Origin of the sequence: Streptomyces sp. NPDC005408, from assembly GCF_040606445.1 — a bacterium.
Lineage (GTDB): Bacteria > Actinomycetota > Actinomycetes > Streptomycetales > Streptomycetaceae > Streptomyces.
The window spans coordinates 1-57671 of record NZ_JBEXEX010000025.1 but is presented as its reverse complement, the minus strand read 5'-3'; the positions used below and the strand labels follow the sequence as shown (position 1 = coordinate 57671).

Sequence of the window (57671 nt, the reverse complement as noted above, 5' to 3'; positions counted from 1 at the left end):
GGAATACGAAAGCCAGCGCACAGCGCCGGCAGATGGTGTTGATACCCCTCGGGGCCTCGGTGTGTACGCACCGGGGCCCCTCGACGCGTTCCAAGAAGAGGTGCGAATGACCCAAGAAACGCCATCGCCCGCGGCCGACCGATTCGACGATGACGACTACCCCGCCTACACCATGGGGCGCGCCGCCGAGATGATCGGCGCCACGCCCGGCTTCCTCCGGGCCGTGGGCGATGCCCGGCTGATCACGCCACTGCGGTCCGAGGGTGGCCATCGCCGCTACTCCCGCTACCAACTGCGCATCGCGGCCCGCGCACGCGAACTCGTCGACGGCGGCACGCCGATCGAGGCGGCCTGCCGCATCGTCATTCTGGAAGACCAGCTCGAGGAAGCCCTGCGGCTCAACGAGGAACTGCGCCGGTCCACCGCAGAGTCGGGCGGCGCAGCAGGCTCCTGACCGCGCCCTGAGCCCCGCGCACTCGAATATCTGTCGCCGCAGGCACAGATATTCAGGTACTGTGCAATGAGGGTTTATGATGCGGCGGGCGGAGTCAAATAACTCGCCGCGCCCGGCCGCTTGCGCCGTGCTACCGTTGTTCTCAGTTGCAGTTGTGGTTCCCAAAAACTTACGAAGGTTCGTACCGGCGTCAATGCCGGAGCGTGCGCTTGAGTACTTCCGGATTTCTTTCCGGACGGGGCAATCATCATGGCGACGCGGAGCTCGCACAGTGCGGGCACCGGTGCACTGCCCCGAAGGAGATATGACATGGCTACTGGCACCGTCAAGTGGTTCAACGCTGAAAAGGGCTTCGGCTTCATCGAGCAGGACGGCGGCGGCCCCGACGTCTTCGCCCACTACTCGAACATCGCCGCCCAGGGCTTCCGTGAGCTTCAGGAAGGCCAGAAGGTGAACTTCGACGTCACGCAGGGCCAGAAGGGCCCGCAGGCGGAGAACATCACTCCCGCCTGACGCTGACAAGCACGACGCAGCTGGGGCCCGCACCTTGGGGTGCGGGCCCCAGCTCGTTGCTTTTTCCGGGATTCCGGCCAGGGCCGCAGGTGCCTCACATGCGGCGAGACGCAATACGTCCTCACTCCGCACGGCGCACGATTCCGCCACTGCTCCTGCCCGACACAGGCCCGCCCGATCCCCCATGATTCGGCATCCCAGCCGCTCTGGCGCATGCCAGTCATTTTGACGTTTGGACCCCGCCTCTTTCGTGGGCGGCCGGACTTCGTCTTCGTTTTCACTTCGGCTCGTTCTTGCGATTCTCTGTGCCGCGCTCATTGCTGCCGGGAACCCCTCGATACGTGCCGCATCGAGGAAGGTTCTGCATGAACCGCACAGCTCGCACGAACGACCGCTACTCCCGCACCCGCAAGGGCGGCAACGCCGCTTCCGGCAGAAGCGGCGGCTTCCGGACGCAGTCGCAGGGACGCCAAGGCGGCCGCGCGGCAGCCCCCGGCCGCTCCGGCGGTTACGGGCGCCGTCCCGCAGCGCGCCAAGGGGAGTTCGCGCTGCCCGTGACCATCACCCCGGCACTGCCCGCCGTCGAGGCCTTCGCCGAACTGGACATGCCCGCACCCCTGCTGGCTGCGCTCACCACCGAGGGTGTGACCGTGCCGTTCCCGATCCAGGCGGCAACCCTGCCCAACGGGCTGGCAGGACGGGACGTCCTGGGCCGCGGGCGCACCGGCTCCGGCAAGACCCTCGCCTTCGGCCTTGCCCTGCTGGCGCGGACCGAGGGCAAGCGGGCCGAGCCCCGGCAGCCGCTGGGTCTGGTACTCGTACCCACCCGGGAGCTGGCTCAGCAGGTCACCGACGCGCTCACCCCGTACGCCCGGTCCCTGAAGCTGCGACTGGCCACCGTGGTCGGCGGTATGTCGATCGGCCGCCAGGCCGGCGCGCTCCGCGGCGGGGCCGAAGTCGTCGTGGCAACCCCCGGCCGGCTCAAGGACCTCATCGAGCGTGGCGACTGCCGCCTGGACCGCGTCGGCATCACCGTGCTGGACGAGGCCGACCAGATGGCCGACATGGGCTTCATGCCGCAGGTCACCGAACTGCTCGACCAGGTACAGCCCGAGGGCCAGCGGATGCTCTTCTCCGCCACCCTGGACCGCAACGTCGACCTGCTGGTCCGCCGATACCTGCACGACCCGGTGGTCCACTCCGTCGACCCGTCGGCAGGCGCGGTCACCACGATGGAGCACCACGTCCTGCACATCCACGGCGCCGACAAGTACGCCACCACCACCGAGATCGCGGCCCGCGACGGCCGGGTGATCATGTTCCTGGACACCAAGCACGCCGTGGACCAGCTGACCAAGCACCTGCTGAACAGCGGGGTACGGGCCGCGGCGCTGCACGGCGGCAAGTCCCAGCCCCAGCGCACCCGCACCCTCGCCCAGTTCAAGACCGGCCATGTCACGGCGCTGGTGGCCACCAATGTCGCGGCCCGCGGCATCCATGTCGACGACCTCGACCTCGTCGTCAACGTCGATCCCCCCAGCGACCACAAGGACTACCTGCACCGCGGCGGCCGCACCGCCCGCGCCGGCGAGTCCGGCAGCGTCGTCACGCTGGTCCTGCCCAACCAGCGCCGCGACATGGCCCGCCTGATGGCCGACGCCGGCATCACCCCGCGGATCGCCCAAGTGCGCTCCGGCGAAGCCGAATTGAGCCGCATCACCGGCGCCCAGGCGCCCTCGGGTGTTCCCGTCACCATCACCGCACCGGTGGCGGAACGCGCGAAGGGCGGCGCCACTTCGTCCCGCGGCAAGCGCAGCCGGCCCTCCCAGGCTCGCCGCTCCCGCACCGCCTCCCAGGGGCGAGCCGGCAGCACCTCGCAGCGCCAGTCCTCGTTCAGAAGCGCCGCGTGACAACGCAGCCACGGCAGACTCACCGCATCGGGCTGACCGCCGCGGACGCCATGACCACACCCGGACCGCAGGTCGGCGACGACATGATCGTCGACGTCGCCCTGTCCGTCCTCATCGGTGCCGGAGTGGGGCATGTGATCGTCCGCGGTGAGGACGATCGCTGTGCCGGTCTGGTCTCGCGGGGCCAGCTCACCGCGTACCGCAGTGGCTCCTGGTACGCCGAGGACACGCGGTTGCGGGACATCGTGTACGACCGGGGACCGTTCACCCTGTCCGAGACGTCGCTGCCGGCAGCGGAATACGCGATGCGGGCCCGGTCACTCGGCTCCTCGCCCGTGGTCGACGAGGATGGGTACATCCTCGGCGTCCTCGCCCTCAGAAACTGATCTCCCCCGGGTCGGCATCCCTGTCCGCCCTTCCCTCCAACCCTGTTGAGGCACTATGCGCTGCGTCATCGCCCGCTTCCCCTTCGACCTGGTCAAGAGTGACGTGCAGCAATCGATGAAGGGGATCAAACCCGAGCCCGTCACGGGTGAGTCGGTGACCATCGGCCGCCGCACGTTCCCCGTCAAGCAGGTGGGCGAAGTGATCACCGGACAGGATCGCCGCGATTTCACCGCCGGCGAGGTGACCAGGGCACTCACCCGCCTCGGATTCACCTGCCATACCGCCCCCGCACCCGTCCGCCCGCCCGTCCTCACCCCGGTCGAAACGGCGTCGGCACAGCTCGGAGCAGCAGCACACGACTGACCGGCACGGGACCGGCGAAGACTCTGAGGCTCCACCGCGCCTCAGGTCAATGCCGAGTCGGCTCCGAGCCGATCCCGAGTGCCCCCCTGGACGATCGCGCTGACCACCCACCCGCTGCGCCCGTCCACGCCTCAAGGGGGAAGAGCCATGTCCGAAGCCGTCGTGACACACGGTTTCACCGATGCGGCCGAGTTGCGCCGCACCAACCGCGCCACCGTCGAGCAGTACATGCACACCACCGGCCAAGACCGGCTGCGCCGGCATGAGCTCTTCACCCCCGACGGCAGCGGCGGCCTGTGGACCACCGACACCGGGCAGCCGATCGTCATCGCCGGCCAGGACCGGCTGGCCGAGCACGCAGTCTGGTCGCTGGCCTGTTTCCCGGACTGGGTTTGGTACAACATCCAGATTTTCGAGACCCAGGACCCGAACCGCTTCTGGGTGGAGTGCGAAGGCCGGGGAAAGATCCTCTTCCCGGGCTATCCGGAGGGCTACTACCACAACCACTTCCTGCACTCCTTCCTGCTCGACAACGGAAAGATCAAGCAGAACCGCGAGTTCATGAACCCCTGCGAGCAACTGCGCGCGCTCGGCGTCCCGGTGCCCCAGATCCGCCGCGAAGGACTTCCCACCTGAAGGCCGACCGGGAAAGAGGGGGCGATGTGATGGAAGACCTGCTGAGCGAGACCCGCTTCGACAACGCGCTGCATCAGCCGCAGTGGAGCGACCCTTTACAGGTACGCAGACTGCGCCACGCCCTCGCCGCCCGCCCCGCACTCGTGCGGCCCCAGGACCTGCGTACCCTCTCCCGCCTTCTGGCGCAGGTCGCGGCCGGACAGTGCGTCGTCGTGCAGTGCGGCGACTGCTCCGAGGACCCCGGCGAGTGCACCCTGGGCCACGTGAGCCGCAAGATCGCCGTACTGGAACTGCTCGCCGGAACCCTGCGCATGGCCACCCAGCTGCCGGTGCTGCGCGTCGGCCGTATCGCCGGGCAGTTCGCCAAGCCCCGTACGCACCGGACCGAGCAGGTCGGGGATCTCGAACTCCCCTCGTACCAGGGGCACATGGTCAACGGGCCGCAGCCGACGCCGGACAGCCGGCGGCCCGACCCGCTGCGCATCCTCACCGGCTATATGGCCGCCAGCGACATCATGACCCACCTCGGCTGGGCGGCACCGCCCGGCAGCCCGCGCATCGATGCGCCCGTCTGGACCAGCCACGAAGCACTGCTCCTCGACTACGAAGTCCCCATGCTCCGCCGGGACGAAGCGGGCCGGCTCTATCTCGGCTCCACCCACTGGCCATGGATCGGCGAGCGCACGCGCCAGGTGGACGGCGCCCACGTCGCGCTTCTCGCCGCCATCGCCAACCCCGTCGCCTGCAAGGTCGGCCCCAACATCCGCCCGGACGAACTGCTCGCGCTGTGCGAACGCCTCGACCCTCAGCGACAGCCCGGCCGGCTCACCCTGATCGCCCGGATGGGCGCCGACACCGTGGACCGGCGCCTTCCCACCCTCGTCGAAGCGGTACGCGCCGCCGGCCACCCCGTGAGCTGGCTGACCGACCCCCTGCACGGCAACACCGTGCAGACTCCGCACGGCACCAAGACCCGCATCGTCCAGCACGCGATCCGCGAAGTCATCCAGTTCCAGCAGGCCGTCCGGGCCGGCGGCGGCATCGCCGGCGGACTCCACCTGGAGACCACGCCCGACGACGTCCTCGAGTGCGTCACCGACGAGACCGACCTGGCGCGGGCAGGAGAGCACTCCACGAGCCTGTGCGACCCCCGCCTCAACCTCGATCAAGCTCTGTCCGTCGTCTCCGCCTTCACGGCCGACACCCGGCCCGTCCGCCACGCGCACCAGGACCCGACATGAGAAGCGACACGAGCACGCCCGTGACCGGCATAGGGACCATCGAGCCCTACTCCCTGGCAGTGGCGGCCGAGCCGCCCGCCAACATCGCACGCTGGACAGTGGAACCCGACCGCGCCGTACTGCTCATCCACGACATGCAGCGCTACTTCCTCGCGCCGATCCCCCACCCGCTGCGCGGTGAACTCGTCCACCATGCCGCGCTCCTGCGCGCACACTGCACCGCCCGTGGCATTCCCGTCGCCTACACCGCCCAGCCCGGCAGCATGAACGTCCAACAGCGCGGCCTGCTCAAGGACTTCTGGGGCCCCGGCATGCGCGCCACGCCCGCCGACCGTCAGGTGACCGACGAACTGACGCCCACCGCCGCGGACATGGTGTTCACCAAGTGGCGCTACAGCGCCTTCCACCGCTCCCGGCTGCTCCGGTGGATGCGCGGCCTGGGACGCGACCAGCTGCTCGTGTGCGGGGTGTACGCCCATATCGGCGTGCTGATGACGGCAGCCGACGCATTCACCCACGACATCGAGACCTTCGTGATCTCCGATGCCGTCGCGGACTTCTCCCTGGAACACCACCGTATGGCGCTCCGTTACGCCGCCGGGTGCTGCGCCATGGTCATCACCACCGAGGAGGCCCTGGCATGAGCACCCTGCTGGACCGGATCCTCCACAACCCCCCTGCTGCCTACGCCATCCTTCACCGCCCGCACACCACTGGACCCGGCCAACTGGACGTCCTCACGGGCGAGGTGACGCACCCCGCGACGCTCGCCCAGATCCCACTCCCCCACACACCCCTGCCCCGGCCCGGCGCCCGCCACGAAACACTCGTGGTGATCCCTTACCGCCAGATCACCGAACGCGGATACGCCTGCCACGACGACGACTCACCACTGGTCTCGATGACGGTGACAGACCAGGAGACCCTGCCCCTCGACGAGACGCTGGCACGGCTGCCACGGGTCGCGACCTCACTGTCGGGCGGACACTTCGACAGCGACGACGCCGCCTACGCACAGACTGTCAAGCAGGTGATCGCGGACGAGATCGGCACAGGCGCCGGGGCGAACTTCGTCATCCAGCGCTCCTTCGTGGCCGACATCACCGCATACGGGCCCCACAGCGCCCTGGCCCTCTTCCGCCGCCTGCTGGAGAACGAGTCGGGCGCGTACTGGACCTTCGTCGTCCACACCGGCTCACGCACGTTCGTCGGGGCATCGCCGGAGCGGCACATCAGCGTGCAGGGCGCGACCGCCGTGATGAACCCGATCAGTGGCACCTACCGCTACCCGGCCACCGGCCCGAACCTGTCCGGCGTCATGGACTTCCTCGCCGACCCCAAAGAGAACGACGAACTGTGCATGGTGGTCGACGAGGAACTCAAGATGATGGCCCGGATCTGCGAGCCGGGCACGCACGTCACGGGACCGTATCTCAAAGAAATGGCACGGCTCGCACACACCGAGTACTACATCCAGGGGCGCACCACCCGCGACGTACGCAGCATCCTGCGGGAGACCCTGTTCGCGCCGACCGTGACCGGCAGCCCGCTGGAGAGCGCCTGCCGCGTCATCGCCCGCCACGAACGGCAGGGCCGCGGTTACTACAGCGGAATCGCCGCCCTCATCGGCCGCGACGGACAGGGCGTCCGCACCCTGGACTCGGCCATCCTCATCCGCACCGCCGACATCGACCCTGCCGGGCGCGTACGGATCGGGGTCGGCTCTACCCTCGTACGCCATTCCGACCCGAGTGCGGAGGCGGCCGAGACACGGGCCAAGGCGGCCGGCCTGATCGCAGCCCTGGAATCCGGCCACGCCACACCTCACGCCGCGCACTCCAGCCCGGCCCCGGGGCGGGGCAGAGCCGCCTCCTACGCCGAGCATCCGCGCGTCCGCGTCGCCCTTGAGCGCCGCAACGACACCCTTGCCGCGTTCTGGCTGCGGTCGCACACCCGGGAGCATCCGCCGGCCGATCTGCCCGGGCGTACCGTGCTGGTCGTCGACATGGAAGACACCTTCACCTCTATGATCGCCCATCAACTCCACTCGCTCGGACTGGTGGTGACCGTCCGCCGCTTCGACCAGGCACACACCTTCGACGGCCACGACCTGGTGGTACTGGGACCCGGCCCCGGCGACCCCGGCGAGCGGGGCCACCCCCGCATGGAGGCGCTGGGTTCAGCGGTGCAGACCCTGCTGGCGCAGCGGCGGCCGTTCCTCGCCGTATGCCTCAGCCACCAGATCCTCAGCCTGCGGCTCGGCTTCCCTCTGGAGCGCCGCCACCAGCCCAACCAGGGTGCCCAACACGAGATCGACTTCTTCGGCGACCGGGTCAGGGTCGGCTTCTACAACACCTACGCCGCACACAGCAGCCACGACACGACCCTCGTCGACGGCGTCGGCAGGGTGGATGTCTCCCGCGACCGGGCGAGCGGCGAAGTCCATGCGCTGCGCGGCCCGCACTTCACCTCGATGCAGTTCCACCCCGAATCCGTACTCACCCAGCACGGAGTCCGCCTTCTCGCCCGGGCCGTGCGCCAGGCGATGGGCGCTTCCCTCGCGCCAACGGGTATCAACACCCGCCCGGCCGTGCCCGCCTGATCCCGAAGCCACTGCTCCCAGCGGTGAATTGGAGACATCGGATGCACCCCTACGTCGTCGTGGACGTCTTCGCCCGAGAACGCCTGGAGGGCAACCCCGTGGCGGTCTTCTTCGACAGCGACGACCTCAGCCCCGAGCTCATGCAGCGCATCGCCCGCGAAATGAACCTGTCCGAGACCACCTTCGTACTGCGTCCGCGGCAGGGCGGCGATGCCCGGATCCGTATCTTCACCCCGGTCAACGAGCTGCCGTTCGCGGGGCACCCGCTGCTGGGAACCGCCCTCGCACTGGCCCGCCGCATCCCGGGCGACCGTCTGAGGCTGGAGACCGCCATCAGCGTCGTCCCGTTCGAACTGGACCGCACGGACGGCCCGGTGGTCACGGCCCGTATGCAACAGCCGCTCCCCACCTGGGAGCCGTTCGACCGGACCGACGAACTCCTCGACGCACTGGGCGTGCCCGCATCCACACTCCCGGTGGAGATCTACCACAACGGTCCCCGCCATGTGTTCGTCGGTCTGGAAAGTGTCAGCGCACTGTCCGCGCTCAACCCCGACCACCGCGCTCTGGCCACCTTCGAGGACATGGCGACCAATTGTTTCGCCGGCCACGGCGCGCACTGGCGCAGCCGGATGTTCTCCCCGGCCTACGGCGTCACCGAGGACGCGGCCACCGGCTCGGCCGCGGGCCCGCTGGTCATCCACCTGCTGCGGCACGGTGCCCTCACCCGCGGCCGGTGCATCGAGATCATGCAGGGCGTCGAGATGGGCCGCCCCTCCCGCATGCTCGCCCGGGCCGAAGGCATCGGGCAGCACATCCAGTCCGTCGAGGTCGGCGGCGACGGCGTGATCACAGCCCAGGGGACTCTCCATGTCTGAACTGCCCACGAAGCCGCACCCCGGCGCCCAGCCGGCCGCCGTCTCGGAATCCCTCACCGCTACGGTCGACATCGCCTTCCCCGAGTACACGGCGCCGCCACCCGACCCGATCGCTCTGCTGCGCAGCTGGCTCCGCGACGCGCACATTCACGGCGTACGAGAGCCGAGAGCACTCGCCCTCGCCACCGCCGACAGCCGGCGGCAGACCTCCATACGGACCGTGGTCGTCAACCGCCTCACCGAGAGCGGTCTTGTCTTCACCACCCACCGGACAAGCCTGAAGGCCCGCGAACTGCGCGAGAACCCCTGGGCATCCGGCCTGCTCTACTGGCGCGAAACCAGTCAGCAGATCAGCCTCAGCGGCCCGGTCCGGCAACTGCCCGACGCCGACACCGACGCCCTGTGGGCGGAGAGGCCGGTATTCACCCACGCCATGACCACCGCCTCCCGCCAGAGCGAACCCCTGGACGACGTGGCCGCCCTGCGCGCCCGCGCCCACACCCTCGCTCAGGCCGGGCCCCAGCCTCGGCCGCCGACCTACATCGCCCTCGAACTCCTCCCGCACACAGTCGAGTTCTGGGCCAACGGCACCGACCGGCTCCACGAAAGGCTCCGTTACGACCGCACCCCAGCGGGCTGGAACACCACCCGCCTGCAGCCCTGACGTCAAGGCCATGAAAGGGTGCTGCACGATCACTGGCATGAACACGGGGAACCACGGGGAACGTAATGCGCCGAACTGCACTGGCTCTGGCCACAGCTCTTCTCATCACCGCGGGCACCGCCGGGTGCTCCAGCGGCAGCAAGGGATCCGGCAGCGCCAGAGGCGCCACGGGCTCGCCAAGCCCCAGCGCCCCCACTCCGGTGGCCGTCGGCACGACCATCACCAAGGACCTCAAGAACGGTGGGAAGGTCGCCTACACGGTGAAGCGCGTGGTCGATCCGGCCACCCCTGCTCCGACGTCCAAGCACAAGCCCGCGCCCGGCACCCACTGGGTGGGCGTTGAGCTCAGCTTCGCCAACGTCGGCTCGACCTACGTCGAGGAATCACCGTGGCGGACACAGCTCATGCCTCCCTTGGGCAGCGAACCACTCAACATCAAGGCATCGGTCGACTACGAGATCGTCGAGGGTGCCTCGGCGCCCTACTTCATGCGGCTGCAGCGCGGCCAGCACGCCGCGGGCTTCTTCGTGTTCGAACTTCCCGGGCGCACCAAGTACGTCGGAGTCCAGTACATGCCGCTCGGGCCCGAAGACCCCAAGATGCAGTGGAAGGTGAACTGACTGCCGTCGCCGGGCCGCCTCGGCCTCGTCCCGTCTACTCGACGGGCCAGGTGTGCACGGGTGCGTTGAGGTGCATGTAGTCCGTGTACTGCCGTGTCATCCGCCGCAGTGCTTCATGGTGGCCGACATTGGTCGAGTCGTCGATGTGGTGGAACATCTCCTTCTGCCAGACCGCGCCGTTGCGGCCGGTGACGCACCGCCCTTCGATGATCCCCAGCAGCGGCTCCCGCCACGCCGCGTCCATGCCCGACTGCTCAAGCCCCTGGTGCGCGAGCGGCAGGAGACGCCTCAGTACGAGTTCGGACACCGGCACCTCGCCCATCCCGGGCCAGTACACCCGCGCGTCGATGCCGTGCCGGGCTGCGGCGTGCAGGTTGTCCTCGGCGGCCGAGAACGACATCCGGGACCAGACCGGCCGTTCCTCGTCGACCAGGGCGCGTGTCAGCCCGTAGTAGAAGGCGCCGTTCGCGAGGACGTCGGCGACCGTGGGGCCTGCGGGCAGCACCCGGTTCTCCACGCGCAGGTGCGGCTTGTCGTGGGCGACGGCGTAGACGGGGCGGTTCCAGCGGTAGATCGTGCCGTTGTGCAGGGTGAGTTCGGCCAGTTCCGGGGTGTCGCCGCCGTCCAGGGTCTCCTTCGGGTCCTGTTCGTCGCACAGGGGCAGCAGCGCGGGGAAGTAGCGCACGTTCTCCTCGAAGAGGTCGAAGACGCTGGTGATCCAGCGCTCTCCGAACCACACGCGGGGTCTCACCCCCTGCACCTTGATCTCCTCCGAGCGGGTGTCGGTGGCCTGCTCGAAGAGCGGGATACGCGTCTCGTGCCAGAGCTCCTTGCCGAAGAGGAACGGCGAGTTCGCGGCAAGGGCCACCTGCACCCCCGCGATCGCCTGGGCGGCGTTCCAGTAGTCCGCGAACTCCTCGGGTGAGACCTGCAGGTGAAACTGGGTGCTGGTGCACGCCGCCTCGGGCGTGATGGTGTCCGCGTACGTCCGCAGCCGGTCCACCCCGTCCATTTCGATCCGCAGATCCTCGCCCCGGGCCGCGAAGACCTGCTCGTTCAGCAACCGGTACCGCGGGTCCTCCGACAGCCCCGCCTCACTCACGTCCCGCTGGCGCAGCGTCGGCAGGACTCCCACCATGATCAGATGCGTGCCGACGTCCGCAGCACGCGCCTCCGCGTGATTGAGGGCGTCCCTGATCTCCTGCTCCCACGCATCGGGACCGCCGGCCGTCAGCCGCCGCGGCGGAATGTTGATCTCCAGGTTGAACCGGCCCAGCTCGGTCGCCCAGGCGGGATCCGCGATCGCCTCGAGCACGTCGGTGTTCCGCATGACCGGCTCGCCGCGCGCGTCCACCAGATTGAGCTCGATCTCCAGACCCACCTGCGGGCGCTCGAACTCGAAGCGCGACTCGCGCAGCATCTGCGCGAACGCGTCGAGGCACTCCTGCATCTTGATCCGGTACCGGCGGCGGTCGTCACGGGTGAACACCAGCGCCGGGACATCTCGTCCCATCGGCCCTCCCGAGTCCCCTCGGCAGACACCCCGCCCCATCGGCGGAAAAACTCACTCCAAGCGTCCCACTCCCGGGCCGACCGGACCAGCGAGGGCGGGGTCCGGCACACCCGCACCGTGCGTACGCGCGCGATAACAAAGTGTTCCCTCCGGCCGCGGCTCGCCTCCGGCGAGATGCCGTACGCCGGGGGGAACGGTCATCATGGAAATGCCTGGCCAGCATCAGCGCCGGGCAGGAAGGGGGCCGCGATGGAGCTGTTCCCGCCGATACCGCTCACGGAGTGGCAGGACACCAAGGAGACGCTGCACCGATTCACGCAAGTCGTCGGCAAGATCCGTCTCGCCGCGAGTCCCCGGCGCAACCACTGGTGGAACGTTCCGTTCCATCTCACCGGACGCGGTATCACCACCCGCCCGATGAGAGAGGCCGACGGCGGCTCCGTCTTCACGATCGACTTCGACTTCGTCGACCATCAGCTGGTCGTCTCGACGCTGGACGGGAGAGCGAGGTCGTTCCCGCTCGCGGGTCAGTCCGTCGCGTCCTTCCACAAGAACACTCTTGACGCTCTGGCCGCGCTGGGCGTCGGGGTGAGCATCGACCTTCCCAGGCCGTACGACCTGCCCGATGCGGACCGGCCGTTCGCCGAGGACACCGAGCACGCGGCGTACGATCCCGTACTGGTCAGCCGCTACTGGCAGATCCTCAGCCAGGTGGCGCTCCTGCTCGAGGAATTCGCCGCCGGTTTTTCGGGGAAAGCCAGCCCCGTACACCATTTCTGGCACACGCTCGACATCGCCCACACCCGGTTCTCCGAGCGGCACATCGACCAGCCGCCGGAGGTCGATCCGGTGAGGCGTGAGGCGTACTCACGGGAATTGATCAGCTTTGGATTCTGGTTCGGTGACGAGATATTCGCCGAGCCTGCTTTTTACTCCTACGCCGCCCCCGAGCCCGCTGCACTGACCGAGGAGCCGCTCACACCCGCGTCGGCATACTGGGTTGCGCGCAACAACACCCACCTGGCCGTGCTGCCGTACGAAGCGGCCCGCACCGAGAGCGATCCTCGTACCGTCGTCCTCGCCTTCTACGAGAGCGCGTACCGGGCCGGGGCCCGGCTCGCCGGCTGGGACGTCGCCCGGTTCGCCTCGCCCGGCGGTATCACGGACCCGCAACTGGCGGAGTCAGCGGTCCCACCCGGCGAGCTCTGAACGCCCGGCCGCTCGCCGCACCGCGGAGGACCCGGCAGCGGCGTGGCAGCCGCCGTGCCGGGTCGTCCTGGCGTCAGCCGCACTTACGGCCGCTGTTGATGCAGCTCACCGCGTTCTTCATCAGCGACGAGGACATCACGTTGATGAAGTCGCCGTGGTCTGTCACAGGCTTGTGCAACTGCTCGGGGAAGCTGTCGACGGCGAAGACCGAGCCGGGCGCGACCTTGTAGGTGATCCGCTGGACCAGCTGCGGAATGGCCCGGAATCCCTTGGGGCACGCGCCGTTGGGCTGGGCGAAGGTCACATGTGTGCGGTGGTTCGCGCTGTCGGTGTTGCTGCCGTCCCAGCAGCTCTGGAACTTGAACGTACGCACCACATTGCTGCCCCGCGGGCACAACGGGTACTTGTCCTTCAGCTGTCGGTTCTCGAAGCCGGTGCAGCTCCAGGAGGCGTTGGCGTTGGCTGTTCCGTTGGTGAACGCCTTGGCGTCGCCGGTGATGATGCGCAGGAACGTGGGCATCGCCGTGACCTTGCTGACGGGGCTGCCACGGAAGGTGAGTTGCACTGAGGCGGGCTGGAGGATGCGTCCGATGTTGCCGTCCTTTCCTCCGCCGGGGAGGTTCGCGTCGCCCTCGATCTTTCCGTTGCGCAGACGCAGGACCGGCCAGTAGTGGGTGGAGCGGTCGCCGTTGGTGCAGGTCGTACCGGCGGCGGCGAGATCGTCATTGGTGGCGAAGGCGTCGGTCTCGAGATTGCCGACGTAGTCGTGCATGTGGTGGGCGCCGTTGCTCACACCGGGGGCGACGATGACGTTGTCGGGGTTGAAGTGCTTGTTCTCGTTGCGCCCGCAGCGCGACTGGAAGGTGCCGCGGGAGGCGTTGCGCTGCAGGCGGGGACTGGTGACGTTGGGCCGCACCTTGCGGATGTCCACGAAGTCCGACCTTCGGGGGCCGGTCTGCGCCTGACCGCCGTTGGCCGGTGCGGAAGCGCTCGGGGCAGGGGCGGGAGGCGTCGCCGCGCCGGAAGGGGCAGCGGGGGCGGCAGCGGGGGCCACGTCGTCCTGCTTGACGGTGCAGGACGCCAGCGAGTCCAAGCCCTCCGGCCGGCTGGAGACCCGGTCGATTTCGGTGGCGATGCGGTCCAGTGTGCTGCGGCGCCGGGAGGACAGCGGGTCCAGTACGCGCGTGCGCACCCAGTTCCTGTCGGCCTGGGTGCCGCCCGCGGCGAGTTGCCCGTAGGCGTCCGCGACCTGACTGTCCATCTGTGCCAGTTCGTTGTCGACTGCGGGCCGCGCCTGCTGCGGCACATCCGACAAGCGGACTGCGACGTCCGGGCAGTCGATGGTCATCGGCGCCTGCGCGGCCGCCTGCTGACGGGAGGTGTCCCGGGCGGCCGAGGCGTTGTTGTCGGTCATCAGGAGAGCCCCGCCCCCGACGGCCATGGCTGCCACCCCGGCAACAGTGATGCCGATCCACCTGGACCGCTTGTGTCTCTGCTTGTACCTCACAAGTCCGCCCCTCTCGTCGCACACCGGGGACCTCGTGCCCCTCGGCCGAGTCGGACCGTGCCCTCAGCCACTCTCGGCTCGGAAGACACAGCACAACGCAGAGAGATACGGAAACCAGGACGGTTTTGCTCAGCGACAGGGAAATGAATTTTCAGCGGATCCGACGGCGGAACGGGGCACGCAGTCGTCTGGCTGACGTAGGGGTCAGACTAGCAGCGGCAATTCGAGAGTCCTCTCCGGCCTCGAAACGGACGCCCTGGCATGCGAGTTGATCACGAATGGCTCTCGGGCGGCTCGGTCGGATCGGCGCCCGCCAGAAATGCCGTGGCCTGGGCTTCGAGGTGTACGGCACCGAGCGCCGCGGCCCAGCGGACGATCTCTTGTGCCAGTGCGGCGGCGCCCGCTTCGTCGCCGGTGCCGCGGGCCAGGACGGCCAGTAGCAACTGCTGCGAGAGGGTGCCGGGGACGGCGCCTGCGCGGGCCCCCAGCGCGGTCGCCCGCTCCCAGCGCTCGCGCGCCCGCTCATGGTCACCGTGGTCGTGGTCGTGGTCGCCGAGATGCCGCAGCGCCTCGCGGGCGAGGAGGTCGTCACCGGCCTCCCCGGCACGCAGCGCGGGCCTGTAGTGGTCGGGCGCCGCGTCGCGCTCCGCGAACAGATTGTCCGCGATCAGGCCGAGGTACATCTCCGCCCAGCCTCGCGAGATCTCGTCCAGGGCCTGCTCGCGCAGGTCTTCGGCGCGACGCCTGAGATCTGTGATGACCTCAAGAGCCTTGCCCTCGGGCCCCAGTTGCAACGTGTCCGCGCCGGTGATCTGGCCGACGTATTCATGCCTCAGGGGAGGAGAAGGAGACACTCGCCGACCTGCTCCGCAAGGTGGTCATCGCCGTCGAATCCGGCCCGGACACCGCGGGGAGGAAGGGCGCGGCGCCGCCACCGGCATGACCGGGCCCCGGCCGAGCCCTGTCACTGCTCGCGCATACCCCAGGGCGAGCCGTACGTGGTCAGCAGGTCCAGGAACGGCCGGGCCGGGAAGGCCTCGGGGCCGAGGACACCCGCGCCGGTCCAGGTTCCGGCCGCGATCAGTTCCAGGGCCACGACCGGGTTGATCGCGGTCTGCCACACCACGGCCTGGCAGCCGAACTCGCGCATGGACCACTGGTTGTCGACCACGTGGTACAGGTAGACCTCCCGTGGGCGGCCGTCCTTCGTGCCCTTGACCCAGGTGCCCGCGCAGGTCTTGCCGTGCATACGGTCCCCGAGGGTCGCCGGGTCCGGCAGACAGGCTGCGACCACGTCGCGCGGGGAGACATGGACCGTGCCCGATCCGTCCGCCGCGGGCACCGGCACCGGGTCGGTGCGGTCCAGGCCCAGCAGGTGCAGCGTCCGCAGCGTACGGATGAAGTCCTCACCCAGGCCGTACTTGAAGGTGACGCGTCCCGCGTCCACCCAGCGCGGCACCAGCAGGACCTCCTCGTGCTCGACGTTGACGCACTCGACGGGTCCGATCCCGTAGGGGAAGTCGAAGACCTCGGGCTCGCTGAAGGGCTCGGTGGTGAACCAGCCGCGGCCCTCCTCGTAGACGACGGGCGCATTGAGGCATTCCTCGATGGTCGTCCAGATGCTGAACGAGGGCGCGAAGTCGTAGCCGTCGACGGTGAGGTTCGCCCCGTCGCGGATGCCGATCTCCTCGATGTCGTCGAAGAGTTCCTCGGCCGCGTGCCGGGCGAAGACGTCGGAGAGCCCCGGCTCGACGCCCATGCCGACGAGGGCGAGCAGTCCGGCGACCTCCCAGTCCACTGTCTGCGCGAACTGGGCGTCGCCGAGCTTGACGCCACAGAGTTCGTACGGGCGCTCGGCGTGCGGGTGGGAAAGCGACATCGCCATGTCCAGGTAGTGCGCACCGGCGGCCAGAGCCGCCCGGAACAACGGCATCACGAAGCGGGGGTCGGTCGCGTTGAGCAGGACGTCGCACTGCCTCTGCTTGAGCAGGGATGTCACGGCGGCCTCGTCGCTCGCGTCGATCCGTTCGGCGCTGAAGCGGCCGTCCGCGTCCAGGGCGGCGACCGCGGACTGAGCACGGGCGAGGTCGTAGTCGGCGACGACCATGTGGTCGAAGAAGGCGCGGCGGGCCGCGATCCGGGTGATGGCGGTGCCGACACCGCCGGCACCCACGAGCAGAACACGCATGGCAGTACTCCGTTTCCCAGGCACAGCCCGTTTTTCCGGGGCCGGCCGGCAGGCGGCGCTGCTTTCGGGCGCGGCGCCTCTCTGCTCCGATCCAACGCTCGCGCCCCTGTTCACGTCAATGGTGTTGGCATAAGGTCGAAGGACCTGACGGCCGACACGGGCCGACACGAAAGGAGCGTGCTGTGGCCAAGCCAGTAGTGCCCGAGGAGGCCCGGCGGCGCCGCCGTCCCACCAAGAACGGCGCGGTGCTCTCCGAGCAACTGATCATCGAGACCGCCCTGCGCATGCTGCGGGAACACGGGAGCGCGGGCCTGACCGTCCGCCGCCTCGGCACCGCTCTGGGCGCAGACCCGAGCACCCTGTACCGGTACTTCAGCGGCATGGACGACCTGACACTCGCCATCGGGGACGTGCTCGTCGGGCGGGCCTTCGCCGGCTGGAAAGGCACCGGTGACTGGCGGGCCGACCTGCGGGAGCTGGGGCTGCGCATCCACGCCGCGTATCTCGGGCACCCGCAGGCCGCCGTACTCACCGCCAGCCGGGTGTCCGGCCTGGCGCACGAGGTAGCGGCCGACGAGACGATCCTGGGAGTGCTGCGCTCGGCAGGCTTCGCGGACCCCGACGCGGTCCGGATCTATCAGGCGTTCATCGACCAGAGCCTGGCGTTCGCCGCGCTGGACGCGGCCTCGCTGGCCCTGCCCGCCGCCGCGCGGGCGGCGGACGAGGAGGTCTGGCAGGCCACCTACGCCCGGCTGCCCGCGACGACGCATCCCCACATCGCGGCCACGGCGCACCTGCTCGTCGCCCGCATGAACCACAGCGCGTATCCCACCGCTCTGGACATGCTGCTGGACAGCGCGTCCGCGCAGCTCTCGCTCGGTCCGCGAACAAGTTCTGGACGAGCCGAGGCAGCGGGACCAGGATGAGGCCTTTCAGTCTTTGCAGTTGGACCTTGGCCGCCCCATGGAGGAGACCGATCAGCCGTGACCGCACATGACGAGACCAACGGTTCCCTCGGCGAACAGTTGATGCAGCGGCAGTTCGGCACCACCGAGCGCGCGGCCGACTTCTACGACCGGCAGGTGCACGACTACCTCACCCCCGCCATGCGGGAGTTCATGGCCCGTCAGACCATGGTGTTCCTCTCCACCGCCGACGCGCGCGGCGCTTGCGACGCCACCTTTCGTGCCGGGCCGCCCGGCTTCGTCGTAGCCCTGGACGACCGCACGCTGACCTACCCGGAGTACCGCGGCAACGGCGTCATGGCCGGCGTCGGCAACATCGCCGAGAACCCTCATCTGGGCCTGCTCTTCATCGACTTCACACGCGACCACATAGGCCTGCACATCAACGGGAGCGCCCAGCTCCGCACCGACCAGGAACAGCGACAGTGGTATCCCCGCCTCCCCGCGGACCCGGCGCCCGGGCGGCAGCCGCAGCTGTGGATACACATCACCGTCGACGAGGCCTATGTCCACTGCTCCAAGCACATCCCCCACCTGGAACCCGCACCGCGGCCACGCGCCGCGGAGTTCCAGCGCCCCAAGGACGCCGAGTACTTCACCACTGAATTCGCCGAGCTGCCGTTCCGCCGCCCTTGACCCTGTCGACAGCCGGGAGGAAAGTGTACATATTCGGCGTAGACAGACATTCTTCCAGGTGTGCCGACCGCTTGAGCCTGCCGCGACCGCACCGGGTTATGGGAAGCGCGTATGAACGGGTCAGCAACACACGGCCGCGAGCGAGACGCACCGGCAGGTCACCGTGGACAGCATCCCGCCCGGTGAGAAGTCGTCCCGGATCGCCGGACCGTACCTGCTGTTGAAGCCGCAGGGCCCCTCCGCGGGGCCGGCGTACCTGGCTTCCGCGCACCGGCTGATGGCCGTGTACTTGCTCTGCGTCATTCCTCCCACCGTCGTCTACCTCACCGTCCCGTCCTGGCACACCGCGGCCTGGGCGGTGATCGGCCTCGGCGGAGTCGCCGCCATTCTCGTCGGAGTTCACCTTCACCGCCCCGCCCAGCGCTGGCCCTGGCTGCTGCTCGCGGCCGCGAACCTCACCTTCACCGCAGGCGACACCACCTACAACATCCTCGAAGCCGCCTTCAATCAGCAGAACCCGTTCCCCTCGCTTGCCGACGTCTTCTACCTCGCCACCTATCCCCTCTTCGCCGCCGGAATCTTCGGCTTCATCCGCTACCGCTGCGACTCCCGCGACCTCGCCAGCCTCCTCGACGCCCTGCTCCTCACCTGCGGCCTTGCGCTTCTGTCCTGGGTGCATCTGATCAACCCGCTGACGCAGACCGAAGGGCTGACCTGGGTGGAGAAGGCGATCTCGATCGGCTATCCGCTGGGTGACGTCCTCATCCTGGCGATGCTCGTCCGGCTGCTCACCCTCGGCGGCATGCGCGACCGGTCCGTCCAGCTGCTCACGATCGGCACGATCGGCATTCTGGTGTCCGACGTGGTCTACGGACTGCTCCAGCTGAAAGGCACCTGGCAGGTCGGCACCTATATGGACCTGGGCTGGGTGGTCTTCTTCACCGCCTGGGGCCTCGCCGCACTGCACCCGTCGATGGTGCGGCTCACCGAGCGGGCACCTCAGCAGCAGCCGGGCATGGCCCAGCGCAGGCTCGTCGTCCTCGCCGTTGCCTGCCTGGTCGCGCCCGCCATGGTGGTGTCGCAGGCCCTGCGCGGCAACGTCCGGGACATCGGGATCACGGCGGTGTTCTCCGCCGTAATGTTCCTGCTGGTGCTGGCCCGGCTGTGGGGTCTGGTCGAGGAACACCGCAAGGCCGTGACGCGCGAGAGAAGCCTGCGGGTGGCCGCCGCATCGCTCGTGGCCGCCGTCAATCCCGAGGAGGTCGCCTGCTCCGTCCAGGCCGCGGCCGGCACCCTCTTCGACCCGGCCGCGCAGCACGAGGCCGTACTCCTGGTGGTCGATGCGCGGCAGTCCCTGCACCCCGTGGCCACCCCCGAACAGCAATGGGACTGGCAGCTCGCGGCAGGCGCACAGGAGAACGGGGTCCCGGAACTGCTGTCCAGCGGCACCAGACTGGTCAGCGTCGAAGACCTCGGTACGGGCGTCGCAGCCGCCCTGTCCCCGCTGCCCAGTGCACTGGTGTGCCCGCTCGCCCTGAAGGCACCCTCGGTGGAGCCGCTGATCGGCGCACTGCTGCTGGCGGGCCCCGAGAAGGAACTGGCGGACCTGACGGGTTCCATCGAGTCCCTCGCCTCCCAGACCGCGCTCGCACTGGAGCGCGTCGGGCTCAGTGAGGAGATCAACCGCCGACGAAGCGAGGCGTACTTCCGCACGCTCGTGCACAACACCTCGGACGTCATCCTCATCCTCGACGACGACAATACGGTCCGGTACGCGAGCCCTTCCGCGGACGGCATGTTCGGCGCAGCACTGCTCGGCGGCACGCCGATCACCGGCCTTGTCGACGCGCAGGACCGCGAGCGGGCCCTGCGGACGGTGAACAGCGCTCGCGCCAAGGACGCCCCCGACATCCACGACGACTGGCGGGTGCTCAACAGCAGCGCGGGCAGCCTCGAAGTGGAGGTCCGCTGCAGCAACCTCCGCCACGAGCAGACGGTCCACGGACTGGTCCTGACCCTGCGCGACGTGACCGAACAACGCCAGCTGGAGCGCGAACTCACCCATCGGGCCTTCCACGACTCACTCACCGGACTGCCCAATCGCGTGCTTCTGCTGGAGCGCATCGAACGCGCCCTGCTGCGCGGGCGGCGTGACTCCACCCTCACCTGCGTGCTCTTCATCGACCTCGACGACTTCAAGATCGTCAACGACATGATGGGGCACTCGGTCGGCGACGAACTCCTGGTCGCCGTCGCACGCAGGCTCACCGGTGCCCTGCGGCTGAGCGACACGGCGGCCCGCCTGGGCGGCGACGAGTTCGCGGTTCTGATGGAGGGCGCGAAGGAGCCGGACGACGCGGAGACGCTCGCGGCACAGGTCGTCCAGGCTCTCGGCCGGCCCTTCCGGCTGGGCAGCGGTTCGACCAGCGTCTCCGCCTGCGTGGGCGTCGCCACCGCACGCGACAGCGACGAGGCCGAGGAACTGCTCGGCCATGCCGACCTGGCTCTGTACGCCGCGAAGATCGCCGGCAAGCGGCAGTGGCGGCGCTACCGGCCCGATCTGCACGCGGGAATGATGGAACGGCACGAACTGCAGGCCAGCCTCGACAGTGCGATCAGCGACGAGGCATTCGCCCTGCGTTACCAGCCGATCGTGGAGATCGTCGGCGGTGGAGTCGCCGGATTCGAGGCGCTGGTCCGCTGGCCGCACCGCCTGCGCGGACTGGTGCCGCCCAAGCAGTTCATCACCCTCGCCGAGGAGACCGGGCACATCATGCCGCTGGGCGCCTGGGTGCTGCAGCACGCCGCAACCGAGACAGCCCACTGGCAGCGCGCACGGCCCAGGACGGATCCGCTGTACCTCAACGTCAATGTCTCGGCACGCCAGTTCGTCGACCCCGGCTTCGTGGAAGAAGTGCGCCGGGTCCTCGACACCTCCGGCCTCGCCCCCGGCTCACTGGTCCTGGAGCTCACCGAGTCGGTCCTGATACGCCGGGACGAGCAGATCCGTACCGCCATGAGAACGCTCAAGGACCTCGGAGTGTCCATCGCCATCGACGACTTCGGCACCGGGTTCTCCTCGCTCAGCTATCTGAGGGAGTTCCCCATCGACGTGCTCAAGGTCGACAAGTCCTTCATCGACGACATCGTCACCGACGGTCAGCAGGTCGCCCTCGTCGAGGGGATCGTACGCATCGCAGACGTCCTCGGGCTGCAGGTCATCGCCGAGGGCATCGAGAACGGCGGGCAGCGCGACCTGCTCGCCGCCATGGGCTGCCGGTTCGGGCAGGGCTTCCTCTTCGCGCGGCCGATGACGGCCGCCGAGGCGCAGCGGTTCCTCGTCGTCAACCACGAATGGCAGTCGTCGCCCGTGGCCAATCGGCGTGCGAGCCGCCGTCTCCCGGCCACCAGAGGCCTGCGCAGTGCACAGCGCCGGGGCGACCTGGAGCGGCTGCAGAAGACGAGCCGGATGTGCGACGCGGTCATCGACGAGGTGGATGGCCGGCGCATCCGCAGCGGCAACCAGTGGCTCACCGACTTCGCCTCGTGCAACTACCTGGGCCTGGACCTCGATCCGGAGATCATGGACGCCATCGGGCCGCAGGTCCGCCGCTGGGGCACCCACCCCAGCTGGTCGCGGCTCATCGGCAGTCCCCATCTCTATCCGGAGATCGAGGAACGGCTCACGGAACTGCTCGCCGCTCCGGACTCCCTCGTGCTGCCCACCATCACCCTGATCCACGCCTCGGTGATCCCGGTGCTCGCGGGCGGCGGGCAGATCTTCGTCGAGGCGCGCGCCCACCGCACCGTGTACGACGGCTGCCTCGTGGCCCGCGGCCAGGGCGCGACCGTTTCACGCTTCCATGCCGAACGGCCCGAAGAACTAGACCAGTTGCTCGGCGCCACGGCGCAGGGCGCCTCGCGTCTTGTGTGCCTCGACGGCGTGAACAGCATGACCGGCAACCTTCCCGACCTGCGGGAGCTGGCCCGCATCTGCCGGGCGAGGGACGCGCTGCTCTACGTGGACGACGCGCACGGGTTCGGGGTCATCGGTGAACGCAGCACCGCCGAAACCTCCCCGTACGGCATGCGCGGCAATGGCATCGTGCGTCACCTCGACGAGTCCTACGAGGGGATCGTGCTGGTCGCCGGATTCTCCAAGGCGTACTCGTCGCTGCTGGCCTTCCTCACCGCGTCGACCGATCTCAAGGCGCACCTGAAGGTCGCGGCGGCCCCCTATCTGTACTCCGGACCCTCCCCCACGGCGTCGCTCGCGACCGTGCTCGCGGGTCTCGACGTCAACCAGCGCCGCGGCGACACCATCCGCGCCGACCTCCACCGCAAGACGGCACTGGTTCTGGAGCATGTACGCGGCCTGGGCATCGCAACGCCGAACACCGACGGGCTGCCCATCATCGAGATTCCGCTCGCCGAGAGCGGGCACCTCGACGCTGTTGGCGACTTCCTGTGGAACGAGGGCATCTACGTCACGCTCGCCGCATACCCGCTCGTGCCGCACGACCAGGTCGGGTTCCGGATCCAGATCACCGCCCGGAACACCGACGGGGAGATCGAACAGCTCAACGCGACACTCACAAAGCTGGCCGAGCGATTCCCCCTCAAAGAGAACACGCCGGGAACGGGGTCTGCCGCCGCACGGGACGAGCGGCACTCATGACCACGGGCGAGCGGACTGTGCCTGCCGGTCCGCCCCGGCACAACGCCGACGCGGACTGGGACCAGTGGCCTGTCTGTGCCTATCTGACCGAGAACTACCGGCAGTTGCATCACTCGGACGAGGTGGTCATCCGCCACCACTCGGGCTTCTACCGCCAGTTCCCGCCCGACAGCATCGGCCGGTCCGTCGAATGGGGCGCAGGTCCCAATCTGTACCCGCTGATGCCGGCCGCAGCGGCCTGCCGCCGTATCGACGCCGTCGAGCCCGGTAGGAGCAACATCGCCTATCTCACCCGTCAGCTGCGCGATGGCCCGGACAAGAGCTGGCAGCCGTTCCACGCACTGTGCCGGACCCTCGATCCGGCCCTGCCTGCCACCCTCACCGAGGCGCTGTCCAAGGTCCGCGTCGTTCCCGGCGACGCGCGCGCCGTACCGCAGGGCATCTACGATCTCGCGTCGATGAGCTTCGTGGCCGAGAGCGTCACCGAGGATCCCGCCGAATTCGCCGACCTGTGCCGTGCGTTCATCCGTTCCGTGCGTCCGGGCGGCCATCTCGTCGCCGTCTTCATGGAGAACATGCCGAGTTACCGGATCGGCGCCGGAGTTGCCTGGCCCGCCTGCCCGGTGGACGGGGCCATGGTCCACGACGTGTTCACCCCGCACACGAAGAAGCTGCACATCACGCACGTCGGCAAGGATCCGACGCTGCCCGACTACGGAGACACGGGCATGGTGCTCCTGCGGGCCGAACGACGCGGCGACGGGGGACGCGGCGGTGAGCCATCAGCCCGGCACACAGGCCCGGTTCATGAGTAGCGGTCGATGACCTTGGCGTAGTCCTGGAGCGACGAGCCCGGGGTTCCGTCGTAGAGCTGGCTGTCGAAGGCCCACATGAGCCCCTTCAGACCGCAGGACTTCATCTGGTGGGCCGCGTCGTCCATGACGCCCTCGTAGTACGGAGCCACCTGCGGACCCGCGCTCTCGCCGCCGAGCGCGAACCCGTCGCGCTCCGCGATCGCCGCCACCCACCGTACGGACGACCACCGGCGTGCCTCGGCGCTGTCACGATTGCGGACGTCGACGGTGGCGTCCTCTGCCGCACAGCCGTTGTTCCGGGGCATTCCCGAGCCGTCCACCAGGGCCGTGGAGACCATCTGCACATTCCTCCGCGGCCCGACCTGCTGAAGGGTGCGGAAGTAGGCGGTCCCGCGGGAGACCAACTGCGCGGCGACCGATCCGTCGAGGTGGTTCGCGATCGCCCGCGCATGGTCGTCCGGGTAGAAGCCCGCACCCGGGATCAGCACCTTCAGAAGGCCGTCGTAGCCGAGTGATCTGTACTGGCCGATCTGCCAGTTGACGGTGTCCGCGAGCGCCGCCAGATACCAGTCGTACCACCGGCTCACCTGGCTCGCGGTGAAGGGCGACCCGTTATAGGTGCGCTCCCCGGGACGCCAGCCGGGGAACGGGCTGGCGGGTACCGTCGCCGGCCGTCCAGGAGCGGAGTCCTGCCCCTGTGCGTTCGCGTCGTAGGCCCAGTAGTCGCCGCCATCGCCCTCGGAGACCGGAGCCGGATAGCTGAACTCCCCCGAGCTGTTCACCCCGACGCGTATCGCCCAGACATCGCCCAGGTCGATCGCTTCGGCGACCTTTCCGATGTACTGGTCCGCCTCGGCCCGAACGGCCCGGCTGAAGACCATGTTGGGTGTGCCCGTGTACCGGTCGCCGTGCTGGTCGACGAACGCCGCGTCCGGGTGTGCCTCGTACAGCCAGCCCGGCGGATGGTTGAGACCGAAGCCGACCTCGACCAGGGCGCCGGCCTCACGGAGGGCCCGCAGATCGGCCTTGACGCTGTCGATGTACGCCGCGTCGTACTGTCCCTCGGCCGGTTCGAACCGGTCCCAGTGGATCGTCAGATGGGCGACGCGTATGCCGTGTTCGTGCTCGGTCCGTGCCATGGCGGGATTCGTCTGGAGCGTGCCGAAGTAGTACGGCTTCCTGTCGTCCGGGCGCAGGACCGCGAGGGAGACGAGCACCAGGACGACGGCGGCAAGAGCGCCGATGAGCGTGAGACTGCGGCCCGTACTCATGCCAGCAGCTCCCGGTACAGGCGCGTGTACTGCCATCGGAAAGGCTCGGGTCCGAAGCGCTCCTCCACCGTGCCCCTGCCCCGTTCGGCAAGGATCTGCCACCACTGCGGCCGGTCGAGGAGCTGCCGGAGCAGATGCCCGGTGCGGCGGAAGTCCCCGATGGGTGCCCGCAGCACCGTGTCGCCGAGTGCCGCGAACTGCGCGTGGTCGCTGACGATGACCGGGCGGCCGGTGGCCAGTGCTTCAAGCACCGTGAGCGGGATGTCCGCCTTGGCGCCGAGCAGGCGCGGGACGAAGAGCAGCACGTCTGCGCGTTCCAGCAGGCTCTGCATGTCCTCGACGTATCCGCGGACGTCCACGTCACCCAGCCCCTCCCGCTCCGCGTGCGCACGCAGCGCGTCCGAGAGTGCGCGCAGGTTCTGGCGGGGCCTGCCGCGCATGGCCAGCACCAGGCGGAAGCGCGCTCCCGCACGAGTGGCCACCGCAGCGGCAGCTACGGCTTCGTCCGCGCCGCCTCCCGGGTCGTAGTGAGCGGTGACCAGCACCATCGGCACCTGTCCGACCTGCCGCGGCCGTGCCGGCCACTGGTCCAGCCGGACCAGGGGCGGGACGACCAGAACATGGCCGAATCCCGCGGCGGTCAGCTCCTTGGCGGTCGACGCCGAGAGCGCCACGGTCCGGCCCACGGGCCGGGCCCGCCGCAACAGGACCGGGTCCCTCACACCGGGCACGGTGTGGAGGACCGGGCATCGTCCGACCAGCCGCGGCCAGAACCGGGAGAAGGCGGGGTAGCCGTCGGCGATCGTCATCACGGCGTGCACGAGGTCGACCCGGTGGGCGAGCACCGCACTGGCGGCGGCCACCTGGAGCCGCTGCTGGACATGAGGGATGCCGTCCCAGGACACCACGGGGACGGCGCGGCCCCGGGGGACCCCCCGGGGCGGTCCACTGCCCCGGGCGGGCCACCGTCTGAACCAGGTGAAGTCCACGTCCGGGATGGCGTGCGCGACCGCCGCGGCCAGCTGAATGTCCGCGCCTTCCTGGCCGTCCAAGGGACCACTGGTGAGCAGGAGCACGCGGGGTGGTCGCCCACTAATCGCCATGACCGGGCCAGGTGCGATCAGCGGTGGCCGCGGTGTGCGGCAGCGGCAGCTCGTAGAGGGCGAGCGTGCCGTACATCGAACCGTGGGTGGAGAACAGCAGCGAGCCCTGGCCGGCGAGCAGGCGGGCCTCGCGTTCGCTGAGGCGGCCGTAACCGTCCTTCACGATCTTCCAGGGGATCACGACATAGCGGACGTTGGCCCCGGCTCTCGCCCCGGGTGTCACCCAACTGCCCACCCGGTACTTGTCCTTCAGCACCCACCCCGTGATGCCCCGGGTCGTCTTGCCGTCAGCCGCTGCGACCGTGCTGCCCGCAGGGACGTGCTGGGCCATGTAGTGGCGCAGCTGCGCGTATCCGTCGTCGGTCTGGAGTCTTACGTTGGCGTACGACACCCCGGAGAAGGTCACGGCGGCGGCAAGGACCACGGCGGCACCGACGCCCAGGAGGGTGCCACGGCGGGCGAATCGCCGCTCCTGGGTTGCGTGTTCGCGGCGCCACCCCGGGAAGGCCACTGCCAGCGCCACCAGATTGGGCACGACGAGCAGATAGAGCGCCTGCTCCTCCAGCGTTCCCGCGACCAGTGCGTACAGCAGGGTGAACGCCGCCGACAGCTGGAACAGCGCCAGGAACCGGTGCACGGGGTCCTTGTGGCGCAGCAGGAGCACCAGAGCGATCGGGCCGAGCGCCAGCAGTACGTATGTGGAACCGAAGGTGAGCAGCTCCCCGCCGAGCCGCTGCGCCAGCGACGGCTTGTCCTGGGCGTTGAAGCCCGTCTCCTGCACCATCCCGATGAGACGGTTGAAGCCGTGCGTCTTGGCCTCCCAGAACGCGCCGAAGTGGCCGGCGGCCGCGACAATGACGGTGTACAGCGTGTAGGCGCCTACGCATGCTCCGAGCGCGATCAGCAGTAGCCGTCGGGGTGGCCCCCATCCCAGGAACAGCGCGAGGAACAGCGGCAGAATCGTGATCAGCGCCGAGTGGTCCTTCGTCAGGACGGCGAGGCCGAACAGCAGCCCGGCGCACAACGCCCGGCTGCGGGCCGTCTTGGACGGCGGCCGCAGCACCAGGGGGAGCAGCACCAGATATCCGGCCAGGACCCAGAACATCGTCTCCGTCTCGAGCATCGCCCGGTTGTTCTGGCGGATGCAGTACGGATCCAGGGCGAAGAGCACCACGGCCACCGCCCCCGCAGTGCGTGACCTGGCACGCGCCACGAGCAGCAGGAGGAGCACAGCCGTCCCACCGGCCAGCAGGGCGTTCAGCACCCGGACCTCGTACACCCCCGTGACCACGTCCGTATTGAGGCCGAAGATCTCTCCCCAGGCCGCCTGCAGATAGAAGAAGCCCGGCGGGTGCAGGAAGAACAGTCCCTCGTCGGTGCGCGGGAAGCCGCCGTTCGCCGCGCTGATGCCCAGGTCCCGGTAGATGACCTCGTCCACGAAGAGATCGGACGAGCGGCCCACGCCCACCAGACGCAGTCCCGCGGTCAGAACGAAGACCGCCGCGGCGAGGACACCGAGGGGAATGGACCGGCGCGCGCTGCGTACGGCCTCCGCCGCACGGGCTGCCGTGATCACGGCCATCGCACGCCTCCCCGAGCAGATGTGGCAGCGGCACCGGCCACGGGCGCCGGTCGCCGGGGCAGGAGGTAGACCTCCGGTGCGAGGGGAATGCGGCCGTCCGGGAAGAGCAGCGGGGCCTGAGAGCGATACCCCTGGATCAGGGCGGCCTTGCCCTCGATACCGCTCCGCCATGTCGCCGTGACCAGGGCATTGCGCCGCGAGAAGGCGTCGTCGAGGCTGTACTGCTGGTTGTACGGGAAGTCGCTGTAGTAGCCGAAGCCGAGCCTGCTGAGCTCCGCGGCCGTACGGACCAGCAGATGGTCGACATGTCCGCCGACGGCGAGCGGCGCGAGCAACAGCCGCGGCCCGGGCGGCAGCAGCTCCTCCAGAGCGGCGGTGACACTCATCAGTACGCCGCTGTCATGGCGGGAGATCCGGCCCGAGACGAGGTGCACACGGTACGTCGGGTAGACATGCGCCAACTCGGGCAGCAGGCCGCTCACCCGTCGGGAGCCGTCCGGCGGGCGACCGGGCTTGCGGCGGAACAGGCCCTCCGGCAACCCGAGATGGCGCCGGACGATGCCCATCCCTTCGAGGACTTCCCGGTCCTCGGCCCGCCTGGTTGCGTACAGCTCCTCGGCGTTGCGCACTCCCGCCAGCCGCAGACAGCGGCGGGCCGACAGTGTGTACGGCGCAGGACCGGCCTCGGTGAATACGGTGACGACGCTCACCGGAACCCGGGAGCGGGCATGCGCCAGCAGGGCGCCGCAGGACAGGACGGCATCGTCGAGATGCGGCGACAGGACGACGAGAGGGACACCGTCCCTGATCGCGGCGGTCAGTTGATCTCCGGACATGACGCGGATGCCTCCTCCCGCAGATGCCGTCCCTGGGAGGCGGACGAGTCGAGCAGGCTCCGGGCCAGGGCCAGATACCGGCCCGTCATCTCCTGCCAGGTGAACTCGCGCGCCGTCACGACGGCTTCGCGGCCCAGCTTCCGGCGCCACTCGGCGTCCGCGGCCAGCTGCCGCATCCGCTCCGCCAGACGATCGACGTCGAAGGGCGCAACGGAGACGTCGCCCGCTCCGCGCATCCAGCGCAGCGTGGGCAGCCCGAAGTGCAGGACCGGTTTGCCGTAGGACATGGCCTCCAGCGCCACCAGGCCGAAGGTCTCGTTGCGCGACGGCAGGACGACGAACGCACTGTTCTGGAGGAGGTAGTGCTTGCCCACTCCCGAAACGTGACCCATCCACCGCACACCCCGGCCGTGTTCGGCCAGGAGTGCGTCGAGCTGTTTCTCCTCCGCCTTCGTGCCGCTGCCGGCGAGGATCAGCGGCATCGCGGGGCGGGCCTTGGCGTAGGCGGCCAGCAGGAGATCCAGCCCCTTCTGCGTGGTGTCGATGCGGCCCAGGAAGAGGATGCAGTCTCCGCCGCCGATCCGTTCCGGGTCGATCTTCTGCGCGTCAACTCCGTTGGCAATCACCTGCACCGACGCCCGGGGGCTCAGCCTGCGCACGGCGACCGCATCGGCCTCGTTCATGACGACAAGGTTGCGGTAGCAGCGGATACCGAGCCGCTCCACGAGGAAGAAGGGCAGGTGGTACTTGCGCCACATGGCCTCACCGCTGCGGACCTGGTCGATGCCGACGACGGGGGCCCGTGTGACGAGAGGGACGAGGCTGGTCGAGAACGGTGGAGTGAAGTTCTCCATCCACAGGTCGTGCGGGATCCGGCGGGCGAGGAGAGGCAGCGCGGCCTGGAAGAGGAGCTGGCCCGCCCGCGGACCCGCCCAGCACACGGGGACATAGCGGTAGTTGACCCGGCCCTCCCTGCGCGTGCCCCCGTGACGGGCCGCGGTGACGACGGTGACTTCGTACTCCTTGGCCAGCCGCTCGGCCATCCTGGCGACGACGACTGATCCGCCCCCGCGGTAGTCGCGGTTGCGGACGTCGTCGTAGGCCGAGACGACGATGTGTTTCGTCCTGCCCGGGAAGTGGTTTCGCAGGGTCGCCGGTGGGGCTGTCTGCCGCTCGGTGCCGAGAACGAGGCGTACCGCTTCGGCGGACAGGGCGGCCAGGGTCGTCCCCGCGTTCAGCGACATCACCGAGGGCAGCTCCCGTGCCCAGTGCCGGTAGCGGGCCTGCCAGTCGCCGAGTCGCACCAGTGTGTTGTCCCGGTCCCGGGCCGCCAGGACCGACGGCTCGTCCTCGAGGAGCAGGGTGAGGTCGTACCGGCCTGCCAGGCGGGTGAACCGCCTGGCCATCGGCGAGTCGGGAACGGCGTTGAATTTCGCCAGCCCGTCCAGCGGCCCCCGGTCGGTCACCACGGCGGCGGGCCGCCCGCGCGCCAGCGCGAGCACCCGCATGCGTGCCACCGCGATACGGAGGGCCAGTTCGGTCGAGTCGAGCAGGGCGTGGGCGTGGTCGAGACGGCTTCCCAGGGTGGCCCTGCCGCCTCGTCCCCGCTCCGGTGCCGAGGAACGCCAGCGCGGCGGACCGGGGAACCGGCGGCACAGGATGCAGCCGTAGCAGTACGTGGTGGCGACGGCGAAGCCGCGCTCGCGCAGCATCGGTGCCATCCGGCCGACCAGTGTCGACTTGCCGACGCCGTCCGGGCCGGACGCCGCGACGAGCAGCGGAGCACGCGTCCTGGTCATCGGGCTGCCCTCCTCAGCTTCTTGGTGAGGACGAGCGGCACTCTCAGGGCTGCCTCACGGACTGCCGTGCCCGCCTGTCCCTGGCGCAGGAGATGGCGTGCGTGCTCCGCCCCGGCACGGAGCGAGGTGGAGACCGGAAGCGGAAGCGGGAGCCGGACGTCCTGGCCGCAGTCGAGCCGGCCGATGGCCACGGCGGCCGATGCGAGCGCTGCCCGGCCTGCGTCGGGCCAGCCTTCGCGGGAGGCCTCGCGCTGGGCTTCGGCCACCACATCGGGCTGCAGCAGTTCCCGGACCGCCAGCAGCTCCGACAGGTCGAACGTCAGATTCTGGAAGAGGCCGTGCGCCAGCCATATCCGCAGCCGGTCCGCCGGGTTGGGCACCAGCCAGCCGTGTCCGTCGCAGGGCACGGCGCCGGCGAACAGCCGGTCGGTGGGCACGACGGGGACGCCGAACCACGACACGGCCGTGTGCAGATGTGCGGCGGGTCCGAGCGGCGGTTCGAGCAGCACCTTGCTGGAGCGCTCCAGCCAGTACCTCTCCCGGTGTGTGTACCAGTCCGACAGGACGGCGTCGGCAGCTCGCCACTGGTCGCCGTGGACCACCAGGTCGAAGTTGCCGTACACGTAGTCGCCCGACAGGTCAGCCTTGATCAGGACGGTGGGTATACCGGCGGCGCGCAGCCGGTCGGTCACCTGGCAGAGGTTGCGCCGGAAGAGCTCGGTGGCGCTGTTCACCTCGTCCAGTACATCCCCGAGTTGACCTGGATACGCGCGGGCGAGCCGTCCCTCCACCTGGTTACGGCGGGCCACGGTGAGCGCGCGACGCAGCTGTTCGGCGCCGGCCGGTCTGACATCGCGCAGCCATACGGCGTCAGTGACCAGCCGGACATCCGCCGCGCCGGACGGGACGGGTGCCTCGGGCGCGCCCCGGTGCCGGAAGAAACGCGCGGCCGCATGGACTCCCACGGCTGTCGCGGCGACCAGCCACAGCCGCGGCAGCGGAGCCAGCAGGATCAGCACTCCGGCGAGGACCAGCGGTTCCACGAGCGGCAGCCGGGCGAAGACGCCGATGCCCTGGCGGTGTACGAGCCTGAAGACGAGCAGGGCCGCCGCGAACACCGATCCGCACGCGGCGCCCGCCGCGAGGCCCACGACACCGGCTGCCCGCCAGCCGATCAGGACGGCGACGACACAGCCCACAACACCTGTGCACTGCCAGCCCAGGCAGCGGTAGTCGTCGACGGCCTGACAGAAGGTCCCGACGAGGTTGAGCGCGCCCACCGCGAAGCCGGACACCGCGGTGAAGACCAGCAGTGTGCTCATCAACCCGTAGCCGGAGGGGAAGAACCTGGTGAGCACGGCCGCGGGCGCGGTCGCGCAGATCGCCGTGAAAGGCAGCGCGACGGTGAGATACATCCGTACGGCGCTGGCGGCGAGGGGCGTTCCGGCCTTCCGTCTGGCCAGTGCCGGGAAGAACGCCATCGAGATCGCCCCGGCCACGAAGAGCGGGATGCGGCCGATCATGACGCTGGCCTGGTAGCTCGCGGCGGCCGACCGCTCGGCGGGCAGGGCCGTGACCAGCACGACGTCGATCGCGGCGATGAGCGCCACCATGCCCTGGACGGAGGCGATTCCGAGGGCCCGCCGCCACAGATCACGGTGTGCGGCCGCGCCGAGCCATCGCCGCTCGCTGCCCCGTGTCCGGTGCGGCCACCAGATCAGGAAGGGCAGCACCGCGATGCCGAGGGCCGCCAGGGCGCCGGTGTCACTCAGCCCCAGCGCGGACACCAGCAGCAGCCCGACCACCAGCTTCAGCACTGCTTCACCGGCGTGGACGCAGGCGAGCGTACGCATGCGCTCGGTGCCCTGCAGCCAGCCGACGCTGACGGTGGTGACGTAGATCAGCATTGTGCTGGCTGCGAGGACCAATGTGGTGGCCGGTTCGGCGAATTGGACGGCCACGGCCGTCACGGCGCCTGTGGCGAGGATCCCTCCCACCGTGCCGATGAAGACGGCGAAGCGTACGGCGTCTCCCCGTTCGGCCTGCGTACGGGCGCGTGCCAGCGACTGTGCCAGCACCCAGGGGATGGCCACGACGGCAACCGTCGCGGCACACAGGACAAGCCCCTGGCCCGCGGCGAACGTTGCGTACGCGTCCACGTCCAGCACCCGGGTGAGCACCAGCGCATACGCGTAGTTGAGCACACCGACACCCAGCGCGGAGACGGTGATCCAGCGGGCACCGTGCACCGCCGTGACCTCGTCCGGCCGCACCGGGAGGTCCGTCGTCGTGGAGCCCGTGGAGGTCATGCGGCCGCCTCCTTGCCGCTGACGAGGATGTCCTGTCTGCTCGCCAGCGTGAGCGCGGGCCCCCTGACACCCAGGCGCCTCAGCGCGCTGAGCGCACGGACCTCGTCACAGCCGTGCAGGAGCAGCCGGAAGGCGTTGCCCTGACGGGACCAGGCGTCGGTCTGCCGCAGCGAGCGGCTGATGGCGTGTTCCATGGCATCGCCGTCCGCCGCCCGGAACCGTGTGACGACCGTGAGATCGCTGGGGCGGCGGCGCGAACGGCGGTGCCTGCGGATACGCCGCATCTCCTCGACGACGACCGCGGCCAGCCGCTCGGCGCTCTCCTCCCAGGAGAACCCGGCGCTCCAAGCCCGGCAGCGGTCCGCCATGCGCTCCCTCGCAGCGCTGTCCCGCAGCTCCCGCAGTGCCGCCGCGACCCCCTGGGCAAGATTCGAATCCGGCGGCAGCAGCCAGCCGTTGTGCCGGTGCCGGATCGCATCACGCAGGCCGGGTACGTCGAAGGCCACGGCGGGCGTACCCACACCGTTCGCCTCGATGACGGTGAGCCCCCAGCCCTCGGCGACGGACGGCACCACGGTGAGCCAGGCGCGGGCGAGGAGTTCCCCGCGGCGCTCGTCGCTCACATGGCCGTGGAAGTCGACGACGCCGTCGGCGTCCAGCCGGGAGGCGAGCTCACGCAGCCGCGCACCTTCGCTTCCGTCGCCGCAGATGTCGACATGGATGTCCGGCAGCAGGCGCATCAGTTCGGGCACTGCCCGGATCAGCAGATCGACGCGCTTTTGCGGTACGAGACGGCTCACGACCGTGATCGCCGGAGTGGGGCTGCGGGCTCCCTGGACCGTGCAGGGTCGCGGACTGCCGTTCGGCACGATGTAGATCGGGTTGCCGAAGCCGAGATCGCGACGTGTTCCTTCCCGTGTGGAGGGCGAGACCACGACCATGGGCCGGCCGCGGTAGACGAGCTTGCTGCACTGTTTCTCGAGCACCCGGCCCAGGGTGTTCAGCGGCCAGTGGAAGCGCATGTCGAACTGGTGCTGATGGATGTGGTGGATGACGCAGATGTCGGCGGTCCAGTGGGGTGTGAACAGCGGCGAGAAGAACGGGATGCCGTTCTGGAAGTCGACGACGGCGTCGTACGCATGCCGATGGCGCATCAGATGGCGCGCCGCGGCCGCATAGACCCCGAACGTGCCGCCCGCGCGCAGGATCCGTACTCCATCGGCTTCGGTGTACGGCGCCGAGCCCGGGTGCCGCGCGGAGAACAGGGTGATCTGGGCTCCGGCGTCGGCGAACCGCCGGGCGATCTCGTAGCAGTACGCCTCGGCACCGCCTGCCTGCGGATGCGAGGGGTCCCGCCAGTTGAGGAACAGGACATCTGCTCTGGCGAGTTGGCCGAGTGCGGTCATGGCAGTCACCGCGAGAGGGAGATCCGGAGGAGGTCGGCCATGGAACGCAGGCCGTCCCGGCGGGCCGAGAAAGTCGACCCCGGCACGTCCGACCAGGCGACGGGTACTTCGACGATGGCCCGACCGTTCCGCGAGAGACGGGCGAGGAGCTCGACGTCGAAAGCGAAGCCGTCGATGTGACAGCCGCTGACGACCTCGCGGGCGAGCGGGCCGTCGAAGAACTTGAATCCGCATTGAGTGTCGGCGATGTCCGGCAACGTCAGTTGCGCCAGCCGCCGGAACATCCACCCGCCGCACTTGCGCAGGGCGGGCTGTTCGATCTCGTAGCGCGCACCGGGAGCACGCCGGGAGGCGATGACGGCGGCGTACCCCTCGCTCAGCAGCGCCATGACCCTGTCGAGCGTGCCGATGGGGGTTGCGTTGTCGGCGTCCACGAAGCCGACGAAGCGGGCGGCGGAGGTCGCGATTCCGCGGCGTACCGCGGCTCCTTTCCCGTGGCTGCTGCAGCCGATCACATAGACCGAGACGGGGGCGTCGTCGAACGGTCCGAGCACTTCGAGCGTGCAGTCCGCGCTGTCGTTGTCGACCACGACGACGGCCGAGGTCCACGGCCGCCGCGCCAGGTAGTCGACGGTGCATGCGACGGTCTTGGCGATACGGCGCTCCTCGTTGAAGGCCGGGACGATCAACTCGAGGTCCACCGTGGGGCGGGTGAGGGCGGCCGGGATCTCCTCGCGGGTGCTGCGGGTGATCCTCTGCGGCACATGGGGAGTGCCCCAATGGGGGCGGGCAGGCAGCACGGACACCATCAGGAGTCGCCTCCCCGGATCAGACACCTGCGCCGCCGGGGCAGGGCGCACCACGGACGGGCCGCTGTGATCTCCGGAGTCGGAGTCCGGTGCGGCCCGTCGGGGCTGTCGGGATGGGCGGGACTGCCGTCCGAATCGTCAGTACGGCGGCTGCCGGTGCCCGGCGAGGAAGCCGCGCGGGCCCGCCTGCGCCGCGGGGCGGCACAGGGCCTGCGCACCACGGCTCGGGGTACGGGGCTTGCGAGGGCGATACGGTCCGAGGCCCGGCGGGCGGGGTGAGCACCCCGCCGGTTCGGCGCTTCGGGGTTCGGCGATTCGAGGGAGCAGTGCCGCGAACCTGCCGCAGGCCAGTCGGTCACCCGCCGCAGCGGGTGAGAAACGCGAGGAACCGGAGACCGGCTCACCTGGAGGGAGGACACGAGGGCCTCTTCCCGACGACTGCGCCTGCAAGGCCTGAAATAGCTTGATTTCCACCCTTAGCACACGATTCGCACCAGGTCAATCTGAGATCTAACTGTTTGTCGCTTCGTCCCGAACCGGGGACCGAGCTGTGGACCGAACCGCGGACCCAGCTGTGGACCCGGCCGTGGACCGGGCTGCATCGCGACGGAAACGGGGCGCCGGAACGAGTCGCAGCAGCGCGGTACGCGGGCGCTCGGCCAGCAGAGTCTTCAGGATGCGTGCACCGTCGTGGACCGTGCGCACATTCGACCCACCGCTGCGGCGCGGCAGCTCCAGACTGGGAACCTCGGCGATACGGAGCCCGTAGTGGAGGGCATGGGCCACGATCTCGGCACCCAGTTCCACACCGTCGTCGCGCAGATCGAGCAGCCGCAGGAATTCCCGCCGGAACGCGCAGAAGCCGTACCAGACATCGGTCAGCTGTTGCCCGTACAACGTCCGGGCCACGCGCAGCAGGACACCGTGCCCGACCCGGCGGAGCAAGGGATAGCCGACGGTGCCACCGCCCGCGATGAAGCGCGAGCCCTTGACGAAGTCGTAGCCGTTCTCCAGATAGTGCAGGTAATGGGGGATCTCCCCCGGTGACATGCTGCCGTTCGAGTCGATCAGTACGACATGGTCACCGCACGCGGCGCGCAGGCCCGCATGGAAGACGTCCCCGCACCCCCGGTCCGCTGCTCGACCGTGCGCAGACATCGACCGCCCCGAGGAAGCGGGCCGCGCAGGGAGTGCCCGCGCAGATCGCCGACGAGGATCACTTCCTCCACACAGTCCGGCACTTGCTCCAGAAGCCAGGTGATGTCGCACGTACCGTCCCTGACGGGGATCACAAGACTCACGGCGGGCCGGCGCGGAGCCGTCGCAGGAGCCGGTTGCGGCCGGGGGTCAGTGGCCCGGCGCAGCGGATGAGTGATCAATGTCATCGCCTCCGGCGATGCCAGATGTGCCATTCATGATGCGTCGCTCATCGCGGCAGGGTCAAGACCGGAAATAGCGGCGGGGTCAGGAGCGGATGTATATGGAGAACGCCGGGAATCTATTCTCCTGGCACGGTCGCGCCTTTCCCTCTTCCCAGGATTACAATTCCCCTTATGGCCGGGCGAATCGAGGACTACGCCCTCATCGGAGACCTTGAGGCGGCGGCTCTCGTCGGCCGGGACGGGGCTATCGACTGGCTGTGCATGCCGCGCTTCGACTCCCCCGCCTGTTTTGCTTCGCTCATCGGCACCGAGGACAACGGACATTGGTGGATCTCGCCTGCCGACCGGCGTCCCTGCAACCGCCGTTCCTATCGGGGCGACACGCTCGCGCTGGAGTCGGTGTGGGAGACCGTCGGCGGCGCCGTAAAGGTCACCGACTTCATGCCGCCCCGCGGGGAGGTCCCGCAGATCGTACGGATCGTGGAGGGCCTGTCCGGACAGGTCAGGATGCGGGGCGAGTTGAAGCTGCGCTTCGACAACGGCCGTGTCGTGCCCTGGACCCGGACCGTGGACAGCCGCACGGTGGCGGCGGTGGCGGGACCCGACTCCGTCTCCCTCCGCAGCGACGGCAGCGTACAGATGTCCGTCACCACGAGCTGTACATCCATCGATTTCACGGTCTCCGCGGGGCAGCGCACCGCTTTTGTCCTCGGCTGGAGCCCCTCGCACGTGGCCGCGATGCCGGACACCGACATCGAAGCGGCATTGGTGAAAACGCTGGAATTCTGGCGGAGTTGGACGGCGAAATGCCAGTACGAAGGACCTTGGCGGGATGTCGTCATGCGTTCCCTCATCACCCTCAAGGCATTGGCGTATGCACCAACGGGAGGAATTATCGCAGCCGTTACCACCTCACTGCCGGAATGCATTGGCGGGGACCGCAATTGGGACTACCGGTACTGCTGGCTGCGCGATTCCACGTTCACACTCGCCTGCCTGTTGCGCAGCGGATATCGCGAGGAAGCGGTGGCCTGGAAGGACTGGCTCGTACGGGCCGTCGCCGGTGAACCCTCCGATCTCCAGCCGCTGTACGGCGTGGCCGGACAGCGCCGGCTGGTGGAGACACCCGCCTGGTGGCTGCCCGGCTACGAGGGCTCCCAGCCGGTCCGCTTCGGCAACGCGGCCGTCGGCCAGCTCCAGCTCGACGTCTACGGCGAAGTCCTGAACACGGTGTACTCGGCAGTGCGGGCAGGGGTTCCCATCGACGGCCATGTGTGGAGCCTCATGGCCTCGTTCATGCAGTACCTCGAAAAGCACTGGTCCGAGCCGGACGCGGGATTCTGGGAAGTCAGAGGCCCCCGGCGGCACTTCGTCCACTCACGGATCATGTCCTGGGTCGCCGCCGACCGCGCCCTGCGGCTGGCCCGGGTGGCGGGACAGCGCAGCTCCACGGAGCGCTGGCGCGCGTTGCGCCGGGAGATCCGCGACGAAGTGTGCCGCCGGGGCTGGGACGAGGAGCAGGGCTGCTTCGTCCAGTCCTACGGATCCCGCCGCATCGACGCCTCGTCCCTGCTGCTCCCCCGGCTCGGCTTCCTCCCGCCGGACGACCGCCGGGTGCTGGGCACACTGCAGGCGGTACGACGGCTGGACCACCAGGGATTCCTCCGGCGCTACTCCCTCGACGACGGCGATCCCGATCCGGTGGACGGGCTGAGCTGCGGCGAAGGCACGTTCCTCGCCTGCTCGTTGTGGTACGCCGACGCGCTTGCCATGACCGGCCGTCAGGACGAGGCCAACGCGGTCTTCGAGCGAGTGCTGGACGTACGCAACGACGTCGGCCTGCTCTCGGAGGAGTGGGACCCGGTCACCCGCCGGCAGCTCGGCAATACGCCGCAGGCCTTCAGCCATGTCGCCCTGGTGAACACGGCCTTCACCCTGCACGGGACGCGCAACGGATCGCGCCGGTGGAGCCGGGTCCAGACCGGGGCCTGAGAGCAGTCCGCCAAAGACGGGACCGCCCCGGCCGGCAGAAGTGCCGACCGGGGCGGAACAGCCGAGGGACGCAGAGCGTCCTGTCCCCTGCTGCTGTGTCAGCCGAGGGTCGCGATGGCCTGGTTGAAGGTCGTCGACGGACGCATGACGGCCGCGGCCTTGGCGGCGTCGGGCTGGTAGTAGCCACCGATGTCGGCCGGCGAGCCCTGAACGGCGATCAGCTCGCCGACGATCGTCTGCTCCTGCTCGGCGAGCGTCTTGGCGAGGGCCGCGAACGCCTCCGCGAGCTGGGCGTCGTCGGTCTGCCTGGCCAGCTCCTGGGCCCAGTACAGGGCCAGGTAGAAGTGGCTGCCACGGTTGTCGATGCCACCCACACGGCGGGTGGGCGACTTGTCCTCGTTGAGGAACGTGGCGGTCGCGCGGTCGAGGGTGTCGGCGAGCACCTGGGCCCGCGCGTTGTCCGTCGTCTGCGCGAGGTGCTCGAAGCTGACGGCCAGCGCGAGGAACTCGCCCAGGCTGTCCCAGCGCAGGTAGTTCTCCTTGACGAGTTGCTGGACGTGCTTGGGCGCGGAGCCGCCCGCGCCGGTCTCGAACAGACCGCCACCGTTCATCAGCGGGACGACCGAGAGCATCTTCGCGCTCGTGCCGAGCTCGAGGATCGGGAACAGGTCGGTCAGGTAGTCGCGCAGCACATTGCCGGTGACCGAGATCGTGTCCTCGCCGCGGCGGATGCGCTCCAGGGAGAACGCGGTCGCCTCGACCGGGGACTTGATCTCGATCTGCAGGCCCTCGGTGTCGTGCTCCGCGAGGTAGGTCTTGACCTTGGCGATCAGGGTCGCGTCGTGCGCACGGCCCTCGTCCAGCCAGAACACCGCCGGGACGCCGGTCGCACGGGCGCGGGTGACGGCGAGCTTGACCCAGTCCTGGATCGGCAGGTCCTTGGTCTGGCACATGCGGAACACGTCGCCGGCGCCCACCTGCTGCTCGATCACCGCGTTGCCGGCGCCGTCGACGACCCGCACCGTGCCCGCGGCCGGGATCTCGAAGGTCTTGTCGTGGCTGCCGTACTCCTCGGCCTTCTGCGCCATCAGGCCGACGTTCGGCACCGAGCCCATGGTCGAGGGGGCGAAGGCGCCGTTCGCGCGGCAGTCGTCGATGACGACCTGGTAGACGCCGGAGTAGCTGCTGTCGGGGAGGACCGCGAGGGTGTCCGCTTCCTGGCCGTCCGGGCCCCACATGTGACCGGAGGTGCGGATCATGGCCGGCATGGACGCGTCGACGATGACATCGCTCGGTACGTGCAGGTTGGTGATACCGCGGTCGGAGTCGACCATCGCCAGTGCGGGGCCGTCGGCGAGCTCGGCCTCGAAGGACTCCTTGATCTTCGCGCCCTCGGGCAGCGACTCCAGGCCCTTGTAGATGGCGCCGAGTCCGTCGTTCGGGCTCAGACCGGCCGCGGCCAGCGTCCGGCCATACTCGGCGAACGTCTTCGGGAAGAACGCGCGCAGCACATGGCCGAAGATGATCGGGTCGGAGACCTTCATCATCGTGGCCTTGAGGTGCACGGAGAACAGCACGCCCTCGGCCTTGGCGCGGGCGATCTGCTCCTTGAGGAACTCCTCGAGCGCGGCGACCCGCATCACGGACGCGTCCACGACCTCGCCCGCGAGGACGGGCACCGACTCGCGCAGGACGGTGGTGGTGCCGTCGCTCCCGGCCAGCTCGATACGCAGCGAACCGGCCTCGGGGACGACCGCGGACTTCTCGGTGGAACGGAAGTCGTCGGCGCCCATCGTCGCGACGTTCGTCTTCGAGTCGGCCGTCCAGGCGCCCATCCGGTGCGGGTGCGTCTTGGCGTAGTTCTTCACCGACGCCGGGGCACGGCGGTCGGAGTTGCCCTCGCGCAGGACCGGGTTGACGGCACTGCCCTTGACCTTGTCGTAACGCGCGCGGACGTCCTTGTCCTCGTCGGTCTTCGGGTCGTCCGGGTAGTCCGGCAGCGCGTAGCCCTGCTGCTGCAGCTCGGCGATCGCAGCCTTGAGCTGCGGAATCGAAGCCGAGATGTTCGGCAGCTTGATGATGTTCGCCCCGGGAGTCTTGGCCAGCTCACCGAGCTCGGCGAGCGCGTCGTCGATGCGCTGGTTCTCATCGAGGCGCTCGGGGAAGCTGGAGATGATCCGCGCCGCCAGCGAGATGTCACGGCTCTCCACAGTGACACCGGCCGTCGAGGCGTACGCCTCGACCACAGGCAAGAACGAATACGTCGCCAGGGCCGGGGCCTCGTCAGTGTGTGTATAGATGATGGTCGAGTCAGTCACCGGGTGCTCCGCTCCACGTCTGCAACATTGCTCGACATCAAGATATCCCGTGAGCGACCCCCCTCCGGCAGGGCCCTGCCCCACCGGGGCTCAAACGCGTCACCACGCACGCTCCCCCGGTGGACCGGGAGGCGGATCAAAGGCCCGCCGCCTTCGCCGGGCAGGGGTCCGGGTGCCTTCGGGCGAATATCACGCAGGTGGCGTGGCAGGAGAGGGCCGGGGTGGTACGTGCTCTTGGATGTCCAGGCCATCGGATCAGCAGCCCAGGAATCCGGACCCCGGCGTGCCCTCCGCCGGGCGCCGGCACCGGATCCGTACCGCGACGCGTCAGGCCATGCAGGGCATCAGCCGCCCTCCCGCCCCGAACCGGGGCGGCCGTCCACCGCCCCGCTCGCGGCGCGGCGGCGAGCTCAAGGTGCTCCCCGGCCTGCAGACGGCTGCCGCGTACGCCTGGCGGATCCTCGTGGTGGGCGGTCTCGTGTACGCCCTCTTCTCCGTGCTGGGGCGGTTTCACGAGATCGCCGTGGCCGTCTTCCTCGGCCTGGTCATCACCGCGATGCTGCGGCCGGTGGCCGACCTCCTGGGGCGCGTAGTGCCGCGCCCCCTCGCCGTGGCCGTGTCCCTGCTGGGCAGCATTGCCCTCGTCCTCGGGATCCTGGCCCTGATCGGCGCGGCGGTGGCGGGTGAGCGGGAGGGGCTGGAACGGGAGTTCCGGGCAGGCGTCGGCAGGATCGAGCGCTGGCTCGAACGGCCGCCGTTCCGGCTCAATCCCGAGGCACTGAACGACCTCCAGTCCCGGATCGGGGAGTTCCTGTCCAGCCACCGCGCCACCTTGATCAGTACGGCGATCAGCGGCGCCGGCCGGCTGGTCGCGGTCGTGACCGTGTTCATCCTGGCCCTGTTCTGCTCGGTGTTCTTCATCCACTCCGGCGACCGGCAGTGGGGCTGGTTCTGCCGGCAGCTTCCGTCGGCCGCGCGGGAGCGGGTGTCGGTCGCGGGCCGCGCGGCCTGGCGGACCTTCACGGGCTATACCCACGGCATCGTGCTGGTGGCGGGGACCAACGCGGTCCTGGTCGGTGTGGCCCTCTACATTCTCGGCGTGCCGCTCGCGGTCCCACTCGCCCTGCTGGAGTTCTTCGCCGCCTTCATTCCGCTCATCGGCTCGCCCATCGCCCTCGCGGTCGCCGCCGTCGTGGCGCTGGCGGCCAAAGGCCCGCTGATCGCGGTCCTGGTCATCGCGCTCATCGTGGTCATCGGGCAGATCGAGGGCCATCTGCTGCACCCGATCGTGATGAGCTGGGCGGTCCGGCTGCACCCGGTGGTGGTCGCGCTCACCGTCATCGGCGGCGCCATCGCGGCCGGAGTGCTGGGCGCGGTGGTGGCCGTACCGCTGGTGTCCGTGCTCTGGTCGGTCCGCCAGGCCCTGCGCCAGGTGCCCGAGCCGGATCAGCTGCCGGCCCCGGCCCCCGAGCGCGGAACCGGCACGTAGGGGGTGTCTTCCGGATCTTGCGGCATTGAAGCGCCCCGGTCCTGGCCGGGACCGGGGCGCGCTCCTTCGCGCTGCTGCGTCGTCAGCCGGTATAGGCCGCGAAGATCTTCGAGAACTCGTACGGGGACTGCGGGATGTTCGTGCACATGTAGAGCGCGCCCGTGCAGGCGTTGCGGTCGCGGGTCTCCTCCCAGAACGCGAGCTCACCGAGGTGCTTGCCCTGGGCGAAGGTGACCACCTGGCGCGCGTCGGCCTGGTCGAAGATGTGCCCGTCGTCGTTCTGGCCGAGCATCGGCGTCACTCCGACCATCGCCCAGACCTGGGCGTCGCTCTTGGCCGGGTACAGCGACTTCAGCTGGGTGTACGTGCTCTGCGCAGCCTGTACCGCTGCGTCGCCGTAGTCGACGCTCCGGTAGTAGTCCATCGCCATGACGTTCACGACGTCGAGGTTCACCCCCGCGTCCCGAGCTGATCTGACCACAGCCAGCCCGTCGGCGGTCAGCCCCTCGGGGAGAACCGGGAGCGTGAGGGAGATCCGCAGACCGGGGTGGGCCTGCTGGAGACGCGCCAGGGCCTGGGAACGCCGGGCCACCGAGGCCGGGTCGGCGGTGGCCGCGCCCTCGATGTCGAAGTCGGCGTACGTCAGGTCGTAGGCGGTGACGACAGCGTTGTACTCGGCGTACAGCGCGTCGACCGACGAGCATGCCTGGGCCAGTTCGATACCGCTGGCGCCACCGAAGGAGATCTTGACGTCTCCCCCGCCCGCCCGGATGGCGTCGACCTGGTCCCTGGCCCAGCCGGTGCGCGGGTCATAGGCGTTGAACCACATGGCCTTGCAGCTCGATGCGGTGACGAAGGCCATCGTGAAGCTCTTCAGCCCGCTCGCCGAAGCCATCGTGGGCATGCTCGGGGTCGGCCAGGCACCCATGTCGACGTACGGCGCGGTGCGTACGCCGCCGGGCGGTGGTGTGCCGCCACCCGTGCTCGTCGTACCGCTGACGGCCGCGCTGTAGGCCGAGGTGTTGCCGGCGGCGTCCTTGGCCCTGACGCGGAACGAGTAACTCGTGCCCGCCTGCAGGCCGGTGGCGGTAGACGAGGTTCCCGCGACCGTGACCGGTGTGCCGCCGTCACGCGAGACCTCGTAGCCCGCGACCGCGCCCGAGTCGTCGCTCGACGCCGTCCAGCTCACGTTCAGCGACGAACTGGTCGCCGAGCCGACACTCACCCCGGACGGCACGGTCGGCGCGCTCGTGTCGCCGCCGCCCGAACCGCCCTGGCAGGCTGTGCCGTTGAGCTTGCAGTTCACCGGCGAACCGCTCCCGCTCGACACCCAGCCGAAGCTCGCGGTCGCTCCGGGCGCCAACGACCCGTTGTACTCACGGTTCTTGAACGTGTAGTGGCTGCCGCTCTGGGTCTCCAGCGCGTCCCAGTAGGCGCCGACCGAGGTACCCGAGGGCAGGTCGAACTCGACGGTCCAGCCGGTCAGCGTGGAAGTGCCGCCGTTGGTGATGGTGTATGCGCCCTGGTAACCGCCGTCCCAGGTCGATGTCTTGGCGAACGCGGCCGTCGGCGTGGCCGCGGCTGCGGGTGGTGCCAGAAAGAGGACGAAGGCCCCGATGAGCGTGACGACCAGCGCTAATGATCTTCGCATTGCTGCCTCCACCGAGTGCGCTTGGTCTATACCAAAGCGTCTGGCATGTACGTACCGAGCCCACGGCACCGCGTCAAGGCCAAGGGCTCCAGCTCGGCACAGCTCTGCTTCGCGAAGCTGCTGTAAAGCCCACGGTGCCGCCGGGCCCGAGCCCCGGCGGCACCGCAATTCGGCGTGTTGTGTCTACCGGCGCTCCAGGGAGCCGCGGACGAACGCCGCCTGGCCCGCGTGCTGCAGGTCGTCGGCGATGACGCTGACCAGACGGACCCCGAGGGTGACCGGCGGGGACCAGGACTCGTCCACGACGCTGTCGAGCGCCGCGTCGTCGAGCCCGCTGACGAACCGCACGGTCTGCTCGTGCACGGCGTCGAAGTAGCCGAGCAGCAGCTCGGCGGAGTCGACCCGTACCGCCGCGACCTGCTTGCTGGAGTGGCCGAACCCGGTCGCCCCCTTGGGGAAGGGCAGCTCGAATCGGTCCGCCCACTTCTGCGAGAACCACACCTGTTCCGCCGCGGCCGCATCGGCCACATGGTCGTCCTGGATGCGCGTCAGATGCCACACGAGCCAGGCGATCGAATTCGCGCCGGGGTCCAGCCGTGCGTTGAGGTCGTCAGGTGAAAGCCCCTCGACCGCCCCGTGTACTGCCTCACGGATGCGCTCGAACGCGTCTGCCAGCAAATCTGAGCTGTTCATGCACTGATCCTTGGTCCCGAGCCGTCCCGGCGATTGGTTGTGTCGACGGAACCACCATGACCCCTTCCCCGCCCCGCCCATGCGTTCGACACGAGGCTCCTGGCGGTCGGCCATTGCCCGGCGGCACGCCCCTGCACATACTGAGCCGGACCGATTCCGTACGGGGGAACTCTTCATGACCGAGAGCATCAGCTCGCACTCCGGCACGACCGTCGCAGCGGTCCGGGACGGGGAACCCATGGTGCGGGTCGAGAACCTGCACCGCTCCTACGGCTCCGGGGCCGCCGCCGTCCACGCGCTGCGCGGCATCTCCTTCGACGTCCCGCGCGGTGAACTGGTCGCCCTCAAGGGCCGATCAGGCTCCGGGAAGACGACGCTCCTCAACCTCGTCGGCGGGCTCGACTCCCCCGACGAGGGCCGCATCACCCTCGGCGGCACCGATCTGGCCGGCCTCGGTGAGGACGGCCTGCTGGAGCTGCGCCGCGACCGGATCGGCTTCATCTTCCAGTCCTTCGGCCTGATCCCGATCCTGACCGCTGCCGAGAACGTCGGTGTGCCGATGCGCCTGCGCAGAACCGACCGGAAGGAACGCGAGGAGCGCGTCGAGCTGCTCCTCGCCCTGGTCGGACTCGCCGATCACGCGGCACAGCGTCCCGGCGAGCTCTCCGGCGGCCAGCAGCAACGCGTCGCCATCGCCCGCGCGCTCGCCAACCGGCCCGCCCTGCTGATCGCCGACGAACCGACGGGCCAGCTGGACGCGGAGACCGGGCTCGCGGTGATGGAGCTGCTGCGTGCCGTGGTACGGGGCGAGGGTGTGACGGCACTGGTCGCCACACACGACGCCCAGCTGCTGGGCCTGGCCGACCGGGTACTCGAACTCAACGACGGCCATATCGTCGAGCAGGTCTGACCCGCCGGCCGGCGAGCCGGAATCCGGAGTTCCCGTGCCGGAATCCGGTCACGATCCGATCAAGTCCTGTGTGAGAGCGGTGTCCTGCGCCCGCCGCCTCTGAAAGCATCCGTTCCGAAAGGGCTTTCGGGGGACGTACACAGAGCACTTCAGGGGGAGACCGGTGACGGGGTTTGTGTTTCTCCGTGTACGCGGACACCGGTTGCTGCTCACGGCCGCACTGCTCGCCGTCCTGCTGACCACCGCCGTACTGGCCACCCTCGCCGCCTTCGCAGGCTCCGTCGGCGACGCCGGGCTGCGTCACGCTCTGCAGACCAGGAACGCCGCGGCCGCCTCGCTGGTCATCACCGCGGAGAGTCCCGGCGCGGACCGTGCCGCGGCCGTGCGGGCCGCCCGGCGCGGGGCACAGCAGTCCTTCGACGGACTGCCGGTGACCCTGCGGCAGTTCGACCGCTCGGGACCGTACGCGCTGCCGCGCAGTCTGCAGCCACCGGCCGCGCGCAAGGGCGAACCGGACCTCACCAAGCTTGCCGTGGCGGACCGTTCACGGGTCCGTCTGTCCAAGGGCGACTGGCCTACGGCGGGACCGGGAGACGTGATCGGGGTCGCGGTGCCCGAGGCGGCCGCGAAGCAGCTGAAGCTTTCGCCAGGGCCGCGGGTACTGACCCTCCCCGACCGGCTCGGCGGTCCCGCGCTGCGGATACGCGTCACCGGCATCTATCGTCCCGTCGACCGGAACGATCCGTACTGGCAGTTGGACGAGCTGGGCGGACGCGGTGTGCGCAAGGACTCGTTCATGACGTACGGGCCGCTGCTCACCGACGCCGCGGCCTTCGGATCCGGCCGTATCACGCAGGGCGGTCTGTCCTGGCTGGCCACCGCCGACTTCGGCACGTTCGGCGCCGACCGGATCGATCCTCTGCGCACGGCCGCGAAGAACAGCCAGAAGTTCCTCACCGCACAGCCCGCGCTGAAGGGCGGGGTCGTGGCCCGCACCTCGCTGCCCGACGTGCTCGGCCAGTTGGAACGGGCCCTGCTGGTGTCCCGCGCGACGCTCCTGATCGTTTCGTTGCAGCTGGTGCTGCTCGCCGCATACGCACTGCTGCTGGTGGCCCGCCTGCTGAGCACGGAACGCGCGGGCGAGACCCAAGTCCTGCTGGCCCGCGGCGCATCGCGCGGCCGTCTCGCCTCGCTCTCCGCCCTGGAAGCACTGCTGCTCGCGCTGCCCGCCGCCGTGTGCGCACCGCTGCTCGCCGGACCGCTGACCCGGCTGCTGGCCGGACAGGGTCTGCTGGCCAGGATCGGACTGCACATCGACACCGGCCTGACCGCACAGGTCTGGCTGGTCGGCGCGGTGGCGGCGCTGGCCTGCGCCGCTGCCGTGGTGGCCCCGGCGCTCACCGCGGCCCGTGCGGCGCGCGGCCGTGCCCGTGCGCTGCCCGCCCCGCTGCGGGCCGGAGCCGATGTCGGACTCCTCGTCGTCGCCGCTGTCGCGTACTGGCAATTGGACCGGCGCACGTCCGGCAGCGGTGCGCTCAGCGGCGACCGCGAGGGACAGTTGGGCATCGATCCGCTGCTCGTCGTGGCGCCCGCGCTGGCGCTGCTGGCCGGGACCGTCCTCACCCTGCGGCTGCTGCCGCCGACCGCGAAGCTCGCCGAGCGGCGAGCGTCCGGGGGCCGGGGGCTGACCGCCTCGCTCGCCGGCTGGCAGCTCAGCCGCAGACCGCTGCGCGGCGCGGGTCCGGTGCTGCTGCTGGTGCTCGCCGTCGCGATGGGGATGCTGGCGATCGGGCAGGGAGCTTCCTGGGACCGCTCGCAGGACGACCAGGCGGACTTCCGTGCCGGTGCCCCCGTGCGTGTACTGGGCAGTGGCACCGTCCAGTTCGGCCAGGGCGGGGTGTACGACGGGATGCCGGGCATACGGACCGCGGTGCCGGCCGCCCGTACCGGCCTCGGTCTCTCGGGCGGGCGCCAGGCCGGCGTACTGGCCCTCGACACCTCACTCGCCGGCCCGGAACTGCGGCTGCGGGACGATCTGGGGGACGGTGAACCCGAGAGGCTGCTTGCGGCCCTGCGCCCGCGGAAGACCGCCCGCGCCGGGGTGCTGCTGCCCGACGGCACCGCGCGCCTTGCTCTCGACATCACGCTTCGCGGCGCCGAGGACGGCCCGTCCAACGGAGCGGGCACCATCATCACCGTCACCGTCGAGGACCGCTATGGAGTGCCGTACCGGCTGCAGTTGGACACACTCGCGCCGGACGGCAAGCCGCACACAATGACCGCGGACCTCGCCAAGGCCGCCGACGCCCCGGCGGGGAGGCCCGCAGGTCCGCTGGCGCTGACCGCGGTCGAGTTCGACGAGGCGGGCTACCCGGACCGGATCGCGCCGAAGCGGCTCACGATCGGCGGGATGCGCTCGATCACCGCCGGCGGCACGGCCCGGGCGGTCACCGTGCCCAACGGGCTGGTCTGGGAGCCGATCGCAACCGTGAGCGCCGAGCCCAACCCCGACAAGGGCGAGCTCCCGCCCGCGATCACCGTCGTGGGCTCGTCGGCCCGGACGCCGCTCGACCTCTCGTACCACACGGGCAGGGCGGTGTTCGACGACGAATGGGGTGCCGAGCGCACGGTCACCGTCCGGGTCGCGGCACGGCGGGCAGCACCCGCCGTGCCGGCCGCACTGGCGACCGATCGCTTCCTCGAGTCCAGCGGCGCGAAACCCGGCTCCGAAATCGAAATCCCGATGCCCGGAGGCCCCGTCAAGGTGAAGATCGCGGGCGTCATGCGGGGCATCCCGACCACCGGGCCCGGTGCGGGCGGCCCCGACCCTGCCGCCACCCCCGCGACCGACGGCGGCGCGCTGCTGCTCGATCTGCGGGCCGTCAACAGGGTGCTCGCCGCCCGCCCCGACTCGGCGTTCCCGCCCACCGAATGGTGGCTGTTCACCGAGCCCGGCACGGCGGATCGGGTCGCCGCGGCACTGCGGGACAGGGCCGAGATCGACCCGACCCAGATTCAGGTGCGTGACGAGATCGCCGAGGACCTGCACGACGACCCACTCGGTGCGGGCCCGCAGTCGGCACTGCTCGCGGTGGCCCTCGTCGCTGCCGCGCTGGCCGCGGTCGGCTTCGCGGTGAGCACGGTGGGAGCGCTGCGGGAACGCTCGGCGGAGTTTGCGGTGCTCCGGGCGCTCGGTACCCCCCGGCGCCAGCTGGCCCGGCTGCTGGCCGCCGAACAGTCGCTGCTGATCGGGCTCGCCCTGCTGATCGGGCTCGCCCTCGGCGCGGTGCTCACCCGTGCCGTGGTGCCGCTGATCGTGCTGACCGGGCAGGCCACACAGCCCGTTCCGGGTGTGCTGGTCGAGCTGCCGGTCGGCCGGGTTGCCCTGCTGGTCGCGGGAGTTGCCGCCGCGCCCGTGCTCATCGTGGCGGCGCTGGCGCTGCGCCGCGGCGATCCTGCGACGGCGCTGCGCGTCCAGGGAGGCGAGTGACATGAAGGCCGCCGCCCCCTGGGTCCGTACCCGGCTGCGCACCGCACCCGGGCCCGCCGTCGCACTGATGCTGCTCGTCCTGGTCACCTCGTTCCTCGCCGCGGCCTTCCCGCGCGCAGTGGACACGTACGAAAGCCAGGGTCTGCGCCATGAGATGAGGGGCGCCTCGCCGGAGCGAAGCGCCATCCAGTTGACTGACGCGCCGATGCTGCAGGAGGACACCGCCCCGGGCGACTGGGCCGATTCGCTGCAGTTCCGTCGGCTGACCGAGCACTACCGCCAGATCCTGGCCGTGCTGCCGAAACCGCTGCGCGCGGACGCCGGGCAGTCCGCGTACGGAGTGCACATCCGCAAGCCCGTTGCGGCCACCGACGAGTGGCTGCCCCAACTGGACGGCGGGGGCCCGGTGTTCACGCTAGTCGCCCAGGCCGGAATCGCCGAGCACTCCACCCTGGGCTCAGGACGGCTGCCCAGGGCCACGGCGGACTCCGTCACCCCGGACGCCGATGCCGTGGAGGCGGCGGTCACCTCGGCCACCGCCAAGACCCTCCGGATCAAGGCCGGTTCGACCATCCATGTCCCGCGGCCAGGCGGCACGCCCCTCGCCGTGACCGTCACCGGCATCGTCGAACCAGTGCGGCCCCGGCTGAGCTACTGGTCCGTCGAACCGGTCCTGCGCACGCCGACACGGCTCTACACGGCGCAGACCGTCCCTCAGCCCTACTGGCACGGCGCGCTGCTGCTGGCCCCCGAAGCGGCACCGGCGCTGCTGTCCGTGACCATGGAGACCGAGGCCTATTGGCGCATCGCCCCCGACCCGGCCGGGGTCGGCGTCGGTGATCTGCCCCGGATCAGGCAAGCGATCGCGTCCCTCGAACACGGCCCGCTGCAGAGCACGTTGCACACCGTCGTCTCGCCCGGACTGCAGATCGACACGGGCCTGGACGACATCCTCATCGACTTCGACGGCATCCTCTCCGCCATCAATCCGGTGGTCGCCGTCGCAGCCTTCGGTGTCGGCAGCGTCGCGGGCGTCGTCCTGCTGATGGCAGGCGGCCTGGCCGCGGCACGCAGGCACACCGAGCTGTCCCTGCTGCGTTCGCGCGGCGGTTCGGTCCGCGGTATCGCAGGGCGGCTGCTCGCGGAGGTCGCCGTACCCGTGCTGCCCAACGCCGCCGTCGGCTGTGCTCTTGCGCTCGTCATCGTCCCCGAGGGCCGGACGCTGCCGCCGTTGCTGGCCTCGGCGGCGGTCGCGCTGGTCGCCTGTGCCGCACTGCCGCTGCGGGCCGCGTTCCTGCACCGGCGACCGCGGCTGCACGGCGAACGGGACGATCTCGTACGGGCCAGACCCTCGCGCCGCCGTAGCGTGGCCGAACTGACGCTGCTGGTACTGACCGTGGCAGCGGTGGCGGCGCTGCGCCGCCGGGGTACGTCGGACGGCGACGTGGACGAACTGGTCAGCGCCGCACCGGTGCTGGTGGGTGTGATCGCCGCACTGCTGCTCGTACGGCTGTATCCGCTGCCATTGCGGCTCGCGGCGCTGCCGGTGGCGCGACGGCGCGGCGCGATCGGCTTTCTGTCGCTGGCCCGTGCGGGCCGGTCCCCCGCCACCACCGCCCTTCCGCTGCTGGCGCTGCTCGTGGCCCTGACGACGGCGGCGTTCGGCGGCTCGGTGCTCGCCGGGGTCGCCGACGCCCGCGACCGGGCGTCGCTCGTCGCGGTCGGCGCCGATGCCCGGGTCGACTCGGCCGAGGCGCTGGCGGACACGCTGGCCGGGAAGATACGGAAGGTCGCCGGGGTGCGCGATGTCGTGCCCGTACACAGCGAGTCCGACCTGGATCTGCGGGACGGCGGCACCGAAAGCGTCACGCTGCTCGCCGTCGACCCCGACTCGTACGCGCGTCTCGCCCGCCGCACCGGCCTCGGCGCCTTCCGGGCCGACGAGCTGCGGAAGTCGTCCGGAGTGCTGCCCGCACTCGCCTCCCCCGCTGTTGCCGAACGGCTCAGCGGCCGGACGACCGCGATCGGCCCTGCGGGCGGCCTGTTCACGGTCCGCGTGGACGCCGTACGCAGCGCCACCCCCGCCGTGGCCGGCGGCGAGTTCCTGGTGGTCGACGCGGCGGGTCTGCCGGGCAGCCGCCCCGCCACCACCCTGCTGATCTCCGGCCCTTCGGTCTCCGGCGCGGATCTCAAGGCAGCTGCCCGTACCGCGGGCGGCGCCACCGTGACGCTGCGCTCCGCCGAACGGGACAGCTTCACCGAGTCACCCGTGCAGAGCGGCGCCGAACGGATCTACGCGGTGGCCGCAGCGGCCGGCGCAGGATTCGCCGTCCTCGCGCTGGTGCTCTCACTGCTTCAGACCGCCCCGGAGCGGGCCGCGCTGCTGGGCCGGCTGCGCACCATGGGCCTGACCCGCCGTCAGGGGCGCCGCCTGCTGATCCTGGAGAACCTTCCGCAGGCGCTGCTTGCGGCCGTGGGCGGTGCACTCGTCGGCTGGGCGGCGATCCGGCTGCTCGCTCCCGGAATCGACCTGGGCCGCCTGGCCCTGGCCGCCCAGGGGCGGTTCACCTCGCTCGGCACGGTCCAGCTGCGCGCCGACCCGGTGAGTCTGCTGCTGCCCGCGCTCGCCGTGGTGGTGATCGCGTCGGCGGTGGCCGCGGCGCAGGCCTGGGTGACCACCCGGCGTACGACAACCACCGAACTCAGGGCAGGAGACACGCGATGACCGAGTCCTCCACGACCGAGTCCGCCACGGGGATCACCCTCGGCGAACTGGAGCGCCGGGCAGCGGCCCGGCGCGACCGGCCCGAGTACGGCCACGACGCGCTGATCACCTGCGACCGTCTGGTCCGTATCTTCTCCACGGACGGAGTCGAGGTGCAGGCGCTGCAGGGGCTCGATCTGCTGGTGCGCGAGGGCGAGTTGATGGCCCTGGTCGGCGCTTCGGGCAGCGGCAAGTCGACCCTGATGAACATCCTCGCGGGCCTGGACGAACCGACGGCGGGCGCCGCGAAGGTGGCCGGCTGCGATCTGCTGACCATGGGCGCGAAGGACCGGCTGCGCTACCGGCGCGAGGTGGTCGGCTTCGTCTGGCAGCAGACGGCACGCAATCTGCTGCCGTATCTGAGCGCCGTGCAGAACGTGACGCTGCCGATGCAGCTGCGCGGCCGTACGAAAAAGAAGGCCGAGCGGGCCGAATCCCTGCTGTCCCTGCTGGACGTGGCCGACTGCCGCGACCGGCGCCCTCACCAGATGTCCGGCGGCCAGCAGCAGCGCGTGGCGATCGCGGTGGCGCTGGCGAACGAGCCGTCGGTGCTGCTCGCCGACGAGCCGACGGGCGAGCTGGATTCCCAGACGGCCGAGCAGGTCTTCGCGGCGCTTCGTACGGCGAACGAGGAACTCGGCACGACGACCGTCATCGTCACTCACGACCAGTCGGTGGCCGGCGAGGTCCGCCGCACGGTCGCCATCCGCGACGGCCGCACGTCCACGGAAACCCTGCGCCGTACGGAGGTCGACGCGACGACGGGCCAGGAGTCGGTGGTGGCCAGGGAGTACGCGATGCTCGACCGCGCAGGCCGCCTTCAGCTGCCCGCGGAGTACACCGAGGCCCTGGGCATGCGCGACCGGGTCATGCTGGAGCTGGAACCCGACCACGTAGGAATCTGGCCGGACGACAGGCCCTAGGGGCCGCTTGTTGCGCCGAAGCAGACGCGCTCTGCCCTGGGGGTCGACCGGTGGGCAGAGCGCGGCTCAGCAACTCAGGTCAGAGGGACGACATGCACGTCCCTGACGTGCCGACCGCAGCCCCATCGCGACTGTGGCCTCCAAATGTTCCCCACCCGGCTGCCGCCTGGCCCGCCATGACACGCTGTCATGTGCGAAAGCTGTCATCCCCCGTTGTTCTCGGGGTGGGTGAGGTTCACACCGGTGCGCGGGTCGAAGACATGGAGCCTTGATGTGTCCACCCACAGCTCGGCCCGGCCTCCCTCGCGGATGCGCGTGCCCGTGTCGAGCCGGGTGACGATCTTGTTGGCCTCGCCTCCGGTGTCGGTCTGGCCGGAGTCGGCTGCCAGCTCTTCGAGTTCCGAGGTCATGGTCGGCTCCCAGCCCTCCTCGGTGAAGTACGCGTACACATCCGAGCCGAGGGACTCGACCACGTCCACGCTCGCGCTGAACCGCGTCCCCGGCCGGTCAGGGTCGACCAGCGAAGCGTCCTCGAACGCTTCGGGCCGCAGCCCGACGATGAGATCGCGCGGTACGTCCTGGCGCTCCAGGCTGCGGCGGATCTCGTCGTTCAGCGGAAGATCGCCGATGGCGGTGCGCAGCACGTTCTCTTCCAGCGTCGCGTGGATGAAGTTCATGGCCGGTGAGCCGATGAAACCGGCGACGAACAGGTTGCGGGGCTCGTCGTAGAGATGCTGCGGGGTGCCGACCTGCTGGACGATGCCGCTGCGCATGACGACCACGCGGTCTCCGAGCGTCATCGCCTCGGTCTGGTCGTGGGTGACGTAGACGGTGGTGGTGGCCAGCCGCTGCTGGAGGCGCGAGATCTGGGTGCGCATCTGCACCCGGAGCTTGGCGTCGAGGTTGGACAGCGGCTCGTCCATCAGGAACGCCTTGGGGCTGCGGACGATGGCGCGGCCCATCGCCACACGCTGACGCTGGCCGCCCGAGAGGTTCGCGGGCTTGCGGTCCAGATGATCCGTCAGGTCGAGGATGCGGGCGGCCTCCTCCACCTTGCTCTTGATGGTGGCCTTGTCGGCCTTGGCCAGGCGCAGGGCGAAGCCCATGTTGTCGCGCACGGTCATGTGCGGATAGAGGGCGTAGCTCTGGAAGACCATGGCGATGTCGCGGTCTTTGGGCGCCTTGTCGTTGACGACCTGGTCGCCGATGCGCAACGTGCCGTCGGTGATGTCCTCAAGACCGGCGATCATGTTGAGCGTGGTGGATTTGCCGCAGCCCGAGGGCCCGACGAGGATGACGAACTCCCCGTCGCCCACGGTGAGATTGACGTCCCGCACGGCCAGGGCGCCGTCGGGATACCTCTTGGTGATGCCCTCGAGAACGATCTCGGCCACGGTCGGTGCTCCTTGTCCTGACGGTCGGCTGTTGCCGGTCAGCCCTTGACGGCCCCGGACGTCAGTCCGGCGACGATGCGCCGCTGGAACAGCAGCACGAAGACGATGATCGGAATGGTGATCACCACCGCGGCGGCGGCGATCGAACCGGTGGGCTGCTGGAACTGACTGCTCCCGGTGAAGAATGCGATCGCCGCCGGCACGGTGCGGGCCCGGGTTGTCGAGGTCAGGGAGATCGCGAACAGGAAGTCGTTCCAGCAGAAGATGAAGACGAGGATCGCGGTGGTGACCACGCCCGGCGCGGCCAGCGGCGCGATCACCAGCCGGAAGGCCTGGGCGGGCGTGGCGCCGTCGACCTTGGCAGCCTTCTCCAGATCCCACGGGATCTCCCGGAAGAAAGCCGCGAGGGTGTAGATCGCGAGCGGGAGGGAGAAGGTCATGTACGGGATGATCAGCCCCGGCCAGGTGTCGAAGATCCCCAGGATGCGCTCGATGTTGAACAGCGGCGACACCAGGGAGATCGGCGGGAACATCGCGATCAACAGGGACATGCCGACCAGGAGCTTCTTGCCGGGGAAGCGGAGCCTGGCCACGGCGTAGGCGGCCATGGTGCCCAGCACAACGGCGATCACCGTGGCGATCAGGGCAATGCCGATCGAGTTGATCAGGGCGCGGGTGAACTCCGAGGTGTCGAAGATGCCGCGGTAGTTCTCGAACGTCCACTTCGACGGGACGAAGTTGCCGTCGGTCAGGGTGCTGGGCTCCTTGAACGACAGGGCCGCGATCCACCAGACCGGGAACAGGGCATAGGCGATGACCACGGTGTTGACGACGGCCCAGCCGGTGATGCGCCTCTTGCCAGCAGTGGCCATCAGCGACCCGCCTCCTGTGAGCCGGGCGCGGCAGTCCCGAAGAGCTTGATGAAGGCGAAGGCGATCAGGCCGACGCAGATGAAGATGAGCACCGAGATTGCCGATCCGATGCCGAGGTTGAGCGAGGTGAACAGGTTGTCGTAGCCGAGGATCGACACCGAACCTGTGCCATGGGCGCCCGAGGTCAGGATGTAGATGTTGTCGAAGATCCGGAAGGCGTCCAGGGTGCGGAACAGCAGCGCCACCAGGATGGCGGGCTTCATCAGCGGCACGGTGACAAAGGCGAAGCGCTGCCAGGCGGACGCACCGTCGACCATGGCGGCGCGCAGCGTCTCCTCGGGCACCAGGGCGAGCCCGGCCAGCAGGAGAAGCGCCATGAAGGGGGTGGTCTTCCAGACCTCGGCGAGGATGATCAGGCCGATGGCCGGCCACTGCTCGGTCAGCGGGGCGTCACCGGAGGGCAGCAGCGCGGCGAGGTATCCGGTGTCCGGAGTCCAGGCGTACTGCCATGAGTAGGCCGCGACGACGGTGACGATGCCGTACGGGACCAGGATCGCCGTACGCACGGTCCCTCTGCCGAAGATGGCGCGGTGCATGACGATGGCCAGCGCGAAGCCGAGGACGAGTTCCACGATCACCGAGACGGCGGTGATGAACAGGGTGACCCAGAACGCCTCCCACCAGAACTGGGAGGAGAGCACGGCCCCGTAGTTGCTGAAGCCAACGAACTTCGCCTGGCTGGGGAAGCGCAGGTCGTAGCGCTGCAGGGACAGATAGATCGCGTAGCCGATGGGGTAGGCCGTGACGGCGAGCATGACGACCACCGCGGGCGCGCACAGCAGCCAGCCCAGCCGTCGTTCCTCACGTGCGCCCTCGGACAGTGCATCGGCCTTGCCGGGGGCGGGCGCGGGAACCGTCGCCGTAGCGGGGGTCGGGGTGTTCACGGGATCAGCCCCTTGGACTCTAGGGCGTCCTTGATCTGGCTGCCGATTTCATCGACGTCGCTCCGAGGACTGATCCCCGAGGGCGGGGAGAGCGTGTGCGAGATCGCGATGGACACGTTCTGGTAGGCGGGGGTCTGGGGGCGGGTGCTGGCGTTCTCCAGGGCCGAGAGCACTTCGGCGGAGAACGGGTAGCTCTTGACGAATGTCTTGTCCGAGTAGAGCGACCGCAGGGTCGGCGGCAGTCCGCCCTCGAGTGCCGCAGTCATCTGGTTCGGACGGTTACGCAGGCACAGCGCGGCCTCGAACGCGAGGTCGGGATGGCGCGAGTAGGCGCCGATGGCGAGGTCGATGCCACCGATGGTGGGCTTCGACGGCCGGCCGGGGTCCACTGCGGGGTACGGCGCCCACCGGAAACTCTTGAACAGCCCGGGCTTGTTCGCCTTCATCGACGGATAGACGAACGGGTAGTTCAGCTCGAAGGCGGCGCTTCCCGACTCCATCGCCAGCCGGTTCTGGTCCTCCATCTGGTTGGACAGGGAGGGGTCCCCGGCCGGCGATCTGGCCAGGTTGCGCATGATCGTGGCTGCCTGGACCGCGGGCGGGCCGAGCGAGGGCGCGGTGGCCGTGCGGTTGAGGATGGAGCCGCCCGCGCTCTCCACGAGCGTGTTGAACCAGACCGTCAGCCCCTCGTACTGGGCTCCCTGGATCTCTACGAAGTGCGGCTTGCCCTGCTTGGCGAGGGCCCGTGCCATGGCCAGCATCTCCGCCCAGGTCTTGGGGGGCTTGGGCACGAGGTCGCTTCGGTACCACAGCAACTGGGTGTTGGTGTTGTACGGGACGGCGTACAGCTTGCCCTTCCACGTCGCCGTCTGCAGCGGCACTGCGAGGGTGCCCGCGGTGGCGTTGCTGCGGTTGCTGCCCGTCCACGGCAGGATCCACTTCGCCTCGGCGAACTCCGCGGCCCAGGTGACGTCGAGGCCGAGGATGTCCATGGTGTTGTCCTCGGCGGCGAGCCGGCGGACGAGCTGCTGACGCTGGCCGTCGGCGCCGCGCGGGAGCTTGTTGTACGCGATGCGGTACCGGCCGCCCGAGGCGCGGGTGCAGTTGTTCGCCGCGCTCGCCAGGGCACCCGAGTCGTCGGGGAAGTTGTACCAGTTCAGGGTTACCGGGCCGGATTCCTCCGAACCGCACGAGGTCAGCAGCCCCGCCAGCAGGGACAACGCGGCAAGGCACCTCAGCCGCCTCGCGGCGCCACGGCGGGCGGCTCGCGGCGATGCTTTGCCGCGCACCCCTACCGGGCGGGCCTGTCCGTTCGTGCGCCCCACCATTCACCTCCCGGACCCGGCGGTCACCGGGTGTCTGGTCACCCCGCGCAGCGCCTTCGTCGGGCGAACGTAGCCGTTGACCTGCCGCTGCCGGGCACGACGCGTCGTGGCATGGCCGGAGATCCCCCGGATGGCCAGGGGGCGGCGCGCGACCGGGAACGGGTGGGTGGATCCTGAAGGCAGGACTGCGTCGCGGCGGCTCACTGCGGCCGCGGGCGAGGAGGTGCGCGATGAGCACTCGGACTCTGGAATGGAAGGTCAGCGTTCAGCTGTCCGAAGAGGACGGCAAGACGAAGGCCCGCGCCGTACTGGACACGGGCACCACCACACTCACCGGACATGGGGTCGCGCACTGCAACCCCCAGGATGTCGATGTGCCGGCAATCGGCGACGAGCTCGCGGCGAGCCGGGCCATGAGGGACATCGCCGGGAAGCTGATGCGAGCGGCGGACCGGGACCTGGAAGCGGTCGGCGCGGGTCCGGGCGCGGGGCGCGGCGGGCCGCCGTACGCCTGGGCGGACTCGGTGACCTAGGTCCTGTCGTTTGGATCAGGCCGGATCAGGGAGCGGGGTCTGGTGCGTGCGATCGCAAGGCGGAGGAAGGAGCCGACGCGGAGCGTCGGCGACTGAC

The 57671-nt window shown here is 69.8% G+C and carries 44 protein-coding genes; 24 read left to right on the top strand and 20 right to left on the bottom strand.

All coding sequences use genetic code 11. From position 1 onward, the window contains the following. Nucleotides 1-106 precede the first annotated feature (106 nt). The 12 genes from ABZS64_RS23030 (at nucleotide 107) to ABZS64_RS22975 (ending at nucleotide 10268) form a co-directional block, all read left to right on the top strand. Nucleotides 107-454 carry a MerR family transcriptional regulator gene (locus ABZS64_RS23030; RefSeq protein ID WP_355832645.1) on the top strand — a complete coding sequence of 116 codons (348 nt, stop codon included), beginning with the start codon at nucleotides 107-109 and terminating at the stop codon, nucleotides 452-454. Nucleotides 455-763: 309 nt separating this feature from the next. Next, nucleotides 764-967, top strand: coding sequence for a cold-shock protein (locus ABZS64_RS23025; RefSeq protein WP_062705208.1), 204 nt, complete (start codon nucleotides 764-766; stop codon nucleotides 965-967). Nucleotides 968-1332: 365 nt separating this feature from the next. Next, complete coding sequence (locus tag ABZS64_RS23020) at nucleotides 1333-2877, top strand: DEAD/DEAH box helicase (RefSeq protein WP_355832642.1); 1545 nt, start codon at nucleotides 1333-1335, stop codon at nucleotides 2875-2877. Nucleotides 2878-2927: 50 nt separating this feature from the next. Beyond that, nucleotides 2928-3263 carry a CBS domain-containing protein gene (locus ABZS64_RS23015; RefSeq protein ID WP_355832777.1) on the top strand — a complete coding sequence of 112 codons (336 nt, stop codon included), beginning with the start codon at nucleotides 2928-2930 and terminating at the stop codon, nucleotides 3261-3263. A gap of 55 nt (nucleotides 3264-3318) precedes the next feature. Next, on the top strand, nucleotides 3319-3627 hold the full coding sequence (locus ABZS64_RS23010; RefSeq protein ID WP_355832639.1) for an SCO5918 family protein: 309 nt from the start codon (nucleotides 3319-3321) through the stop codon (nucleotides 3625-3627). A 147-nt stretch (nucleotides 3628-3774) separates the two neighbouring features. Next, entirely contained in the window at nucleotides 3775-4263 is a 489-nt protein-coding gene (locus tag ABZS64_RS23005) for a PhzA/PhzB family protein (protein WP_355832637.1), read from the top strand. A 29-nt stretch (nucleotides 4264-4292) separates the two neighbouring features. After that, nucleotides 4293-5504 carry a 3-deoxy-7-phosphoheptulonate synthase gene (locus tag ABZS64_RS23000; protein ID WP_355832634.1) on the top strand — a complete coding sequence of 404 codons (1212 nt, stop codon included), beginning with the start codon at nucleotides 4293-4295 and terminating at the stop codon, nucleotides 5502-5504. A gap of 20 nt (nucleotides 5505-5524) precedes the next feature. Then, complete coding sequence (locus tag ABZS64_RS22995; protein ID WP_355832774.1) at nucleotides 5525-6148, top strand: isochorismatase family protein; 624 nt, start codon at nucleotides 5525-5527, stop codon at nucleotides 6146-6148. Beyond that, nucleotides 6145-8106: an anthranilate synthase family protein gene (locus ABZS64_RS22990; RefSeq protein ID WP_355832631.1), complete on the top strand. Its 1962-nt coding sequence runs from the start codon at nucleotides 6145-6147 to the stop codon at nucleotides 8104-8106. The genes ABZS64_RS22995 and ABZS64_RS22990 overlap by 4 nt, the downstream gene beginning before the upstream one ends. Nucleotides 8107-8147: 41 nt before the next feature. Next, nucleotides 8148-8984 (top strand): PhzF family phenazine biosynthesis protein, encoded by an 837-nt coding sequence (locus tag ABZS64_RS22985; RefSeq protein ID WP_355832628.1) that lies wholly within the window; start codon nucleotides 8148-8150, stop codon nucleotides 8982-8984. Then, entirely contained in the window at nucleotides 8977-9648 is a 672-nt protein-coding gene (gene phzG / locus ABZS64_RS22980; protein WP_355832625.1) for a phenazine biosynthesis FMN-dependent oxidase PhzG, read from the top strand. Before ABZS64_RS22985 ends, phzG begins: the two co-directional genes overlap by 8 nt. Before the next feature lie 65 nt (nucleotides 9649-9713). Next, on the top strand, nucleotides 9714-10268 hold the full coding sequence (locus ABZS64_RS22975; RefSeq protein ID WP_355832622.1) for a hypothetical protein: 555 nt from the start codon (nucleotides 9714-9716) through the stop codon (nucleotides 10266-10268). Between the two features lie 34 nt (nucleotides 10269-10302). Here ABZS64_RS22975 and ABZS64_RS22970 read toward each other — a convergent pair whose 3' ends face one another. Then, nucleotides 10303-11781: a glutamate-cysteine ligase family protein gene (locus ABZS64_RS22970; RefSeq protein ID WP_355832619.1), complete on the bottom strand. Its 1479-nt coding sequence runs from the start codon at nucleotides 11779-11781 to the stop codon at nucleotides 10303-10305. Nucleotides 11782-12030: 249 nt separating this feature from the next. Here ABZS64_RS22970 and ABZS64_RS22965 point away from each other — a divergent pair, with 249 nt between their 5' ends. Next, entirely contained in the window at nucleotides 12031-12990 is a 960-nt protein-coding gene (locus ABZS64_RS22965; protein ID WP_355832616.1) for a DUF5996 family protein, read from the top strand. Nucleotides 12991-13063: 73 nt separating this feature from the next. Here ABZS64_RS22965 and ABZS64_RS22960 read toward each other — a convergent pair whose 3' ends face one another. The 3 genes from ABZS64_RS22960 to ABZS64_RS22950 all read right to left on the bottom strand — a co-directional run bounded on the left by ABZS64_RS22960 (nucleotide 13064) and on the right by ABZS64_RS22950 (nucleotide 16685). Further along, nucleotides 13064-14431: a DUF1996 domain-containing protein gene (locus ABZS64_RS22960; protein ID WP_355832771.1), complete on the bottom strand. Its 1368-nt coding sequence runs from the start codon at nucleotides 14429-14431 to the stop codon at nucleotides 13064-13066. 338 nt (nucleotides 14432-14769) lie between these two features. After that, nucleotides 14770-15351, bottom strand: coding sequence for a hypothetical protein (locus ABZS64_RS22955; RefSeq protein ID WP_355832613.1), 582 nt, complete (start codon nucleotides 15349-15351; stop codon nucleotides 14770-14772). A gap of 110 nt (nucleotides 15352-15461) precedes the next feature. Then, nucleotides 15462-16685, bottom strand: a complete 1224-nt coding sequence (locus ABZS64_RS22950; RefSeq protein WP_355832611.1) for a saccharopine dehydrogenase C-terminal domain-containing protein — start codon at nucleotides 16683-16685, stop codon at nucleotides 15462-15464. A 182-nt stretch (nucleotides 16686-16867) separates the two neighbouring features. Here ABZS64_RS22950 and ABZS64_RS22945 point away from each other — a divergent pair, with 182 nt between their 5' ends. The 4 genes from ABZS64_RS22945 (at nucleotide 16868) to ABZS64_RS22930 (ending at nucleotide 23779) form a co-directional block, all read left to right on the top strand. Next, nucleotides 16868-17611, top strand: a complete 744-nt coding sequence (locus ABZS64_RS22945) for a TetR/AcrR family transcriptional regulator (protein WP_355832609.1) — start codon at nucleotides 16868-16870, stop codon at nucleotides 17609-17611. A 102-nt stretch (nucleotides 17612-17713) separates the two neighbouring features. Then, complete coding sequence (locus tag ABZS64_RS22940) at nucleotides 17714-18286, top strand: pyridoxamine 5'-phosphate oxidase family protein (RefSeq protein ID WP_355832769.1); 573 nt, start codon at nucleotides 17714-17716, stop codon at nucleotides 18284-18286. A gap of 163 nt (nucleotides 18287-18449) precedes the next feature. After that, nucleotides 18450-22964, top strand: a complete 4515-nt coding sequence (locus ABZS64_RS22935) for an aminotransferase class I/II-fold pyridoxal phosphate-dependent enzyme (RefSeq protein ID WP_355832606.1) — start codon at nucleotides 18450-18452, stop codon at nucleotides 22962-22964. After that, a complete protein-coding gene (locus tag ABZS64_RS22930) occupies nucleotides 22961-23779 on the top strand; it encodes a class I SAM-dependent methyltransferase (protein ID WP_355832603.1) in 819 nt (272 codons plus the stop codon). The genes ABZS64_RS22935 and ABZS64_RS22930 overlap by 4 nt, the downstream gene beginning before the upstream one ends. Here ABZS64_RS22930 and ABZS64_RS22925 read toward each other — a convergent pair. The 9 genes from ABZS64_RS22925 to ABZS64_RS22885 form a co-directional block, all read right to left on the bottom strand. Further along, the gene (locus ABZS64_RS22925) at nucleotides 23770-25050 is read right to left on the bottom strand and encodes a beta-galactosidase (protein WP_355832600.1); all 1281 of its coding nucleotides are present in this window, start codon (nucleotides 25048-25050) and stop codon (nucleotides 23770-23772) included. The two genes, ABZS64_RS22930 and ABZS64_RS22925, sit on opposite strands and share 10 nt — an antisense overlap. Further along, the gene (locus ABZS64_RS22920) at nucleotides 25047-26102 is read right to left on the bottom strand and encodes a glycosyltransferase (RefSeq protein ID WP_355832597.1); all 1056 of its coding nucleotides are present in this window, start codon (nucleotides 26100-26102) and stop codon (nucleotides 25047-25049) included. Before ABZS64_RS22920 ends, ABZS64_RS22925 begins: the two co-directional genes overlap by 4 nt. 40 nt (nucleotides 26103-26142) lie before the next feature. After that, on the bottom strand, nucleotides 26143-27735 hold the full coding sequence (locus ABZS64_RS22915) for a phospholipid carrier-dependent glycosyltransferase (protein WP_355832594.1): 1593 nt from the start codon (nucleotides 27733-27735) through the stop codon (nucleotides 26143-26145). Beyond that, complete coding sequence (locus tag ABZS64_RS22910) at nucleotides 27726-28571, bottom strand: PIG-L family deacetylase (protein ID WP_355832591.1); 846 nt, start codon at nucleotides 28569-28571, stop codon at nucleotides 27726-27728. The genes ABZS64_RS22915 and ABZS64_RS22910 overlap by 10 nt, the downstream gene beginning before the upstream one ends. Next, nucleotides 28553-30370, bottom strand: a complete 1818-nt coding sequence (locus ABZS64_RS22905; protein WP_355832588.1) for a glycosyltransferase — start codon at nucleotides 30368-30370, stop codon at nucleotides 28553-28555. Before ABZS64_RS22905 ends, ABZS64_RS22910 begins: the two co-directional genes overlap by 19 nt. Further along, the gene (locus ABZS64_RS22900) at nucleotides 30367-32679 is read right to left on the bottom strand and encodes a lipopolysaccharide biosynthesis protein (RefSeq protein WP_355832585.1); all 2313 of its coding nucleotides are present in this window, start codon (nucleotides 32677-32679) and stop codon (nucleotides 30367-30369) included. Before ABZS64_RS22900 ends, ABZS64_RS22905 begins: the two co-directional genes overlap by 4 nt. Next, nucleotides 32676-34085 carry a glycosyltransferase family 4 protein gene (locus ABZS64_RS22895; RefSeq protein ID WP_355832582.1) on the bottom strand — a complete coding sequence of 470 codons (1410 nt, stop codon included), beginning with the start codon at nucleotides 34083-34085 and terminating at the stop codon, nucleotides 32676-32678. Before ABZS64_RS22895 ends, ABZS64_RS22900 begins: the two co-directional genes overlap by 4 nt. 5 nt (nucleotides 34086-34090) lie before the next feature. Further along, entirely contained in the window at nucleotides 34091-34894 is an 804-nt protein-coding gene (locus ABZS64_RS22890; RefSeq protein ID WP_355832580.1) for a glycosyltransferase, read from the bottom strand. A gap of 510 nt (nucleotides 34895-35404) precedes the next feature. After that, complete coding sequence (locus ABZS64_RS22885) at nucleotides 35405-36052, bottom strand: glycosyltransferase family 2 protein (protein ID WP_355832577.1); 648 nt, start codon at nucleotides 36050-36052, stop codon at nucleotides 35405-35407. 395 nt (nucleotides 36053-36447) lie between these two features. Here ABZS64_RS22885 and ABZS64_RS22880 point away from each other — a divergent pair, with 395 nt between their 5' ends. Beyond that, entirely contained in the window at nucleotides 36448-38268 is a 1821-nt protein-coding gene (locus ABZS64_RS22880; RefSeq protein WP_355832574.1) for a glycoside hydrolase family 15 protein, read from the top strand. Nucleotides 38269-38366: 98 nt separating this feature from the next. On the opposite strand, the gene ABZS64_RS22875 is transcribed toward ABZS64_RS22880, so the two are convergent. Beyond that, the gene (locus tag ABZS64_RS22875) at nucleotides 38367-40586 is read right to left on the bottom strand and encodes an NADP-dependent isocitrate dehydrogenase (protein ID WP_355832571.1); all 2220 of its coding nucleotides are present in this window, start codon (nucleotides 40584-40586) and stop codon (nucleotides 38367-38369) included. 238 nt (nucleotides 40587-40824) lie between these two features. On the opposite strand from ABZS64_RS22875, the gene ABZS64_RS22870 reads away from it, so the two are divergent. After that, entirely contained in the window at nucleotides 40825-42075 is a 1251-nt protein-coding gene (locus ABZS64_RS22870) for an AI-2E family transporter (protein WP_355832568.1), read from the top strand. Nucleotides 42076-42157: 82 nt separating this feature from the next. Here ABZS64_RS22870 and ABZS64_RS22865 read toward each other — a convergent pair whose 3' ends face one another. Together ABZS64_RS22865 and ABZS64_RS22860 are read right to left on the bottom strand one after the other, a co-directional pair. Then, nucleotides 42158-43726 carry a cellulose binding domain-containing protein gene (locus tag ABZS64_RS22865; RefSeq protein WP_355832565.1) on the bottom strand — a complete coding sequence of 523 codons (1569 nt, stop codon included), beginning with the start codon at nucleotides 43724-43726 and terminating at the stop codon, nucleotides 42158-42160. Between the two features lie 183 nt (nucleotides 43727-43909). Next, nucleotides 43910-44419, bottom strand: coding sequence for a DUF664 domain-containing protein (locus ABZS64_RS22860; protein WP_355832562.1), 510 nt, complete (start codon nucleotides 44417-44419; stop codon nucleotides 43910-43912). Nucleotides 44420-44594: 175 nt separating this feature from the next. On the opposite strand from ABZS64_RS22860, the gene ABZS64_RS22855 reads away from it, so the two are divergent. The 4 genes from ABZS64_RS22855 (at nucleotide 44595) to ABZS64_RS22840 (ending at nucleotide 52506) form a co-directional block, all read left to right on the top strand. Continuing rightward, nucleotides 44595-45329 carry an ABC transporter ATP-binding protein gene (locus tag ABZS64_RS22855; RefSeq protein WP_355832560.1) on the top strand — a complete coding sequence of 245 codons (735 nt, stop codon included), beginning with the start codon at nucleotides 44595-44597 and terminating at the stop codon, nucleotides 45327-45329. Between the two features lie 163 nt (nucleotides 45330-45492). Continuing rightward, on the top strand, nucleotides 45493-48819 hold the full coding sequence (locus ABZS64_RS22850; RefSeq protein ID WP_355832557.1) for an FtsX-like permease family protein: 3327 nt from the start codon (nucleotides 45493-45495) through the stop codon (nucleotides 48817-48819). Nucleotide 48820: 1 nt separating this feature from the next. Further along, the gene (locus ABZS64_RS22845; RefSeq protein WP_355832554.1) at nucleotides 48821-51544 is read left to right on the top strand and encodes an FtsX-like permease family protein; all 2724 of its coding nucleotides are present in this window, start codon (nucleotides 48821-48823) and stop codon (nucleotides 51542-51544) included. Further along, complete coding sequence (locus tag ABZS64_RS22840) at nucleotides 51541-52506, top strand: ABC transporter ATP-binding protein (RefSeq protein WP_355832551.1); 966 nt, start codon at nucleotides 51541-51543, stop codon at nucleotides 52504-52506. The genes ABZS64_RS22845 and ABZS64_RS22840 overlap by 4 nt, the downstream gene beginning before the upstream one ends. A gap of 203 nt (nucleotides 52507-52709) precedes the next feature. On the opposite strand, the gene ugpC is transcribed toward ABZS64_RS22840, so the two are convergent. Genes ugpC through ABZS64_RS22820 form a run of 4 tightly spaced genes read right to left on the bottom strand, consistent with a single transcriptional unit; the run spans nucleotide 52710 to nucleotide 56936 of the window. Further along, nucleotides 52710-53900 (bottom strand): sn-glycerol-3-phosphate ABC transporter ATP-binding protein UgpC, encoded by a 1191-nt coding sequence (ugpC, locus tag ABZS64_RS22835; protein WP_355832547.1) that lies wholly within the window; start codon nucleotides 53898-53900, stop codon nucleotides 52710-52712. 38 nt (nucleotides 53901-53938) lie between these two features. Further along, nucleotides 53939-54772, bottom strand: coding sequence for a carbohydrate ABC transporter permease (locus ABZS64_RS22830; RefSeq protein ID WP_355832544.1), 834 nt, complete (start codon nucleotides 54770-54772; stop codon nucleotides 53939-53941). After that, nucleotides 54772-55653, bottom strand: coding sequence for a sugar ABC transporter permease (locus ABZS64_RS22825; RefSeq protein ID WP_355832766.1), 882 nt, complete (start codon nucleotides 55651-55653; stop codon nucleotides 54772-54774). The genes ABZS64_RS22830 and ABZS64_RS22825 overlap by 1 nt, the downstream gene beginning before the upstream one ends. Before the next feature lie 59 nt (nucleotides 55654-55712). After that, nucleotides 55713-56936, bottom strand: coding sequence for an ABC transporter substrate-binding protein (locus ABZS64_RS22820; protein ID WP_355832541.1), 1224 nt, complete (start codon nucleotides 56934-56936; stop codon nucleotides 55713-55715). 335 nt (nucleotides 56937-57271) lie between these two features. Between ABZS64_RS22820 and ABZS64_RS22815 the strand changes: the two genes are divergently transcribed. Beyond that, nucleotides 57272-57574 (top strand): dsRBD fold-containing protein, encoded by a 303-nt coding sequence (locus tag ABZS64_RS22815; RefSeq protein WP_355832538.1) that lies wholly within the window; start codon nucleotides 57272-57274, stop codon nucleotides 57572-57574. Nucleotides 57575-57671: the final 97 nt, after the last annotated feature.

What these genes read in the sequence shown, in the direction of transcription:
- ABZS64_RS23030 (WP_355832645.1), top strand. Translation starts at nt 107, where the DNA reads ATGACCCAAGAAACGCCATCGCCCGCGGCCGACCGATTCGACGATGAC.
- ABZS64_RS23025 (WP_062705208.1), top strand. Translation starts at nt 764, where the DNA reads ATGGCTACTGGCACCGTCAAGTGGTTCAACGCTGAAAAGGGCTTCGGC.
- ABZS64_RS23020 (WP_355832642.1), top strand. Translation starts at nt 1,333, where the DNA reads ATGAACCGCACAGCTCGCACGAACGACCGCTACTCCCGCACCCGCAAG.
- ABZS64_RS23015 (WP_355832777.1), top strand. Translation starts at nt 2,928, where the DNA reads ATGACCACACCCGGACCGCAGGTCGGCGACGACATGATCGTCGACGTC.
- ABZS64_RS23010 (WP_355832639.1), top strand. Translation starts at nt 3,319, where the DNA reads ATGCGCTGCGTCATCGCCCGCTTCCCCTTCGACCTGGTCAAGAGTGAC.
- ABZS64_RS23005 (WP_355832637.1), top strand. Translation starts at nt 3,775, where the DNA reads ATGTCCGAAGCCGTCGTGACACACGGTTTCACCGATGCGGCCGAGTTG.
- ABZS64_RS23000 (WP_355832634.1), top strand. Translation starts at nt 4,293, where the DNA reads ATGGAAGACCTGCTGAGCGAGACCCGCTTCGACAACGCGCTGCATCAG.
- ABZS64_RS22990 (WP_355832631.1), top strand. Translation starts at nt 6,145, where the DNA reads ATGAGCACCCTGCTGGACCGGATCCTCCACAACCCCCCTGCTGCCTAC.
- ABZS64_RS22985 (WP_355832628.1), top strand. Translation starts at nt 8,148, where the DNA reads ATGCACCCCTACGTCGTCGTGGACGTCTTCGCCCGAGAACGCCTGGAG.
- phzG (WP_355832625.1), top strand. Translation starts at nt 8,977, where the DNA reads ATGTCTGAACTGCCCACGAAGCCGCACCCCGGCGCCCAGCCGGCCGCC.
- ABZS64_RS22975 (WP_355832622.1), top strand. Translation starts at nt 9,714, where the DNA reads ATGCGCCGAACTGCACTGGCTCTGGCCACAGCTCTTCTCATCACCGCG.
- ABZS64_RS22970 (WP_355832619.1), bottom strand. Translation starts at nt 11,781, where the DNA reads ATGGGACGAGATGTCCCGGCGCTGGTGTTCACCCGTGACGACCGCCGC.
- ABZS64_RS22965 (WP_355832616.1), top strand. Translation starts at nt 12,031, where the DNA reads ATGGAGCTGTTCCCGCCGATACCGCTCACGGAGTGGCAGGACACCAAG.
- ABZS64_RS22960 (WP_355832771.1), bottom strand. Translation starts at nt 14,431, where the DNA reads ATGGCCGTCGGGGGCGGGGCTCTCCTGATGACCGACAACAACGCCTCG.
- ABZS64_RS22950 (WP_355832611.1), bottom strand. Translation starts at nt 16,685, where the DNA reads ATGCGTGTTCTGCTCGTGGGTGCCGGCGGTGTCGGCACCGCCATCACC.
- ABZS64_RS22940 (WP_355832769.1), top strand. Translation starts at nt 17,714, where the DNA reads ATGCAGCGGCAGTTCGGCACCACCGAGCGCGCGGCCGACTTCTACGAC.
- ABZS64_RS22930 (WP_355832603.1), top strand. Translation starts at nt 22,961, where the DNA reads ATGACCACGGGCGAGCGGACTGTGCCTGCCGGTCCGCCCCGGCACAAC.
- ABZS64_RS22925 (WP_355832600.1), bottom strand. Translation starts at nt 25,050, where the DNA reads ATGAGTACGGGCCGCAGTCTCACGCTCATCGGCGCTCTTGCCGCCGTC.
- ABZS64_RS22915 (WP_355832594.1), bottom strand. Translation starts at nt 27,735, where the DNA reads ATGGCCGTGATCACGGCAGCCCGTGCGGCGGAGGCCGTACGCAGCGCG.
- ABZS64_RS22910 (WP_355832591.1), bottom strand. Translation starts at nt 28,571, where the DNA reads ATGTCCGGAGATCAACTGACCGCCGCGATCAGGGACGGTGTCCCTCTC.
- ABZS64_RS22905 (WP_355832588.1), bottom strand. Translation starts at nt 30,370, where the DNA reads ATGACCAGGACGCGTGCTCCGCTGCTCGTCGCGGCGTCCGGCCCGGAC.
- ABZS64_RS22900 (WP_355832585.1), bottom strand. Translation starts at nt 32,679, where the DNA reads ATGACCTCCACGGGCTCCACGACGACGGACCTCCCGGTGCGGCCGGAC.
- ABZS64_RS22895 (WP_355832582.1), bottom strand. Translation starts at nt 34,085, where the DNA reads ATGACCGCACTCGGCCAACTCGCCAGAGCAGATGTCCTGTTCCTCAAC.
- ABZS64_RS22890 (WP_355832580.1), bottom strand. Translation starts at nt 34,894, where the DNA reads ATGGTGTCCGTGCTGCCTGCCCGCCCCCATTGGGGCACTCCCCATGTG.
- ABZS64_RS22885 (WP_355832577.1), bottom strand. Translation starts at nt 36,052, where the DNA reads ATGTCTGCGCACGGTCGAGCAGCGGACCGGGGGTGCGGGGACGTCTTC.
- ABZS64_RS22880 (WP_355832574.1), top strand. Translation starts at nt 36,448, where the DNA reads ATGGCCGGGCGAATCGAGGACTACGCCCTCATCGGAGACCTTGAGGCG.
- ABZS64_RS22870 (WP_355832568.1), top strand. Translation starts at nt 40,825, where the DNA reads ATGTCCAGGCCATCGGATCAGCAGCCCAGGAATCCGGACCCCGGCGTG.
- ABZS64_RS22865 (WP_355832565.1), bottom strand. Translation starts at nt 43,726, where the DNA reads ATGCGAAGATCATTAGCGCTGGTCGTCACGCTCATCGGGGCCTTCGTC.
- ABZS64_RS22860 (WP_355832562.1), bottom strand. Translation starts at nt 44,419, where the DNA reads ATGAACAGCTCAGATTTGCTGGCAGACGCGTTCGAGCGCATCCGTGAG.
- ABZS64_RS22855 (WP_355832560.1), top strand. Translation starts at nt 44,595, where the DNA reads ATGACCGAGAGCATCAGCTCGCACTCCGGCACGACCGTCGCAGCGGTC.
- ABZS64_RS22845 (WP_355832554.1), top strand. Translation starts at nt 48,821, where the DNA reads ATGAAGGCCGCCGCCCCCTGGGTCCGTACCCGGCTGCGCACCGCACCC.
- ABZS64_RS22840 (WP_355832551.1), top strand. Translation starts at nt 51,541, where the DNA reads ATGACCGAGTCCTCCACGACCGAGTCCGCCACGGGGATCACCCTCGGC.
- ABZS64_RS22830 (WP_355832544.1), bottom strand. Translation starts at nt 54,772, where the DNA reads ATGGCCACTGCTGGCAAGAGGCGCATCACCGGCTGGGCCGTCGTCAAC.
- ABZS64_RS22815 (WP_355832538.1), top strand. Translation starts at nt 57,272, where the DNA reads ATGAGCACTCGGACTCTGGAATGGAAGGTCAGCGTTCAGCTGTCCGAA.